Origin of the sequence: Agrobacterium sp. MCAB5, assembly GCF_052114365.1 — a bacterium.
In the GTDB taxonomy this organism is placed as follows: Bacteria; Pseudomonadota; Alphaproteobacteria; order Rhizobiales; family Rhizobiaceae; genus Agrobacterium; species Agrobacterium tumefaciens.
Genome location: NZ_JBFREP010000007.1, coordinates 229,748 through 283,740 on the forward strand (window position 1 = coordinate 229,748; position 53,993 = coordinate 283,740).

General features: G+C 58.3%; 50 protein-coding genes (1 of these 50 cut by a window edge). 23 read left to right on the plus strand and 27 right to left on the minus strand.

Annotated features, from left to right (window positions below; translation table 11 throughout):
• Window positions 1-46, plus strand: partial view of a dephospho-CoA kinase gene (gene coaE / locus AB4Z23_RS17415; protein WP_441360361.1) — the final stretch only. It extends 563 nt beyond the left edge of the window; the window shows 46 of its 609 coding nt (coding positions 564-609); its start codon lies off the left edge, out of view; the stop codon is at window positions 44-46.
• Window positions 39-740, plus strand: a complete 702-nt coding sequence (dnaQ, locus tag AB4Z23_RS17420; protein WP_025594721.1) for a DNA polymerase III subunit epsilon — start codon at window positions 39-41, stop codon at window positions 738-740. The genes coaE and dnaQ overlap by 8 nt, the downstream gene beginning before the upstream one ends.
• A gap of 120 nt (window positions 741-860) precedes the next feature.
• On the opposite strand, the gene secB is transcribed toward dnaQ, so the two are convergent.
• Together secB and AB4Z23_RS17430 are read right to left on the minus strand one after the other, a co-directional pair.
• A complete protein-coding gene (gene secB, locus AB4Z23_RS17425) occupies window positions 861-1,343 on the minus strand; it encodes a protein-export chaperone SecB (RefSeq protein WP_003516359.1) in 483 nt (160 codons plus the stop codon).
• Window positions 1,344-1,442: 99 nt separating this feature from the next.
• A complete protein-coding gene (locus tag AB4Z23_RS17430) occupies window positions 1,443-2,000 on the minus strand; it encodes an FxsA family protein (protein WP_441360362.1) in 558 nt (185 codons plus the stop codon).
• Between the two features lie 141 nt (window positions 2,001-2,141).
• On the opposite strand from AB4Z23_RS17430, the gene AB4Z23_RS17435 reads away from it, so the two are divergent.
• From AB4Z23_RS17435 to gyrB, 5 genes are all read left to right on the plus strand, one after another.
• On the plus strand, window positions 2,142-2,840 hold the full coding sequence (locus AB4Z23_RS17435; protein WP_003516349.1) for a Tim44/TimA family putative adaptor protein: 699 nt from the start codon (window positions 2,142-2,144) through the stop codon (window positions 2,838-2,840).
• Window positions 2,837-3,949: a murein transglycosylase A gene (gene mltA / locus AB4Z23_RS17440; RefSeq protein ID WP_421476895.1), complete on the plus strand. Its 1,113-nt coding sequence runs from the start codon at window positions 2,837-2,839 to the stop codon at window positions 3,947-3,949. The genes AB4Z23_RS17435 and mltA overlap by 4 nt, the downstream gene beginning before the upstream one ends.
• Entirely contained in the window at window positions 3,946-4,515 is a 570-nt protein-coding gene (locus tag AB4Z23_RS17445) for a Smr/MutS family protein (protein WP_013635178.1), read from the plus strand. The genes mltA and AB4Z23_RS17445 overlap by 4 nt, the downstream gene beginning before the upstream one ends.
• Complete coding sequence (locus tag AB4Z23_RS17450; protein WP_003516346.1) at window positions 4,512-4,877, plus strand: helix-turn-helix domain-containing protein; 366 nt, start codon at window positions 4,512-4,514, stop codon at window positions 4,875-4,877. Before AB4Z23_RS17445 ends, AB4Z23_RS17450 begins: the two co-directional genes overlap by 4 nt.
• Before the next feature lie 155 nt (window positions 4,878-5,032).
• Window positions 5,033-7,468: a DNA topoisomerase (ATP-hydrolyzing) subunit B gene (gyrB, locus tag AB4Z23_RS17455; protein WP_013635179.1), complete on the plus strand. Its 2,436-nt coding sequence runs from the start codon at window positions 5,033-5,035 to the stop codon at window positions 7,466-7,468.
• 103 nt (window positions 7,469-7,571) lie between these two features.
• Here gyrB and AB4Z23_RS17460 read toward each other — a convergent pair whose 3' ends face one another.
• Window positions 7,572-8,174, minus strand: a complete 603-nt coding sequence (locus AB4Z23_RS17460; protein ID WP_025594729.1) for a nitroreductase family protein — start codon at window positions 8,172-8,174, stop codon at window positions 7,572-7,574.
• Window positions 8,175-8,301: 127 nt separating this feature from the next.
• On the opposite strand from AB4Z23_RS17460, the gene AB4Z23_RS17465 reads away from it, so the two are divergent.
• The 8 genes from AB4Z23_RS17465 (at window position 8,302) to AB4Z23_RS17500 (ending at window position 16,555) form a co-directional block, all read left to right on the plus strand.
• Complete coding sequence (locus AB4Z23_RS17465) at window positions 8,302-9,144, plus strand: fumarylacetoacetate hydrolase family protein (RefSeq protein WP_019565943.1); 843 nt, start codon at window positions 8,302-8,304, stop codon at window positions 9,142-9,144.
• Window positions 9,145-9,269: 125 nt separating this feature from the next.
• Window positions 9,270-10,502, plus strand: a complete 1,233-nt coding sequence (locus AB4Z23_RS17470; RefSeq protein ID WP_080799943.1) for a polyhydroxyalkanoate depolymerase — start codon at window positions 9,270-9,272, stop codon at window positions 10,500-10,502.
• 68 nt (window positions 10,503-10,570) lie between these two features.
• A complete protein-coding gene (locus AB4Z23_RS17475) occupies window positions 10,571-11,338 on the plus strand; it encodes a M48 family metallopeptidase (protein ID WP_421476892.1) in 768 nt (255 codons plus the stop codon).
• 102 nt (window positions 11,339-11,440) lie between these two features.
• Window positions 11,441-12,103, plus strand: a complete 663-nt coding sequence (locus AB4Z23_RS17480) for a phosphoribosylanthranilate isomerase (protein WP_003516340.1) — start codon at window positions 11,441-11,443, stop codon at window positions 12,101-12,103.
• Window position 12,104: 1 nt separating this feature from the next.
• Complete coding sequence (gene trpB / locus AB4Z23_RS17485; protein ID WP_019565940.1) at window positions 12,105-13,325, plus strand: tryptophan synthase subunit beta; 1,221 nt, start codon at window positions 12,105-12,107, stop codon at window positions 13,323-13,325.
• 4 nt (window positions 13,326-13,329) lie between these two features.
• Entirely contained in the window at window positions 13,330-14,169 is an 840-nt protein-coding gene (trpA, locus tag AB4Z23_RS17490; RefSeq protein WP_003516338.1) for a tryptophan synthase subunit alpha, read from the plus strand.
• Between the two features lie 27 nt (window positions 14,170-14,196).
• On the plus strand, window positions 14,197-15,090 hold the full coding sequence (gene accD, locus AB4Z23_RS17495) for an acetyl-CoA carboxylase, carboxyltransferase subunit beta (protein WP_013635186.1): 894 nt from the start codon (window positions 14,197-14,199) through the stop codon (window positions 15,088-15,090).
• Window positions 15,091-15,175: 85 nt separating this feature from the next.
• A complete protein-coding gene (locus AB4Z23_RS17500; RefSeq protein WP_173739217.1) occupies window positions 15,176-16,555 on the plus strand; it encodes a bifunctional folylpolyglutamate synthase/dihydrofolate synthase in 1,380 nt (459 codons plus the stop codon).
• Window positions 16,556-16,604: 49 nt separating this feature from the next.
• Here AB4Z23_RS17500 and trxA read toward each other — a convergent pair whose 3' ends face one another.
• The 12 genes from trxA to chvI form a co-directional block, all read right to left on the minus strand.
• Entirely contained in the window at window positions 16,605-16,925 is a 321-nt protein-coding gene (gene trxA / locus AB4Z23_RS17505) for a thioredoxin (protein WP_003516334.1), read from the minus strand.
• Between the two features lie 77 nt (window positions 16,926-17,002).
• Window positions 17,003-20,560, minus strand: a complete 3,558-nt coding sequence (gene addA / locus AB4Z23_RS17510; RefSeq protein ID WP_441360363.1) for a double-strand break repair helicase AddA — start codon at window positions 20,558-20,560, stop codon at window positions 17,003-17,005.
• Window positions 20,550-23,735, minus strand: a complete 3,186-nt coding sequence (addB, locus tag AB4Z23_RS17515; protein WP_421476888.1) for a double-strand break repair protein AddB — start codon at window positions 23,733-23,735, stop codon at window positions 20,550-20,552. The genes addA and addB overlap by 11 nt, the downstream gene beginning before the upstream one ends.
• Window positions 23,732-24,469: a nucleotidyltransferase family protein gene (locus AB4Z23_RS17520; protein WP_013635190.1), complete on the minus strand. Its 738-nt coding sequence runs from the start codon at window positions 24,467-24,469 to the stop codon at window positions 23,732-23,734. Before AB4Z23_RS17520 ends, addB begins: the two co-directional genes overlap by 4 nt.
• A gap of 23 nt (window positions 24,470-24,492) precedes the next feature.
• Window positions 24,493-25,998 carry a tRNA (adenosine(37)-N6)-threonylcarbamoyltransferase complex ATPase subunit type 1 TsaE gene (gene tsaE / locus AB4Z23_RS17525; protein WP_421476886.1) on the minus strand — a complete coding sequence of 502 codons (1,506 nt, stop codon included), beginning with the start codon at window positions 25,996-25,998 and terminating at the stop codon, window positions 24,493-24,495.
• On the minus strand, window positions 25,995-28,577 hold the full coding sequence (locus AB4Z23_RS17530) for a sensor histidine kinase (RefSeq protein WP_013635192.1): 2,583 nt from the start codon (window positions 28,575-28,577) through the stop codon (window positions 25,995-25,997). The genes tsaE and AB4Z23_RS17530 overlap by 4 nt, the downstream gene beginning before the upstream one ends.
• A 208-nt stretch (window positions 28,578-28,785) precedes the next feature.
• Window positions 28,786-30,186, minus strand: a complete 1,401-nt coding sequence (gene ahcY, locus AB4Z23_RS17535) for an adenosylhomocysteinase (protein WP_003516323.1) — start codon at window positions 30,184-30,186, stop codon at window positions 28,786-28,788.
• 130 nt (window positions 30,187-30,316) lie between these two features.
• On the minus strand, window positions 30,317-30,592 hold the full coding sequence (locus AB4Z23_RS17540; protein ID WP_003516321.1) for an HPr family phosphocarrier protein: 276 nt from the start codon (window positions 30,590-30,592) through the stop codon (window positions 30,317-30,319).
• Between the two features lie 12 nt (window positions 30,593-30,604).
• A complete protein-coding gene (locus AB4Z23_RS17545; RefSeq protein ID WP_003516318.1) occupies window positions 30,605-31,006 on the minus strand; it encodes a PTS sugar transporter subunit IIA in 402 nt (133 codons plus the stop codon).
• Window positions 31,007-31,131: 125 nt separating this feature from the next.
• Window positions 31,132-31,596, minus strand: a complete 465-nt coding sequence (locus AB4Z23_RS17550) for an HPr kinase/phosphorylase (RefSeq protein ID WP_013635193.1) — start codon at window positions 31,594-31,596, stop codon at window positions 31,132-31,134.
• A complete protein-coding gene (gene chvG / locus AB4Z23_RS17555; protein WP_013635194.1) occupies window positions 31,586-33,376 on the minus strand; it encodes a two-component system sensor histidine kinase ChvG in 1,791 nt (596 codons plus the stop codon). The genes AB4Z23_RS17550 and chvG overlap by 11 nt, the downstream gene beginning before the upstream one ends.
• A gap of 52 nt (window positions 33,377-33,428) precedes the next feature.
• Entirely contained in the window at window positions 33,429-34,157 is a 729-nt protein-coding gene (chvI, locus tag AB4Z23_RS17560; protein ID WP_003516307.1) for a two-component system response regulator ChvI, read from the minus strand.
• Between the two features lie 339 nt (window positions 34,158-34,496).
• On the opposite strand from chvI, the gene AB4Z23_RS17565 reads away from it, so the two are divergent.
• The 3 genes from AB4Z23_RS17565 (at window position 34,497) to lysM (ending at window position 37,189) form a co-directional block, all read left to right on the plus strand.
• Window positions 34,497-36,107, plus strand: a complete 1,611-nt coding sequence (locus tag AB4Z23_RS17565) for a phosphoenolpyruvate carboxykinase (RefSeq protein ID WP_003516305.1) — start codon at window positions 34,497-34,499, stop codon at window positions 36,105-36,107.
• A gap of 112 nt (window positions 36,108-36,219) precedes the next feature.
• Window positions 36,220-36,654, plus strand: a complete 435-nt coding sequence (arfB, locus tag AB4Z23_RS17570) for an alternative ribosome rescue aminoacyl-tRNA hydrolase ArfB (protein ID WP_019565930.1) — start codon at window positions 36,220-36,222, stop codon at window positions 36,652-36,654.
• Window positions 36,655-36,739: 85 nt separating this feature from the next.
• Window positions 36,740-37,189, plus strand: a complete 450-nt coding sequence (gene lysM, locus AB4Z23_RS17575; RefSeq protein ID WP_174027881.1) for a peptidoglycan-binding protein LysM — start codon at window positions 36,740-36,742, stop codon at window positions 37,187-37,189.
• 48 nt (window positions 37,190-37,237) lie between these two features.
• Here lysM and coaA read toward each other — a convergent pair whose 3' ends face one another.
• From coaA to hisB, 7 genes are read right to left on the minus strand one after another with little or no spacing between them, the layout of a single operon-like run.
• On the minus strand, window positions 37,238-38,239 hold the full coding sequence (gene coaA / locus AB4Z23_RS17580) for a type I pantothenate kinase (RefSeq protein WP_019565929.1): 1,002 nt from the start codon (window positions 38,237-38,239) through the stop codon (window positions 37,238-37,240).
• Window positions 38,236-38,559, minus strand: a complete 324-nt coding sequence (locus AB4Z23_RS17585) for a phosphoribosyl-ATP diphosphatase (protein ID WP_003516295.1) — start codon at window positions 38,557-38,559, stop codon at window positions 38,236-38,238. Before AB4Z23_RS17585 ends, coaA begins: the two co-directional genes overlap by 4 nt.
• A gap of 16 nt (window positions 38,560-38,575) precedes the next feature.
• Window positions 38,576-39,352, minus strand: coding sequence for an imidazole glycerol phosphate synthase subunit HisF (gene hisF, locus AB4Z23_RS17590; protein WP_003516294.1), 777 nt, complete (start codon window positions 39,350-39,352; stop codon window positions 38,576-38,578).
• Window positions 39,349-40,092 carry a 1-(5-phosphoribosyl)-5-[(5-phosphoribosylamino)methylideneamino]imidazole-4-carboxamide isomerase gene (gene hisA, locus AB4Z23_RS17595; protein ID WP_013635199.1) on the minus strand — a complete coding sequence of 248 codons (744 nt, stop codon included), beginning with the start codon at window positions 40,090-40,092 and terminating at the stop codon, window positions 39,349-39,351. Before hisA ends, hisF begins: the two co-directional genes overlap by 4 nt.
• A 1-nt stretch (window position 40,093) precedes the next feature.
• Window positions 40,094-40,744 (minus strand): imidazole glycerol phosphate synthase subunit HisH, encoded by a 651-nt coding sequence (gene hisH / locus AB4Z23_RS17600; protein WP_421476883.1) that lies wholly within the window; start codon window positions 40,742-40,744, stop codon window positions 40,094-40,096.
• A 1-nt stretch (window position 40,745) separates the two neighbouring features.
• A complete protein-coding gene (locus AB4Z23_RS17605; protein ID WP_141193464.1) occupies window positions 40,746-41,240 on the minus strand; it encodes a DUF2628 domain-containing protein in 495 nt (164 codons plus the stop codon).
• Between the two features lie 23 nt (window positions 41,241-41,263).
• On the minus strand, window positions 41,264-41,860 hold the full coding sequence (gene hisB, locus AB4Z23_RS17610) for an imidazoleglycerol-phosphate dehydratase HisB (protein WP_003516285.1): 597 nt from the start codon (window positions 41,858-41,860) through the stop codon (window positions 41,264-41,266).
• Between the two features lie 203 nt (window positions 41,861-42,063).
• Here hisB and hslV point away from each other — a divergent pair, with 203 nt between their 5' ends.
• From hslV to AB4Z23_RS17630, 4 genes are all read left to right on the plus strand, one after another.
• A complete protein-coding gene (gene hslV, locus AB4Z23_RS17615; protein ID WP_003516283.1) occupies window positions 42,064-42,588 on the plus strand; it encodes an ATP-dependent protease subunit HslV in 525 nt (174 codons plus the stop codon).
• Between the two features lie 87 nt (window positions 42,589-42,675).
• Window positions 42,676-43,983 carry an ATP-dependent protease ATPase subunit HslU gene (gene hslU, locus AB4Z23_RS17620; RefSeq protein WP_003516274.1) on the plus strand — a complete coding sequence of 436 codons (1,308 nt, stop codon included), beginning with the start codon at window positions 42,676-42,678 and terminating at the stop codon, window positions 43,981-43,983.
• 188 nt (window positions 43,984-44,171) lie between these two features.
• Complete coding sequence (locus AB4Z23_RS17625) at window positions 44,172-45,137, plus strand: DUF1402 family protein (RefSeq protein WP_003516272.1); 966 nt, start codon at window positions 44,172-44,174, stop codon at window positions 45,135-45,137.
• 121 nt (window positions 45,138-45,258) lie between these two features.
• Window positions 45,259-47,427, plus strand: a complete 2,169-nt coding sequence (locus AB4Z23_RS17630) for a malate synthase G (protein ID WP_421476881.1) — start codon at window positions 45,259-45,261, stop codon at window positions 47,425-47,427.
• Between the two features lie 152 nt (window positions 47,428-47,579).
• Here the strand turns inward: AB4Z23_RS17630 and AB4Z23_RS17635 are convergent, their stop codons facing one another.
• A complete protein-coding gene (locus AB4Z23_RS17635) occupies window positions 47,580-48,281 on the minus strand; it encodes a L,D-transpeptidase (protein WP_003516268.1) in 702 nt (233 codons plus the stop codon).
• 183 nt (window positions 48,282-48,464) lie between these two features.
• Here AB4Z23_RS17635 and AB4Z23_RS17640 point away from each other — a divergent pair, with 183 nt between their 5' ends.
• Window positions 48,465-48,950, plus strand: coding sequence for an MmcB family DNA repair protein (locus AB4Z23_RS17640; protein ID WP_013635204.1), 486 nt, complete (start codon window positions 48,465-48,467; stop codon window positions 48,948-48,950).
• 59 nt (window positions 48,951-49,009) lie between these two features.
• Here AB4Z23_RS17640 and AB4Z23_RS17645 read toward each other — a convergent pair whose 3' ends face one another.
• From AB4Z23_RS17645 to AB4Z23_RS17660, 4 genes are all read right to left on the minus strand, one after another.
• Window positions 49,010-49,594, minus strand: coding sequence for an ActR/PrrA/RegA family redox response regulator transcription factor (locus AB4Z23_RS17645; protein WP_003516258.1), 585 nt, complete (start codon window positions 49,592-49,594; stop codon window positions 49,010-49,012).
• Between the two features lie 67 nt (window positions 49,595-49,661).
• A complete protein-coding gene (locus AB4Z23_RS17650; RefSeq protein WP_080581007.1) occupies window positions 49,662-50,969 on the minus strand; it encodes an ActS/PrrB/RegB family redox-sensitive histidine kinase in 1,308 nt (435 codons plus the stop codon).
• Between the two features lie 29 nt (window positions 50,970-50,998).
• The gene (hrpB, locus tag AB4Z23_RS17655) at window positions 50,999-53,485 is read right to left on the minus strand and encodes an ATP-dependent helicase HrpB (RefSeq protein ID WP_421476879.1); all 2,487 of its coding nucleotides are present in this window, start codon (window positions 53,483-53,485) and stop codon (window positions 50,999-51,001) included.
• 324 nt (window positions 53,486-53,809) lie between these two features.
• The coding region (locus AB4Z23_RS17660) for a hypothetical protein (protein WP_441360364.1) at window positions 53,810-53,993 on the minus strand (184 nt) is incomplete at its 5' end.

Here is a 53,993-nt window from a genome sequence, read left to right on the forward strand (position 1 = left end):
GCAGAGACTAAGTGCCGGTTCGGGCAACGGAGAGAAAAATGCGTGAGATCATTTTCGATACGGAAACCACAGGCCTTGAATCGAAACTGGACCGCGTGATCGAAATCGGCGGAATCGAGCTCAACAACCATTTTCCGACCGGCCGCACATTGCATATTTATATCAACCCGGAAGATCGAAAGGTTCACCCGGACGCGCTTGCGGTGCACGGCATCACCGACGACTTCCTGAAAGACAAGCCGAAATTCGCCGAAGTCGTCGACGAAATCCGAGAATTTTTTGAAGGTGCCCGCTGGGTGGCGCATAATGCGACATTCGACATGGGTTTCATCAATGCGGAATTTGCCCGCCTCGGCATTGCGCCGGTCTCATCTGAATTGGTGACGGATACGCTTTCGCTTGCACGCCGCAAGCACCCGATGGGTCCGAATTCCCTCGACGCACTTTGCCGGCGTTACGGGATCGACAACTCCCACCGCACCAAACACGGCGCGCTTCTCGACTCCGAACTGCTCGCCGAAGTCTACATAGAAATGATTGGTGGGCGCCAGACAGCGCTCGGTTTCGGTGCCGGCTCCAAACAGCAAGCGGTCACTATCGAGGATGATGATGTTCCGCATGAGCCGCTGCAAAGGCCGCATCCTCTACCATCACGACTGGATGCGGAGACCATCGCGGCGCACGGTAAGCTCGTTCTCGGCATGGGCGACAAGGCGATCTGGAACCGTTACCAGAATTAAGTGTGCCTGGCGCTTAGATGCGCCGTTGAAAAATGACGAGAACCGTCAAATAAAAAACCCGGGCGATGAACCCGGGTTTTGTTTGGTCTGAACTCTAAAAAGAGCGGCGTCGCGTGCAATTCAGTTCGGTACGGCCTGAACCTTGGCTCTGGCCTGTTCCTCGGCAACGCGCTGCGAAAACATCTGCGCGAAATCGATCGGATCGATCATCAGCGGCGGGAAGCCACCATTGCGGGTGACATCGGCGATGATCTGGCGTGCGAAGGGGAACAGCAGGCGCGGGCACTCGATAAACAGCACCGGCAGCATATGTTCCTGCGGGAAACCGGCAATGCGGAACACGCCGCCGTAAACCAGCTCGGCTGCAAACAGAACCTTGTCGCCATCCTTGGCTTCGGCATTCAGCGTCAGCACAACGTCGAAATCCGAACCCGAAATCGGGTTTGCGTTGACATTGACATTGATGTTGATCGACGGCGCATTGTCACGAGCCTGAAGCGAACGAGGAGCACCCGGATTTTCGAAAGAAAGATCCTTGATGTACTGGGTAAGAATGTTGAGGGAAGGACTAACTGCGCCCTGTGCGCCATTTTCAGCGGTCATTACGTTTCCTCGCGGCGTGATTTCGTGGAAGGCGGTCTATCATTTCGACTTGAACCTTACAACCCTCGTGCTCTCGGCTCTCTAACCCTTTGCCATGCTTCAGGGTTTGGGCAGGTTGCGATCATCCGGCTTTTGGGACCAGGGAGAATCCTTGGGCCCTTCGCGGTGAAACTCCTCTTCGTCGAGGTCCACGACCTTGGAGCTACCCTTATTTCCCTGACCATTGCTGAACCCGGAAAAGTCACCGGGTTGCGGCCCGGTCTGGCCGCCGGGTTGACCGGACTGGCGAAATGAACCGGCCACGACGACGCGGGGTCCGAGGATCTTCCAGAAAAAACGTCTCACCGTTTTCGACAAAAGCAGGAGACCGAGTATATCGGTGATGAAACCCGGGATGAACAGCAGGATGCCCGCCGCGACGCGCATGGCGCCATTGACCAGCTCATCGGCAGGCTGGGCGCCGGTGCTTCCTGCGGCCTGAAGATTTCTCACCATGCCGATGCCGCCGAGCCGCAGGATCAGCAACCCCAGAAACGACGTGAACAGGACGAGCGCCAATGTCAGCCACAGACCGATTGTCTTGCCGACGATGATGAAACCGGCAATTTCCAGGATTGGCATCATCAGGATGACGATGGGGAGAAAGGAAAAACGCATCTTCTAGCCTTGCGTGTGCATCTCTGGCAGATTGCCGGTTCCCGAGAACACCGATGATTGAATCTGCACATTTGAATGATGATAAGATGCAGACTATATGATGTTCAGGTTTTTGAATTTAAATGGCGGTTTTGGTAAAAGATGGGCTTTAGCGACTTTATCACATTGTTTTTTCTCGTTGCAGCGGTGCTGATCTTTCTTCAGCTGCGCAGCGTTCTTGGTCGCCGAACCGGCAATGAGAAGCCGCCATTCGACCCTTACACGCCGCGCGATGTCGCGAAAGGCCCCGTCACGGACGATAACAAGGTCGTGACCCTGCCCAAACGCTCTGAGGCGGAGGACGAAAACCGCTTTGCCGAGGCGGATGCTCTGGCACCCGTCGATACTGCCTTGAATACATCCCTGCGCGAGCTGATGACCAAGGACCCGACCTTCCGCCCCAAGGAATTCCTGAACGGCGCCCGCATGGCCTATGAGATGATCGTCATGGGTTTTGCCGATGGTGACCGCAAGACGCTGAAGAACCTTCTGTCGAAGGAAGTTTTCGACGGGTTCGAGGCGGCCATTTCCGAGCGGGAAAGTCGCGGCGAGGTGGTCAAGTCCACTTTCGTGGGAATAGAGAAGGCCGATATCACCCAGGCCGGTATCCGCGATTCCGAAGAGCAGATCACGCTCAGAATAGTCAGCCAGCTGATTTCGGCCACCTATGACAAGGATGGCAAGCTGGTGGACGGCGATCCCGATGCGGTTGCGGAAGTGGACGACATCTGGACCTTCTCGCGTGATGTCCGCTCGCGCGATCCCAACTGGAAGCTGATCGCCACTGAATCCGAGCAATGAACACGCCCTTTTCGTTCGAAGAAGTTTCTTTCGGTGATCTGCCGGGATGGCAGGACGACGATCCGCGTAAGCTGTTTCCGGCGATGCGGACGATCCTGTCACATCTTCGGAATTCAAAACCCTACAGGACCGGCGCGCTGGGTCTCACCGCCGGCGAACTGGCCTCGCTTCTGGAACTGGCGGATGAGGAACAAGCGGATAGTCCCCAGCAAGCCCGCCGGTTTTTCGAGACGAATTGTGTACCTTTCAAAATTTCACCACCCGGCGGAAAACGCGGTTTTGTAACTGCCTTTTATGAACCGGAGCTTGAGGTATCGTCCGTCCGCGACGATGTCTGGAAGTATCCGGTCTACCGCCGCCCACCGGAGCTGGTGGATATCGACGACGAAAATCGCCCGAGCGGTTTTGATCCGTCCTATGCTTTTGGCAGAAAGGGCGAGGACGGCATTTCCTATTTTCCCGATCGCCGCGCGATCGATGAAGGATATCTGCAGGGCAGGGGGCTTGAGATTGCCTGGGCGAGATCGAAGGTCGATCTGTTTTTCGTCCACGTTCAGGGTGCTGCCCGTCTTCTGTTTCCTGATGGAGAGGTGAAACGTATCACCTATGCCGCCAAGGCCGGGCATCCGTTCTCGCCGATCGGCCGGTTGCTTCTGGATCGTGGGGAACTGGATCCGAAAACGATCTCTATGCAGACAATTCGCAAATGGCTCGCCGACCATCCGGATGAGGTGGATGGGGTGCTATGGCATAATCGCTCCTATATTTTTTTCCGGGAGGCTGATGTTGCCGGCCTGGATATGGGACCAATCGCCGCCGCCAAGGTGCCGCTGGTCGCGGGGCGGGCGCTTGCGGTGGACAGGCTCATCCACACCTTCGGTTTTCCCTTTTTCATCCATGCGCCGTCATTGACTCACCTGGATAATGGCAAACCCTTCGCGCGGTTAATGCTGGCGCTCGATACCGGCTCGGCCATCGTTGGCCCGGCACGCGGCGACATTTTCACCGGCTCGGGTTTCGAAGCTGGAGAACTTGCAGGCACAGTGCGCAACGACGCCGATTTCTATATGCTGTTGCCGCATGTTGCTGCGAAAAGGTATCGGCGATGAAGGGCAGTCGAAAGCTTGGCAAGGAAGAACGCATTCTGTGGGGTAAGGTCGCAAGAACAGCCCGACCCATCTCCGGCAGGCTGGAGGATTTGCTGGCTTTCGACGATATCGAGGAAGCCGCGGCGGAACCTGTCGTCCCGCAAACGGCAAACGCCGTCTTCCCAAGGATGCTCGCGGAGCCGGTGGACGTTTCGCCCTTTACGCCGGACAAGAAGCCAAAAATTCATCAACCGATGGAAAAGCCGGTTAAGCGCAAGTTGACGCGCGGGCGGTTGCCGCTGGAAGGCCGTATCGATCTGCATGGCATGTTTCAGAGCGAAGCCCATGCGGTTCTGCTCGACTTTCTATTGCGGGCGCACGAACGGGGCCTCCGGCACGTGCTCGTCATCACCGGCAAGGGTCGCTCCATCGGCAGCGATGGTGCGCTGAAAAGGGCCGTGCCCATGTGGTTCGCCAAACCGGAATATCGTTACTTGATTTCATCCTATGAGGACGCATCCGCCAATCACGGCGGCGATGGCGCTCTCTATGTCCGGTTGGCGCGCCGCAAGGGTGAAAAATCATGACGCCCTTTGCAGAAGCCGTGCGGCTGCTTCGTGAGCGCAAGGGCGTGACACAGAAGGAGATGGCAGCGGCAATCGGCGTTTCCCCCGCTTATCTCTCGGCGCTGGAGCACGGCAAACGCGGCAAACCGAGCTTCGATCTCCTCCAGCGCATCGCCGGATATTTCAACATCATCTGGGATGAGGCGGAGGAATTGTTCTTTCTCGCCGGCTCCTCCGATCCCAAGGTGGCGATCGACACGGTCGGTCTGCCGCCGCAATATACGGCTTTTGCCAATCGGCTGGCGCGGGATATTCGCAAGCTGCCGCTGAGTGTGATAGAGGAACTGTCAGCGGTGCTACAAAAAAGCCGTTCTTGCGATTGAAACCCCTCTATCCCCTGCTTTATGCAGCGTTCTGAGGCATGTGGCCTTTGGGATTGAGTGTAGAATTTCTATAGTCGTATGTCGGATTTGAGTGATTCGCGGGCTTCAGGCCTTCTCACTGAAAACTTGGCCAGGAAATTTTGGAAAGAGTACTTATGACCGAAACATCGTCAAGCGAAGTCGGCGCCAACACTGAATACGGAGCCGATTCGATCAAGGTCCTCAAGGGTCTTGATGCTGTGCGCAAACGGCCCGGCATGTATATCGGCGATACCGATGACGGCTCCGGTCTGCATCACATGGTCTACGAGGTGGTCGACAACGCCATCGACGAGGCGCTCGCGGGTCATGCCGATCTGGTGACGGTGACGCTGAACGCCGATGGTTCGGTGACGGTAACGGACAACGGACGCGGCATTCCGACTGATATCCATTCTTCCGAAGGCGTTTCCGCCGCGGAAGTCATCATGACCCAGCTTCATGCGGGTGGAAAATTCGACCAGAACTCCTACAAGGTTTCCGGCGGTCTGCATGGCGTGGGCGTTTCGGTCGTAAATGCGCTTTCGGTTTGGCTGAAGCTCAGAATCCGCCGCAATGGCAAGCTGCACGAAATCGGCTTCACCCATGGGGTTGCCGATGCTCCGCTCTCGGTCATTGGCGAATATGAAGGCCGCTCCGGCACGGAAGTCACCTTCCTGGCGAGCCCCGACACCTTCACCATGACGGATTATGATTTTGGTACGCTGGAGCATCGCCTGCGCGAACTGGCGTTTTTGAATTCCGGTGTTCGTATCGTGCTCACCGACAAGCGTCATTCTGATATCAAGCAGGAAGAGTTGCTCTACGATGGTGGTCTTGAAGCCTTCGTGCGTTATCTCGACCGGGCCAAGAAACCGCTGGTGGACAAGCCGGTGGCCATTCATGGCGAAAAGGACGGCATCACGGTTGAGGTCGCGCTCTGGTGGAACGACAGCTACCACGAAAATGTGCTCTGCTTCACCAACAACATTCCCCAGCGCGACGGCGGCACCCATATGGCCGGCTTCCGCGCGGCGCTCACGCGTCAGATGACATCCTATGCCGAGACTTCCGGCATCATGAAAAGGGAAAAGGTCAGCTTGCAGGGTGAGGACTGCCGCGAAGGACTGACGGCAATTCTTTCCGTCAAGGTTCCCGACCCCAAGTTTTCTTCGCAGACGAAGGACAAGCTCGTTTCGTCTGAAGTGCGCCCTGTCGTGGAAAGTCTCGTCAATGAGGCCCTGTCCACCTGGCTCGAGGAACATCCGTCCGACGCCAAGATCCTTGTCGGCAAGGTGGTGGAAGCGGCCATTGCCCGTGAAGCCGCCCGCAAGGCGCGCGAACTGACGCGCCGCAAGGGTGCGCTCGATATCGCCTCTCTGCCCGGCAAGCTCGCCGATTGTTCCGAACGCGATCCGGCAAAATCCGAACTCTTCCTCGTCGAGGGTGACTCCGCAGGCGGTTCGGCCAAGCAGGGCCGCTCGCGCGAAACGCAGGCCATCCTGCCACTACGCGGTAAGATCCTTAACGTTGAGCGCGCCCGTTTCGACAAGATGCTGTCCAGCCAGGAAATCGGCACGCTGATCACCGCGCTCGGCACGTCGATCGGCAAGGACGAATTCAACGCAGACAAGCTGCGCTACCACAAGATCATCATCATGACGGATGCTGACGTCGACGGCGCCCACATTCGTACCCTGCTGTTGACCTTCTTCTTCCGCCAGATGCCGGAACTGATCGAGCGTGGCCATCTCTATATCGCCCAGCCGCCGCTTTATAAGGTGACGCGCGGCAAATCCGTGCAGTACCTCAAGGATGAGAAGGCGCTGGAAGAATATCTGATCTCGATGGGCATCGAGGATACGTCGCTGACGCTCGGCTCTGGCGAAGTACGCATAGGCGCTGACCTTCGTGAGGTCATTCTCGATGCGGTGCGCATGCGCACGCTGATCGACGGTCTGCATTCCCGCTACAGCCGCTCCATCGTGGAACAGGCCGCCATTGCGGGTGCCCTGAACCCCGAGCTTTCGGCCGATGCTGCCCGTGCCCAGGAAACCGTTGCCGAAGTGGCCCGGCGTCTGGACATGATCGCGGAAGAAACCGAACGCGGCTGGTCCGGCCTGGTGCTGGAAGATGGCGGCTTGCGCTTCGAGCGCATGGTACGCGGTGTCAAGGAAATCTCGACGCTCGATATGGGCCTGATCGGTTCGGTCGATGCCCGTCATATCGATCAGCTCGCGGCCCGCACGCGCGATATTTACGTCACTCCGCCGGTTCTGCAACGCAAGGACGGCACTATGGAACTGGCCGGACCGCGTGCGCTTCTGGATGCTATTTTCGCCGCCGGCCGCAAGGGTCTTTCCATGCAGCGTTACAAGGGTCTCGGTGAAATGAACGCCGAGCAGCTGTGGGAAACCACACTCGACGCCAATGTGCGTTCGCTGCTGCAGGTCAAGGTCAACGATGCCACGGATGCCGATGGTCTGTTTTCGCGCCTGATGGGCGATGAGGTGGAACCGCGCCGCGACTTCATTCAGGAAAATGCGCTCAGCGTTGCCAATCTCGACATTTAATCCTGTGGGACGTCTCGCGTGACGATTCACGTGAAACGAAACTTTAACGAAAGGCCCGGCGGTCAATTTCCGCCGGGCCTTTTGTCATCTGTGTTGTCGGATATCAATCGGCCTTGCCGGTGAACCGCCCCTTGAAAGCTACGTCCGAAAGGGGGAGACGCTTGCTGGGCACTTCCCGTTCTGCCAGATCGTCAGGAAGAACAGCCTTGTCGGTCAATGTGCCGATGGCAACTGCGGCCTCCACCTTATATCCATCCGGAACATCAAGCTTTTCCACGATCTGGTCTTTAAATATGCCTGCCATGCCATGGGCGTGGTAACCGAGCAGATGCGCCTGCATTGCAAGTGAAAACCATGCCGCACCGGCATCGAAGGAATGGGTCGCTGAAGGTTTTTTCTCACCCTCTCGTGAAATGTTGTGGTCGCGGGAAAGTATGAAGAGTAGCACCGAGGCATTTTTTGCCCAGCGCTGGTTTCCTTCCATCAGCAGTTCCACGAAGAGCGGCCAATCCTCGCTATCCTTGTGCGCGTAGACAAACCGCCACGGTTGCTGGTTGGATGCCGATGGCGCCCAATGCGCGGCATCGAGAATGGTCAGCAGATGCTCGTTTGGCATCGCATCTCCATCGAATGCGCGCGGAGACCAGCGATCGAGGAAGAGTGGATCGACGGGATATTCGGATTGCCGGGAATTGCTGTTTGTCACGGGCCTGTCCTTTTGATTGTCGGGAGGGAAAAGGTATTTTTCGAAAGTCGAAGCAGTCAAGGGGTGACAAGTATGAATGTATCGTTCATATATGCATCACCTTGTCTGACAACCGGGAGAGAGTTCCATGAAATTGATGCGCGTTGGCCAGCCTGGCCAGGAAAAACCTGCGATCCTCGACGCGGAAGGAAAAGTCCGCGATCTGTCTGCTCATGTCAAAGACATCGGCGGTGAAGCCATTTCTCCGGAAGGCCTGAAGAAGATTGCCGCCATCGACCTCGGCACTCTTCCCGTTATCTCCGAAGAGCGCATTGGCGCTTGTGTTGCCGGAACCGGAAAATTCATCTGCATCGGCCTCAATTTCTCTGACCACGCCGCTGAAACCGGTGCGACCGTACCGCCGGAACCGGTCATTTTCATGAAGGCGACCTCGGCAATCGTCGGTCCGAACGATAACGTTGTCATTCCGCGCGGTTCTGAGAAGACCGACTGGGAAGTCGAACTCGGCGTCGTCATCGGCAAGACCGCGAAATATGTATCTGAGGCCGATGCTCTCGACTACGTCGCCGGTTATTGCGTTTCGCACGATGTTTCTGAGCGCGCTTTCCAGACGGAGCGTGCCGGACAGTGGACCAAGGGTAAATCCTGCGACACCTTCGGTCCGATCGGCCCCTGGCTGGTCACGAAGGACGAAATCACCGATCCGCAGAACCTCGGAATGTGGCTGAAGGTCAACGGCCAGACAATGCAGGACGGCTCCAGCAAGACCATGGTTTACGGCGTCGCGCATGTCGTTTCCTATCTCAGCCAGTTCATGTCTCTCCATCCCGGCGACGTCATTTCCACCGGCACGCCTCCGGGCGTCGGCATGGGCCAGAAGCCCCCGCGTTACCTCAAGACGGGCGATGTCGTTGAACTCGGCATTGAAGGCCTCGGTTCCCAGAAACAGACCTTCGTTGCCGACATCTGATTATCAACAAACGTTCAACTGAAATTGAGGCGCCGGAGGGAAACCACCGGCGCCTTCGATTTTGTGCAGTTGCGAAAAGCTGCTATGGTCAAAAAAAGAGCTTGATCCGCGAGGAGGCGTAATCAGTGTTCTACCACCTCTATGAAATGAACCATGCGGCGATGGCGCCACTGCGCGCCGGTGCCGATATGATGCGCCAGGCATGCAGCAATCCTTTGAACCCGCTTTCCAGCACCGCCTTCGGGCGAAGCCTCGATGCAGGCTTTGAGGTATTCGAGCGCCTGACGCGCCGTTACATCAAGCCGGAGTTCGGTTTGGCGACTACCACCGTCGATGACCGGACCGTTGCCGTCACTGAAGAGATCATCTGGTCGCGTCCCTTCTGCAATCTCGTTCATTTCAAAAAAGAACTCGATACGGCCCGCAAACCAGATCCGAAGGTGCTGCTGGTGGCGCCTATGTCAGGCCACTACGCCACATTGCTGCGGGGAACGGTCGAGGCGCTGCTGCCATCGGCGGATATCTATATCACCGATTGGATCGATGCCCGCATGGTGCCAGTCACCGAAGGGACATTCGATCTCGACGATTACATCAGCTACGTCATCGATATGCTGCGCGAGATCGGGCCTGGCGCCCATGTGGTTGCTGTTTGTCAGCCCTCGGTTCCGGTTCTGGCCGCAGTGTCCCTGATGGAAGCCGATGGTGACGGTTTCGCGCCTGCATCCATGACGCTGATGGGCGGTCCGATCGATACGCGCATCAATCCCACAGCTGTCAACGGTCTGGCCACGGCCAAGCCAATCGAATGGTTCCGCGACAATGTCGTCATGCAGGTACCGTGGCCGCAGCCGGCTTTTGGCCGGAATGTCTATCCCGGCTTCCTGCAATTATCCGGCTTCATGTCCATGAACCTCGACAAGCACATGACGGCACACAAGGATTTCTACCTGAACCTCGTCAAGAACGACGGCGATTCCGCTGAGAAGCATCGCGATTTTTACGATGAATATCTGGCCGTGATGGATTTGACGGCGGAGTTCTACCTGCAGACAGTGGAAACCGTCTTCATCGAACACGCGCTTCCCAAGGGAAACATGCAGCATAGGGGCAGGGCGGTCGATCCCGCTGCCATTCGTAACGTCGCGCTGTTCACCGTGGAAGGCGAAAACGACGATATTTCCGGTGTGGGCCAGACCAAAGCCGCGCACGATCTTTGCCGGAACATCCCCGATGAAAAGCGTGCGCACTACATGCAGCCCGACGTCGGTCACTACGGCGTTTTCAACGGGTCGCGTTTCCGCAAGGAGATTGTGCCGCGCATGGTGGAATTCATTCGCAAGAACCAGACTGTCTAGCGCTGGAAGCCAGGCGATGCCGCGCATTTGCGTGGCCAAGCCGGTGTCGAATCGGCTATGAACCATTCATGTTTTCGTTCCTCAGAAAATCCGTGAAGTCGCCGGCGCCGAAAAAGGTAGCGCCCAGCCAGCGCACCGTCGAGGTGGCTGGCCGTCATGTGCCCATTACGGTGAAGGAAAATTCGCGCGCCACGCGCATCACCTTGCGCATCGAACCCGGCGGCCGGGCTCTGAAGGTGACGATCCCGATGGGGCTTCACCATGGCCAGGTGGATGATTTTCTCGAAAGGCATCAGGGCTGGATTGAAGGCAAGCTTTCGAAAATCAGCCCAGATGACGGTTTGCGTCATGGTGCGTCGGTTGATATTCGCGGCGTATCCCATCGCATCCATCACACTGGCAGCCTGCGTGGCCTGACTCATATCTCCAAAGACGAGGACGGCACCGCGGTATTGAAAGTCAGCGGAGCGCCCGAACACCTGCGCAGACGGGTGGCCATGTTTTTGAAAAAGGAAGCGAAGGCTGATCTGGAGAGGCTTGTTGCGGTTCACGCGAGCGCGGCCGGAAAGCCCGTGCGATCCATCAGCATGAAGGACACCCGCAGCCGCTGGGGTTCGTGTTCCCATGATGGAAATCTGAGTTTCTCGTGGCGTATCGTCATGGCTCCGGAAAAGGTCATCGATTATCTCGCAGCTCACGAGGTTGCGCATCTGCGGGAAATGAACCACGGCCCGAAATTCTGGGCCCTGTGCGAAAAACTCTGCCCGCATACGCAGGAAGCCAAGGAATGGCTGAAACGTCACGGCTCTAAACTCCACGCCATCGATTTTGATTGAAAGTGGAGACGTGCATCGCCATCTGGATTCACGTGAAACATTCCATGGAAAACGGGTGCGATTTGGCTCGACTCTTGTCGCATTTCGTGTCAGGTCGCGGGTATGAAACCGGATATCAAGATTTGCGGATTGAAGACACCGGAAGCGCTGGAGCGTGCCGTCAGGCGCGGCGCCTCCCATGTCGGCTTTATTTTCTTTGAAAAGAGCCCCCGCAACATCGAGCCCGATATCGCCGGCAGGCTGGCGGAAGCCGCCCGTGGCGCCGCAAAGGTGGTCGCCGTTACCGTCAATGCCGACAATGATGATCTGGACGAGATCGTTGATCTGCTGAGACCGGATATTCTGCAATTGCACGGCAGTGAAAGCCCGGAGAGGGTGCTGAACATCAAAGCACTCTACGGCCTTCCGGTAATGAAGGCGCTTTCCGTTCGCGACGCCGCTGATCTTGCCAAGATTGATCCCTATATAGGCATAGCCGACCGTTTCCTGCTGGATGCCAAGGCGCCTGCGGGTTCCGATTTGCCGGGCGGCAACGGAGTAACCTTCGACTGGACCATCCTGCGCTCTCTTGACGGAAGTATCGATTACATGCTTTCCGGGGGATTGAACAAGGACAATGTCGCGGAGGCTCTGGCCGAAACCGGAGCTGGCGGACTGGATTTGTCGTCCGGTGTGGAGAGCGCGCCGGGCGTCAAGGATCTTGCGATGATTGATGCATTCTTCGATGTGGTGAATGATTGGTCGAAAGGCCCAAAGGGAGCTTGAAGTGAACGACGCGCCAACACCCAATTCTTTCCGCGCCGGTCCCGATGAGGACGGCCGTTTTGGCATTTACGGAGGCCGCTTCGTTGCTGAAACGCTGATGCCGCTTATTCTGGATTTGCAGGCGGAGTGGGAGAAGGCAAAGACCGATCCCGAATTTCAGGCAGAACTCAAATATCTCGGCGCTCATTACACTGGCCGCCCGAGCCCGCTTTATTTCGCGGAACGCCTGACGGCCGAACTGGGCGGCGCCAAGATCTATTTCAAGCGCGAAGAGCTGAATCACACCGGCTCGCACAAGATCAACAATTGCCTTGGCCAGATCCTGCTTGCGAAGCGCATGGGCAAGACCCGTATCATTGCCGAAACCGGTGCCGGCCAGCACGGCGTTGCCTCGGCGACCGTCGCCGCACGCTTCGGCCTGCCCTGCGTCGTTTATATGGGCGCGACGGATGTTGCCCGCCAGGCGCCGAATGTTTTCCGCATGAAGCTTCTGGGCGCTGAGGTAAAGCCGGTAACGGCTGGCCACGGCACTCTGAAAGACGCCATGAACGAGGCGCTGCGCGATTGGGTCACCAATGTCGACGACACCTATTACCTGATCGGCACGGCTGCCGGCCCGCATCCCTATCCGGAAATGGTTCGCGATTTCCAGGCCGTCATCGGTGAGGAAGCAAAGGCACAGATGCTGGAGGCGGAGGGCCGTCTTCCGGATATGGTCATTGCGGCTGTTGGCGGTGGCTCGAATGCCATCGGCATCTTCCATCCTTTCCTTGATGACAAGAGTGTCCGTATCGTCGGCGTCGAGGCTGGCGGCAGGGGTCTTTCGGGTGAGGAGCATTGCGCTTCGATCACGGCCGGTTCGCCGGGGGTTCTGCACGGAAACCGCACCTACCTTCTTCAGGATGCGGATGGCCAGATCAAGGAAGGCCATTCCATCTCCGCAGGTCTCGATTATCCCGGCATCGGCCCTGAGCATTCCTGGCTGAACGATATCGGCCGCGTGGAATATGTACCGATCATGGACCATGAGGCGCTGGACGCCTTCCAGATGCTGACGCGCCTCGAAGGCATCATTCCCGCTCTGGAGCCAAGCCACGCGCTGGCGGAAGTCATCAAGCGCGCACCGAAGATGGGCAAGGATGAGATCATCCTGATGAATCTTTCGGGTCGTGGGGACAAGGATGTCCACACCGTCAGCAAGTTCCTCGGAATGGAAATGTAAGACCATGACTGCACGTATGGACAAGCGCTTTGCCGATCTGCGCGCTGAAAACCGCCCGGCTCTGATTACCTATTTCATGGGCGGCGACCCGGATTTCGAAACCTCGCTCGGCATCATGAAGGCCCTGCCGGAAGCAGGCGCCGACGTTATCGAGCTCGGCATGCCGTTTTCCGACCCGATGGCGGATGGCCCGGCGATCCAGCTGGCAGGACAGCGCGCGCTGAAAGGCGGCCAGACGCTGAAAACCACGCTCGATCTCGCCCGCGAGTTCCGCAAGGAAGACGACGCGACCCCGATCGTGATGATGGGATATTACAATCCGATCTACATCTACGGCGTCGACAAATTTCTGGACGATGCGTTGGCGGCTGGCGTCGATGGTCTGATCGTGGTCGATCTGCCGCCTGAAATGGATGATGAGCTCTGCGTGCCCGCCTTGGCGCGCGGCGTGAATTTCATCCGTCTCGCCACGCCGACGACGGATGGCAAGCGCTTGCCGACCGTTCTTAAAAATACCTCAGGTTTCGTTTATTACGTATCGATGAACGGCATTACCGGTTCCGCGCTGCCCGATCCCTCGTTGATCTCTGGTGCGGTCGGTCGTATCAAGGCGCATACTGAACTGCCGGTTTGCGTCGGTTTTGGTGTCAAGACGGCCGATCATGCCAAAGCGATCGGTGCCGTGGCGGATGGCGTGGTGGTCGGTTCGGCCATCGTCAACCAGATTGCCGGCAGTCTGACGAAGGACGGGCAGGCAACCGCCGATACCGTGCCATCCGTCACGACGCTGGTAAAAGGACTTTCAACGGGCGTGCGTGCGTCGCGCCTTGCCGCTGCGGAATAAGCGCGCGGCCCAGTCAGGAGTAGTCAGTTGAACTGGATCACCAATTACGTACGGCCCCGGATCAATTCCATGCTTGGCCGCCGCCCGGAGGTTCCTGAGAACCTGTGGATCAAGTGCCCGGAAACGGGCGAGATGGTCTTCCACAAGGATCTGGAAGATAACAAGTGGGTCATTCCCGCTTCCGGTTACCACATGAAGATGCCGGCAAAGGCGCGTCTCGTCGATCTTTTCGATGGTGGCGTCTATGAGGCCTTGCCGCAGCCGAAGGTAGCGCAGGATCCGCTGAAGTTCCGCGATTCCAAGAAATACACCGATCGTCTGCGCGACAGCCGCACGAAGACCGAGCAGGAAGATACTATCCTTGCCGGCGTTGGCCTCCTGAAAGGCCTGAAGATCGTTGCCGTTGTGCATGAATTCCAGTTCATGGGCGGTTCTCTCGGCATCGCGGCCGGAGAAGCCATCGTTAAGGCGTTCGAGCGCGCCATTTCAGAGCGTTGCCCGCTGGTCATGTTCCCGGCCTCCGGTGGCGCCCGCATGCAGGAAGGCATTCTGTCGCTGATGCAGCTGCCGCGCACCACGGTTGCTGTCAACATGCTGAAAGAAGCAGGCATGCCCTACATCGTGGTTCTGACGAACCCGACGACGGGTGGCGTCACTGCTTCCTACGCCATGCTGGGCGACGTGCATATTGCCGAGCCGGGCGCCGAAATCTGCTTTGCGGGCAAGCGCGTGATCGAGCAGACCATTCGCGAAAAGCTGCCTGAAGGCTTCCAGACATCGGAATACCTGCTGGAGCACGGCATGGTGGATATGGTGATCGATCGCCGCGAAATTCCCGATACGCTGGCAAGCCTTCTCAAGATCATGACGAAGGCTCCGGCAGAAGCAAACGCGGTCATTCCGCTTGCGGCTTCGGCCTGACGGAAAAATATGTCGCCCGGAGGCGGGAAGCGCCTTCGGGATGACGTTATACGTTGCATGATTTCATCTCGGGTGCGGCGGACAAATGGCCAATACAACGCCTGAAAGGCGAACAGAAGATATGACGAAGCCCGCAATCGGCGAGGCCGAACAGATCATAGAAAAGCTGATGCAGCTTCACCCCAAGGGTTTTGATCTTTCACTGGACAGAATTTCCCGTCTTCTGGAAAAACTAGGCAGCCCTCAGAAAAGGTTGCCGCCGGTTATTCATGTCGCAGGCACCAACGGCAAGGGTTCGGTTACGGCCTTTTGCCGCGCATTACTGGAGGCGGCAGGACTTTCCGTGCACGTTCACACCTCTCCGCATCTCGTGAACTGGCATGAACGTTATCGCATCGGCGTTTCCGGCGAAAAAGGCCGTTATGTCGATGATGCCGTCTTTGCGGATGCGCTGCGCCGCATCGAAGCTGCCAACGGCGGCCAGATGATAACGGTTTTCGAAATTCTGACCGCCGCGATGTTTCTGCTCTTCGCGGAGCATCCGGCAGATGCTGCCGTGGTCGAGGTTGGACTCGGTGGGCGCTTCGATGCGACCAATGTGATCAACAACCCGGCCGTTTCCGTTATCATGCCGATATCGCTCGATCATCAGGCCTATCTCGGCGACCGGGTGGAATTGATTGCCGCTGAAAAGGCCGGCATCATGAAGTCGGGTTCCCCTGTCGTCATTGGTCATCAGCAGTATGATGCGGCGCTGGATACCCTCGTTTCCACGGCTGAGCGTCTTGGTTGCCCGGCATCAGTCTATGGGCAGGATTTTTCCGCCCATGAAGAATTCGGCCGTATGGTCTACCAGGATGAATTCGGCCTGACCGACGCGCCGCTGCCACGTCTTCCCGGTCGACACCAGCTTGCCAATGCCGCTGCCGCGATCCGGGCCGTCAAGGCTGCCGGTTTTGAGGTGACGGAGCGGATGATCGAAAAGGCCATGACAACAGTGGAATGGCCCGGCCGTCTTCAGCGTGTCCTAACCGGAAAAATCGCTGAAATCGCTCCGAAGGATGCGGAAATCTGGATCGATGGTGGTCACAACCCAGGCGCCGGCGAAGTCATTGCCGAGGCAATGGCGGGGTTTGAAGAAAAGACACCGCGCCCGCTGTTCATCATTGCCGGCATGATCAACACCAAGGATCCGGTGGGCTATTTCAAGGCTTTCGCCGATATCGCGGAGTATGTCTTCACGGTTCCAATCGGCGGCACTGATGCCGCAATCGATCCCGTCGTGCTTGCCCATGCGGCCTTTGATGCCGGTCTGGTTGCGGCACCTACATCTTCGCTGACCGAGGCGCTGGACGAGCTATCGCGTCGCTTCGATCCCGAAGGGCCGCCGCCGCGCATCCTGATCGGCGGCTCGCTTTATCTTGCCGGAAACGCGCTTGCATTGAACGGTACGGTTCCCGAATAAAAAAGCCCGGCATCGCTGCCGGGCTTTTCTTTATTCCATGGAAAATCGCTTACGCGGCGCCGGAAATCCAGGCCGAAAGCGCTGTCTTGGGCGCAGCGCCGACCTTGATGTCAGCCACTTCGCCGCTCTTGAAAATGGCAAGAGTCGGGATGGAGCGAACGCCGAACTGGGCAGCCAGTTCCGGGTTTTCGTCGATGTTGAGTTTCGCGACCTTGACCTTGCCGGCAAGCTCGGACGAAATTTCTTCGAGGCTCGGCGCGATCATTTTGCACGGGCCGCACCATTCGGCCCAGAAATCCACTACGACTGGTTCGGAGGATTCGAGGACTTCGGACTGGAAGTTGGCGGCGTCGACTTTTACGGTAGCCATATCTGGCTCTCCTTTCAGTGAATCTTTTCCACTATCGATGTGATGCGGGCGCGTCGAAATTTCAATGCCCCGGTATCTCACTTTGTCTTTATTGCGGCAAGGGCTTGCGTCATGGCATCGTCACCAACCGTCATAAAAGCGGCATTTTCCGTATAAATCAGCGCGCAGACAAATTCCTTGCCGGGATAAAGCGGTGACAGAATTTCGCGATAGATGGCAAGCTGTGCCGTGTGGGAGAAGGGTATCTCGTGCGCGTCGCGCGGCGGCACGCGGTTCGTCTTGTAATCGACCAGAATGACGCTGTCGCCATCCACTGCCAGCCGGTCGATACGGCCGGAAACCGCATAATGCTGCCTGCCGATCGTCATGGTCCCCATAATGGAAACTTCTGCGCGGCTGTTGGGCGAAAATGCCGGCTGCACCGCTGGTTCGGACATAACCCGCAAAACCGCCCGTATCAGATGTTCGCGCTTGGCAGACGGCCAGAACCGTGCGGCACGTTCGGCATAACGGCGGGCTGCCTCTTCCCGCTCACTCTCGGCAAAATCCGGCAGGGCCTGCAGCATGCGATGCACCAGCCGACCGCGTTGCAATGCCAGCGAGGAGACATCGGCTTTTTCGCCGAAAAGCGGCGAACGCACGGCAAGATCGTCCGCACCGTCATCAATGATGGTGCCCGCGCCGGAAGGGCTGAGTGGCCTCGGCAATGATGGCAGGGCGGGCAAGGGGGTAAGAAGCCCCGCCGGAAGAACATATTCTTCTTGCGTCTGTGGTTCAGGCAGCCTTTGCGGAGCGGGGGTCGAACGAGCATCGGACTTGCGCCAGACAAGCCCCTGCCACTCTTCACCATCGGCCATAAACTGTTGCGGCTGGCAGTGCTTTTCATTGTCGGCAAGTGCTGCCTTGACGATGGCGTGCCAGCATTCGGGATTTTCCTTCTGGCCGCGATAACCGCAAACGACCAGATGATCGGCGGCACGTGTCATCGCCACATAAAGCAGCCGGCGATATTCGTCTTCCGCGGCCGTCTTCAGGCGTTCCTCATCGGCGCGAATGAGATGATTGGAAAAACCGCTGCCAGGCAGCCAGACGGGGAAGGCATCCCCGTCTGCTTCAACGAAGCGCAGTTTCGGGACATGACTGTGGTTGAAGGCTTTCGAACCGCCATCGACCACAAAAACAACCGGCGCTTCTAGACCCTTGGAGGCGTGCACGGTCATGATCCGCACTTCACCGCGATCCTTGTCCTGTTCGCGTTTCACCTCCGGCGAATCCGTTTCCAGAACGGATAGGAAGGCTTGCAGGCCGGGCAAGCCGGTCCTTTCATGGTCAAGCGCAAAAGACAGGAACTCGTCTAGGACATCGCTCGCCTCGTTGCCGAGACGACCCAGGAACTTTTTGCGCCCGTCATGCAGGGTCAGAACCGCAGCGAAGAAATCATGCACCGTTGCGGTTTTTGAAAGCGCGATGAAGTTCTTGAGCTTGTTGGCGACTGCGAAGAAGCGGCTGTTCTCGTCTTGCGAAGGCGTCTGCAATCTTTGCCACACGCTCTCCGTATCGGATCGCGTGGCAGCGACGTCGAAAACATCGTCTTCGGAGAGATTGAAAAGCGGGCTTTTCAACAGCGCGGCCAGAGAAAGGTCATCCTCAGGCAGCACGACAAAACGGCCAAGCGCCAGAAGGTCCTGCACGGCGATGTGATCGGTCAGGCGAAGACGGTCGGCACCGGCGACGGGAATGTTCTTGCGCCGTTTCAGCTCACGGGTCAGCGCATTGACGAAAGCATGGCGTTTTCTGACCAACACAAGAATATCGCCGGGCTCAATAGCGCGTTCCACGCCCTTTTCGATGATTGTCTGGTTGCCGATCATGCCGGCAATGCGCGCGGCGATCCGGCGGGCAACGATGGTGGCCGGCGCGCTTTCCCGAAGTGCATCGAAAGGTGCCGTCCAGTCTTCTTCGTCCTCGGCGGTTTCCGGCGCCACCATATCCCAGACTTCCACGGTGCCGGGGTGGCCGGCGCGGTTGGAGCGGTGTTCGACTGGCTCGTTATCGGCGCTGAGGCCGCTGGCATTTTTAGGGTCCGAAAAGACCTGATCGACGGCGGCCAGCACATCTTCCGTGGAACGGAAGGACAGCGGCAGGCGGATGCGGTGAAATGCCTGCTCCACCGAATCGACACGCCTTTTGGTCTCGTCGCGCTCCTGCGAAAACCGCTCCGGTCGTGCGCCCTGGAACGAATAGATCGATTGCTTTTCATCACCCACGGCAAAAAGCGTGCGCCGCCCCATGCGGGCGCTCTCGCCGCTGAAGAAGTCCGCCGCCAGCGACTGGATGATCGACCATTGCACAGGGCTGGTATCCTGCGCCTCATCGACGAGGATATGGTCGATACCCTGATCTAGCTTGTAATGTACCCAGGCGCCCGCCGTATCGCGGTTGAGGAGATTGGCGGCGCGCTCGATCAGATCCTCGAAATCGAGCTGGCTTCGCTGCTTTTTCAGATCCTCGAAATCGCCGATCAGTCTCTCAGCCAGAACAAGCGCGCATTTCGTCGCCTCCAGCATTCGCACCAGACGATAGCGGTTGCGACAGGCCACGACATGGTCCCGCGCAAGCGTCAGCGCGTCAACGAGATCGGGTGCGGATATCTGCATGCCCTTGTTGATGACATAGGCATCGGATTTTTTCTCGCCCTTGGCTGTCAACAGCGCAGCTTCGATGAATTCCATGCGCCGCACGGAATCCGTCTGCCGTTTCGCTTCCCGCAGGGCATAAGCGACATCTATGACGCGCGATCCGCCCACTTCGTCGGCAAGCGTCAGATAGGTATCGAGGGAAAGCCCCGAGAGACCTGGCAAGGGCCAGAATGCGGCCGCTGCCGTTTCTTCGGTTTCACCCGCGTCTATCTGCATTGCCTGCCGCAATTGGGCATCGATGCCATCAGCCTGTTTTGCATCGATCAAAAAGGCACGAAGGGCGCTGCGATTGGCGATGATGGCGGTTAGTAGCGATTCGAGCCCGCTTTCGTCCGCCAAATCAAGCACATAAGCGAGAGACTGCGCGAGATCGGTGTCTCCCTCCGTCGAAACCGCCGTTAAAAGCGACCGACGTGCCTCAGCCAGCAGGGTTGTTGCGGCGCGGTCATCAAGGACGGAGAAGTGGCCGGCGACATTGGCCTCCAGCGGGAACTGATGCAACAAGGCTTCGCAGAAGGCGTGGATCGTCTGGATCTTCAGCCCACCGGGCGTTTCCAGCGCCTTGGCGAACAGCCGCCGCGCTTCGGCCAGCTTGATGCGATCCGGCATCTTTCCTTCGATGGCAGCGACGCGATCCCCAAGATCGTTATCCGGCAACGTAGCCCATTCCGCCAGACGGTCGAAGACGCGGCTCGACATTTCGGACGCCGCTGCCTTGGTATAGGTGAGGCACAGAATTGCGGAGGGTCGGCACCCGGCCAGAAGCAGGCGGATGACGCGCTGGGTCAGCACATGGGTCTTGCCGGAGCCGGCATTGGCCGAAACCCAGGCTGAACTTGCCGGATCGGAGGCGAGCCGCTGTCGGTCGCTCGTCCAGTCTATCCAGCTTTGCGGGGTGTCCGTGGCAGGCCCGTGATCGATAGGGTCAATCATCATCGCCGTCTCCCGGTTCTGCCGTCGACCATTCCGAAACCCGGGCGAGGTGGTCATATTCCCCACCGTAGGATTGCTGCTCCTCCGGCACCAGCCGCGAGGCAAAGCCGTTTTCGCCATCACGCAGCGAACGCACGAACTTGGCCAGCTGATCGATTGATTCGGTTGCCAGCTCAATTGCCGATTTCGGGGCTTTTTTGCCACCCCGGTTGGAGTGTTCGTTGTTCACCTGGTCGGCAAAAAAACGGGTACCCGGCCGCAGACGCACATAGATAAGGTTTTCCGGTGTCTGCGAACCCGCCTCGCGGAAGGCGCCCCGCATCAGTGCTGCCGCTTCCAGCGCGAGCTGCGGGTCGAGCAGCGCGCGCGCCTGATTGACTGAAGGCGCAAGCCCCGTTTTGTAGTCGATAATATCCGCCTGACCGCCGGTCTTGATATCTATGCGGTCGGCGATGCCGGTCAGCCTTATGCCTGCCTCGGGAATTTCCTGTCCGGCACGCGCCTCGAAAAAGCTGCGGCGGATGGATGGATGTCGTTCTTTCTCCCAGTCGATGAAGGCGCGTGCCACCGCCTCGAATCGCGGGCGCCAGATGACATCGACATGTGCAGGAAGATCTTCCGCGTCGAAACTTTCATCCAGAATACGCTGCATGGCCTCGAGCGATGCCGGCGTGCCGGGAATATGCCCCTCGCGGGAATAGCGCTCGATGATTGCATGATAGAGCGTGCCACGGTCGGCGGCATTGGGATCGCGGTTGAAGCCATCAAGCGGGTTGAGCTTCAGGATACGCCGCGCGTAGATCGAATAGGGGTCGCGGCGCAGCCTGCCCACTTCGCTGAAGGAATAGCTCTTCGGCTGCAAGTCGGCCGGCGGTTTGGGGGCGGGGCGCTTTGCTGCTTCCTGATCGATGCTCGCATCCATCAGGGCCGCCCAGTGGCGATAGGTCTCGCCGCGCTTCTTCAGCTGGTCGGCAAAATCCTCGCCGCCGAGTGCCAGCAATCGCTGCAGCCAGCGTGATGCGACTGCGGGTGTCGAGCCCTGTCTGAGCGCGCGGCTGTAGAAAATCTGCCGTGTCCCGTTCGCCATCTCGAAATCGTGCGCCAGCTGGCCGATACGCCGCTCCGGCGGTTCCAGACCGATGGCTGTCTTCATGTTGCGGGACAGAAACGGGTTGTTTGCCGTCTGGCCCGGCCAAAGCCCTTCATTGAGACCGCCGATCACGACAGTGTCGACGCTTTGCAATCGTGCCTCAAGGGCACCGAAAATGAAAATGCGCGGATGGCGCATGGATCGCGGCTTGATCGATTCGCCAGCCACCAGTGCCGCGAAGATATCAGCCCATTGCGGACCATCCGCATCAAGGATTTCGCCGCTTTCCATCAATTCGCCAAACAGGCCGGAAAGCTTGTCGCCTGCCTCGCCGGACCAGAGAGGGGCAAGATCGTTGTTGTCATCCGCGCAGATGGCTTCGATCACCCGGCCCGTCCGCTCGGCCCAATCGGAAAGCGGCAATTTGTCCGTGAAAGACCGGCCCGAGCGGTCGCGACGCACGAATGCGCTGCCAAGCGGCTCTGTCGAAACGGCGATTCGGCGTGCCAGATCGCGCGCGGCGTCTACGCTTCCCTCGGGCAGTGCCAGCCTCCAGGCAGGCGGATGCCGGTCATCACGCTGCGCCGCCAGTTGCGCATCGAGAACCGCCTCCAGATTGCCGATTTCGGTTTCGACGCGGCCGCCTCTAAGTGCGATCAATTCCAGCGCCTTTGATGCTTTTGTAAAAGCCTCCAGCGAAAGCCCGAAACGGCTGAGCGGATGTTTCAGAAGGGAAATGACCGGCACCGGATCTCCGGGCCTGAGGATCGCTTCCAGTGCGAGTTGGGTCAGTCCGGCCTGCGGCGTGGCGGAAAGCGGCGTACCGGCGGAATCGTCGGCTTCGATACCGAAGCGCTGCAATTCCGTCGCCACGCGCCTGGCCAGTCCGCGATCGGGCGTGATCAGCGCGGCCTGAGACGGGCGGCCAGCGCCCGGCGCTTCAAGCGCCAGCCGCAGCGCCACCGCAATTGCGGTAGCCTCTTCGCGCTCGTTGGCAGCTTCTATCAGGGTCGCTGCCGCAAAAGCATCGTCGAAAAATCCGGGTTGCTTGTCCTCACGCCAGCGGTTCCAGTCGCTGGTGGATTTGGCAGGAGCAAGTGCTGCCGAAAAAACCGCCGCGCGTTTTTCAAGATCGCTATCGATAGCGCCGATCTGAACGACATCGTCTCGCATGATATCGAGCTTCTGCAACAGCATGTAGAGCCCGTATTGCGAATGGGTGCGGCTTGAAGGATCGGTAGGGTCCTCGGCAATAGCCTCCCATTGTTCCTCCGGCATCGTAAGATCGAGGCCCGGAAGCACGACGACGCCCTGGGGCAGGGAGGCGACAGAGGCGATAAGGTCTGCTGCTGCCGGAATTGAGCCCGTGGAGCCCGCAACGATGATTGGTCCGGTGTCCGGCAGGTTGGCAAGCCGGTTCGCCTCTGCCCTCAGGATACCGTTGCGATGTCGGCCTGCGGAAGTTCGATTGAGTTCGGCAAGACGGGCGGGCCAGAACACGCTGGCGATTTTCAGGAAATCCGCCGTCAGCTGCCACCATTGGGCGTGATCGCCGGTATCGAGATGCGCGAGCGCCTCCCATTCTTTTTCTTCCGTATCCATCGCATCGATCACTTCGCCAAGCGCGCGCGCCAGCCATATGGCGTCGGCAGGGCTGGCGGGGGCGACCAGTGGTGAGTCCGAATGGATGGCCCTGATGGCGTCCGGCAGGCTGTTGCGCCATGCCAGAATGAGGCGCGCCAGCTCGATTTGCCGGCCGGTGCCGGAAATCGGCGGCGCCAGATCCATGATCTCAGGATTTTCGATCTCGAAGAAGCCGCTGTCGTCATCGGTTTCGCCGAGCGGCCGGATCAGTGGCAAAATGGCGGAACGGCCGCCCAGAAGATCGACAAACTCTGAGCGCAGCACGCGGGCGGAGCGCCGGGTCGGAACATAAATCGTCACCTTGGCAAGCGAAAGCGGATCCGCAGAGTCATATTTATAGCCGGCTGTCAGTGTCCCGTCACACAGCGTTTCAGCGAGCGTTTTGAGGAACGGTGTTCCCGCAGCGATCGTCAGGACGCGCTTTGCGTGATGGGTGAAAGTCATGCAGAGCGCTTTTCCCTGAATTGCCGTATGATACTTTCGGCATCGTCTATAGCATCGGGAGTGCCGACGGTGATCCAGTGGCCATCCAGTGAAAGTCCGAAAAGTCGTTCTTTCTCGATGGCGCGGTCGAAATAGATATTCAAGTTGAAAGCATCCCCCGGCGCATCATCCAGCAGGTGCGAATCCATGGCAATGGCCCCGGCATAAACCACCGGGTTCGTGTCCCCGTCGCGATACCGCGCCAGTCTACCATCCGAAGAGAGGTTGAAATCCCTCTTGCCGTTATGACCGGTGGTACGGTCCATATCGACGCAGAGCATCGCCATATCCATGCGCGTGGCATCGAAGAATTGCGCAAGCTTGCGCAGGTTGCTGACGGCATTCAGCTGTTCGCCAATCCAGAAAAGATCGGCATTCATGACGAAGACGGGACCTGGCTCCAGAAGTTTAAGGCCCTTGGCAAGTCCGCCACCGGAATTCATCAGCTGCGACCGCTCGTCGGAAATCAGGATTTCGGCGTCGGTACGGGTTTCAAGATGGGCGATCATCTGATCGGCATGGTGATGGACGTTGACGACGATCTTCTCGGCGCCGGCCTCGACAAGGGCGTCGAGCGCGTAGTCGATCATCGGTTTGCCGGCGATCTTGACGAGCGGTTTCGGGATCGTATCCGTGATCGGGCGCATCCGGGTGCCGAGCCCGGCGGCCAGCACCATCGCGTTCTTGATCGTCATCGTGGTCAACCGTCTTTCAGTCTTTAAAATTCCATGCCCATATGGACGCACCAGTCTTTGAGCGGTGCAAGTTCGGGATGCGAAAGCGCTGCGGAAAGATAGCGAAACGTCCTTGGCATATGTTTCATATAACCGGGTTTGCCATCGCGTTCCAACAGCCTTACCCAGATACCGGCCAGCTTGCAGTTGCGCTGCGCCGACATGATGGCGAAAGCCTTGAGAAAAGACGCCTCATCGAAGGATGGCTCGTCTCGTCTAATGTCGAGATAGTGCGAAAGGAGGCGTTCCTGCAGTTCGGGCAAAATGGTAACCCGCGCATCCTGCACGATGGAGGCGAGATCGTAGGCCGTCGGGCCGATCATCGCGTCTTGAAAATCGATCAGTCCGACTTGCCGTATGCCTGCATTTTGCTCTTGCCAGAGAATGTTCGGCGAATGGAAATCGCGCAGAAGTAGCCCGCTTTCGCAGCCACTGAGCGCGTCTATCAGGCCGTCCCAGAGAGCATAATAGTCACGCTTCTCGGTATCGGACAGTGATTTGCCGCGTTTGTGGGGCAGATACCATTCCACCAGCAGCGACACCTCGATCTTCATCGCCGGTCGATCGAAAGGAGGCACTTCGTAGGTGCTGCCGTCACCGACCGGCAGCTTGCGCGGTTCCGGAGCTTTATGAAGGGCGGCGAGGCAGGCGACGCTCTGCAGATAACGTTCCTCAATCGGCGTTCCATCAGGCGCAAGCACCCCATCCCGCCCGAGGTCCTCCAGGAGGAGAATCCCCTGATCGGTATCCGCCGCCAGTATGTCAGGCGCGCGAAAGCCGCTATTTCGCAGATAATTGCCGATCGCCACGAAGGAACGGGCATCCTGGGCAAGATGGGCGATTTCCGCATAGGTCTTGCCATCAGCAACGATCGCACCTCTCAAAGGGCGTCGCCAGTCCATCAGGATAAGGTCCGGACCATCGGTGGAAATGGTCTCATAGGCGCGTGTGGAAGCATCGCCGCTTAGGAAATGGCGGGTCGCATCGCCCTTGCCATTTTTCGCAAGAAAATCGCGAATGGCGAAAACGCGCTCAAGCCGTGCTTTCTGTTTCGCGAGAGCATCGATTACAGCCCGACGCCCGTCACCGGAGTGTTCCAGTCGCAGGCTGATGGTCTGGTTTTGCGGGAGGATGTCGGCGGCGATATCAGGCCACTCGATCAGGCAGATACCGTCTTCCAGCATCTCGTCGATGCCGAGTTCGTCCAGTTCCGAGACGTCAGACAGTCGGTACAGATCAAGATGGGCAACGGGAATACGTGTTGGATAGGTCTGGATGATCGTGAATGTGGGGCTTGGAACTTCAAGATCAGGTGCATCCGCCATCGCCCGGATGAAGGCGCGGGCGAGAGTGGATTTGCCCGCGCCGAGATCTCCGATCAGCGCGAGGCAATCGCCAGCTCCCAAAGCCAGCGCCAGATCTTCGCCTAACCGGATGGTGTCCTTTTCCCCATTGAGGGAAAGGGTGATCGGCAGGATATCGTCACTCATTCTGCGGCGATGGAATGCGGGTGCACGCCCGAAGGAATGCGGCAGGTGACGATGGTGCCGTTGCCGGGCCGGCTGTCGATGCTGACAGTGCCGTGATGCAGGCTGACGAAGCTTTCCACTATAGAAAGGCCAAGGCCAGCGCCGGTCCGCCGTCCGCCGTTGCCGCGCGTCTCGAAGCGGTCAAACACGGCCTTGAGCATGTCTTCGGGGATACCCGGTCCCTTGTCGGCCACAGAGAACAGGAAGTCACCCTCGCTGCGCTGGCATGAAAGCTGAACGGAAGACCCTTCCGGCGCAAAATTGATTGCATTGGTGAGGAGCTTGATGAGGATCTGCTTCAGGCGCTGGTGATCCGCCACCAGACTACCGAGATGCGCGGGTGCGACGATCTCGAGCGAAATACCGCTTTCCTGTAGCCGGTCGGCAATCTGCACCGAAACGTCATCGAGCAATTCGTTGAGATCGTTTTCCGAATAGTTCAGCTGCATGATGCCAGCATCGACGGTCGCGAGATCGAGGATGTCGTTGACGATGGTCAGAAGAACCGAGGAAGAGGTGGAAATATGGTCGAGATATTCCGCCTGCCGGTCCGTCAATTCTCCAATACCCGGGGTCTTCAGGAGATCGGTGAAGCCAATGATATTGGTCAGCGGCGAGCGCAACTCATAAGAGACGTGCTGTACGAAATCGTTCTTCAGCTCGTCGGCCTTGAGCAGTGCGTCGTTCTTTTCCTTGAGCGCCCGCTCGGCCCGCACGCTGTCAGTCATGTTGACGAATGTCAGCATGGTCTGCGCATCCGGCAGCGGAATAATGGCGTAGTCGAGGACCAGGCCGGAGAGTAGTTCCAGCGTTCCCTGTCTCGACGGGCGTTCATCGTCAAAGCTGGTGATGAACTGGCTGAAAGAGCGCCAGCCATCCGGCTTGTCGTAGGATTGCGTGCAGGCGGCCTCAACGGCGCGGATGTGGGTTCCAGTTTCCGCCTGCTCGGCGGTAACGCCCCAGAGGGCCCTGAATGCCGGGTTGGAAAGGCGAATACGTCCGTCCGCACCAAACACGGCGACACCTTCGGCCAGATGGTCGATGGTTTCGCCCTGCACCTTCACCAAGGTGTTGTAGCGCATCTGCAGATCGACCTGTTCGGTCAGGTTCTCGAAGACCCATGTCGCGCCACCCTGCGGGTGGGCGGTCGCGATAACCCGCAACGTCTGGCCGTTGGGCAGGTGCCACAGATCGGTCTTGGTATCGAGAGAGCGGTAAACGGAGAGTGCCGTCTCTTTCCAGTTTTTCCAGTTCAGCTGCTCGGGCAATTTGCCGGCGGTGCGCAGCCTGTCGAGAAGCTCGGAATTATCGGGGCCGGATTCCAGGAAAACCAGATCGAATCCCCACAGGCTGGCAAAGGCCTGATTGTAGAATTGCAGCCGCTGCCGGCCGTCGAAAATGGCGACGGGCGTTGCGAGATGATCCAGCGTTTCGGCGTGGCTTTTCAGAACCCGCTTCATTTCCTCGCGGGTGGTTTCCGCTTCGGTAGCATCGATGGCGATGCCTGCAGAACCGCCTGCCGTCTTGATATCGACAACGTCGAAGAAGGTACGGTTTCCGGAAACCACCGTCGAAATGCGATCGTGATAGGGGGAACTCGGCGTAGCGGCCGCACGTATCTTCTGCCGGGTAACGGTGTTCAGAAGTTCGCGTTTCTCCTGAATGGTCTGTTCGGCATCGCGCGCATCCACAGCGTGCGCATAGGCGTGGTTCACCCATATGAGTTCGCCTTCGCCATTGCGCCGCCAGACGGGCTGTTCGATCGAATCGAGAAGTTCCTGAAACGTGGAGACCGAGGCGATCAGGCGCTCGCGCTCCACCTGCAATTCGGCCAGTTCGGCGCGGAGGTTGTTGAGGGCGACGAAACGCGCGAAGGCATTGCCGCCGGAAACCCGGCCTTGAACTTCAATGACTTCGCCGCGCTGCGTTTCGATGGTCAGATCGAAACTCTGTGCGTGGCTGCGAAGTTTTTCGAGGGATTTTTCAAGCTGGCTCGCGGATGATGGCTTCAGCCAGCGCCCGAAGGCCAGAAAATCGTGATCCGCCTGCGGTGCGCCCGTCTCTACGGGCAGCTGCCCCAGAAATTCGGGGCGCTTGTCCACGCCGTCCCAGATGACGATGCGCCGGCTCTTGTCGGAGATAAGCGCCTCGTATTTCGCGATCTTGTGGTGGGATTCTGCCAGCGCCTTGCGGTATTCACCGCTCTCCGCCTCGATATTACCGCGCTGGCGCACCAGCCAGACGACGGAAAACAGCGTGGCCGAAAGCATGCCGACAAAAAGCGAATAGGTGATGGTTTCTCCGGATGAAAACAGCCGCGCGCCGGTCTTTGCGACAAGACCGTCCTGCGCCAGCGCCACATTTGCAGAGCCGGCGAGAACCGTGCCGGACATCAGGACGGGAAGCCGCGAAAAGCCTGTCCGCACAGCACTGATCGCCAGCCGGCAACGCGCCATGGCCGCGCCCAATGCCACGCCAGCATGCGTGTTTTCAACGCGTTGAACTGTCTGCTCGCGCAGATCCGAATTGTGAACCGTCATCCCCGGTCTGTCTCCGTCCTATGTGCCGCATCTTCGACAAGACATCCCATTTCGTCCCCGCCGCCCTTTGGCGTGTCCGAATCAAGTTCGATGACAATACCGTCTTCATAAATCTGCGGAAAGGGAGCGCGCAAAAAAGATGCCGCGCGCTTTGTCAAGCGCACGGCATCTACATATTGTGTAATTTCAGTGGATATTAACTATGAAATTAATATCTGTAGTGTTCTGCCTTGAACGGACCCTGCTTCGAGATGCCGATATAATCAGCCTGAAGGTCGGAAAGTTCGGTCAGGCGCACGCCAAGCTTCTCGAGATGAAGGCGTGCAACCTTTTCGTCGAGGTGCTTCGGCAGCACGTAGACTTCGTTCTTGTATTCACCCGGCTTGGTGAAAAGCTCGATCTGGCCCAGCACCTGGTTGGTGAACGACGCCGACATGACGAAGGAAGGGTGACCTGTGGCATTGCCAAGGTTCAGCAGGCGTCCTTCGGACAGCAGGATGATGCGGTTGCCCTTCGGGAACTCGATCATGTCGACCTGCGGCTTGATGTTTGTCCACTTGAGGTTACGCAGCGAAGCGACCTGAATTTCATTGTCGAAATGGCCGATATTGCCGACGATGGCCATGTCCTTCATCTCGCGCATGTGCTCGATGCGGATAACGTCCTTGTTGCCGGTGGTGGTGATGAAGATGTCAGCGGAAGACACAACGTCTTCCAGTCGAACGACCTCGAAACCGTCCATGGCGGCCTGAAGCGCGCAGATCGGGTCGATTTCCGTGACCTTCACGCGGGCGCCAGCGCCCTGCAGCGAGGCGGCGGAACCCTTGCCGACGTCGCCGTAACCGCAGACCACGGCAACCTTGCCAGCCATCATCACGTCGGTTGCGCGGCGAATGCCGTCTACCAGCGATTCCTTGCAGCCGTATTTGTTGTCGAACTTGGACTTGGTGACGCTGTCGTTGACGTTGATGGCCGGGAAGGGCAGGAGGCCCTTCTTGGCAAGATCGTAGAGACGATGAACGCCTGTCGTCGTTTCTTCCGTCACGCCCTTCAGCGCGTCACGCTGCTTGGTGAACCAGCCGGGGGAAGCCTTGAGGCGCTTGTTGATCTGCGCGAAAAGAATTTCCTCTTCTTCCGAACCGGGGTTGGAAAGAACGTCCTCACCGGCTTCGGCGCGCGCGCCGAGCAGAATGTACATGGTGGCATCGCCGCCATCATCGAGGATCATGTTGGAGAGGCCGCCATCGGTCCACTGGAAGATCTTGTCGGTATATTCCCAATATTCCGTCAGGCTCTCACCCTTGACCGCGAAAACAGGAATGCCGGCCGCTGCAATGGCTGCTGCGGCATGGTCCTGCGTCGAGAAGATGTTGCAGGACGCCCAGCGGATGTCCGCGCCCAGTTCCTTCAGCGTCTCGATCAGAACGCCGGTCTGGATCGTCATGTGAAGAGAACCGGTGATACGTGCGCCCTTCAGGGGCTTGCTCTCGCCGAATTCCTTGCGGCAGGACATAAGGCCAGGCATTTCGGTTTCGGCGATGTCCAGTTCCTTGCGGCCGAATGCGGCAAGGTTGATATCGGCGATGATGTAGTCCTTCTCAAGGCTCATGAAGTTCTCCAGATCAGAAATGCCATGCCTATTGGCCCGGCTTTTAAACGTAGCAGCGGTTTAGCAGGCCAAAAACGATCTGGCAATAACGATATAAAGAAGTCTTTATGTCTTTATATGGGGGGTGGGGTCAGGCTTCTTCGCCGAAGCGGTCGGCAACAAGTGCCTCAAGTGCGGCGAGCGCCTCTTCCGCCTGGTTGCCGCTCGCCTCGACATAGACACTGCATCCCGGGCTGGCCGCCAGCATCATCAGACCCATGATGGAGGTGCCGCCAACGGTCATTCCGTCCTTCGACACCGTAATCGTCGCGTCGAAACCCTCGACCATCTGCACGAATTTTGCAGATGCCCGGGCGTGGAGACCGCGCTTGTTGATGATCGGCAATTCCCGGGAGTGAGGCGACATGGGGCTGACTTCTTATTTGCCGCTTAAAACGCGGCTGGCAACGTTGATGTATTTGCGACCGGCGTCGGATGCGTCCTGGAGCGCCTTGTCCATGTTGTCTTCGCTGCGAACGCCTGCGAGTTTTATCAGCATGGGAAGATTGACCCCGGCGATGACTTCGACATTGCCGTTGTTCATGACGGAGATGGCGAGATTGGACGGTGTACCACCGAACATATCCGTCAGAATAATGACGCCATTTCCATCATTGACGCGCGTAACGGCGTCGATGATATCCTGCCGGCGCTGATCCATGTCGTCTTCGGGACCGATACAAACCGTCTCGATCAATTTCTGGGGACCGACGACATGCTCCAACGCATGGCGAAACTCCTCAGCCAGCTTGCCATGGGTGACAAGCACTAGTCCGATCATGAAATGCTCCCTTGCACACGCACTCTCATTGCCGACTATCGCAACGCGGCAATCCTGTCCATCGGTGGGATTTCATCTTGATGAGGAAAATGCGAATCGCAAGCCTAAAATCGCCTGAATCATGGTCACTTCACGTTCGTTTTAAAAAGATTTTGAGCAAGTGCAGCAAATTTTCCATAGGGCGTAAGACTGGAAAGCGGAATACGCAGAAGCGGAAGATGCCCGCCGCAGGGCAGCAACAACACCTCGTCATCTTCCGGAAGTCTTGGATTTTCCGGTGAAAGAACTGTCGTAACGGCGAAATTTAGTCCGGCGCTCGGGACGCTGTTGACGTTAACGATGCCGCTGCCGCGCAACTCGAGTAGTCCGGCAATCGCTTCCGGCCGCTCGGCTATGATGTTTTCGCCGTCGCGATACACGAAAATCTGATCATCCGCGATCAGTGCCGCCGGCAATCCGCACCGTTGCGCCTCCGTCAGAAAGCTGAAGGCAAGCTCGCTTTTGCCGCTGCCGGACGGTCCGGTGAAGAGAATGCCGGTGTTGTCGACGACAATGGCGGTTGCGTGCAGGTTGAAGCGTTCAGCGTTCATGGGTTTCGGCCGCCGGCAGCGACAGGGTGAAGCGCGCGCCTGATATCACGCCGTATTTGTCGACGACGTTTTCTGCCCTCAGGCTGCCGCCATGGGCTTCGGCGATCTGGCGGCTGATGGAAAGGCCAAGGCCGGAATTCTGGCCGAAACCTTCGCTTGCCGGTCGGTCGGTGTAGAAGCGCTCGAAAATCCGGTCGATATCCTCGGCCTGAATGCCCGGACCATTGTCTTCCACCTGCACGATGCAGCGGTCCTTGTGACGGGAAAGGCGCACGGTGATGCGGCCGCTTTCCTCGGAAACGAAAGAGCGCGCATTCTCGATCAGGTTGGTGACGATCTGCCCGATGCGAAGATCGTGACCGTTCACGACGAAGGAGGTTTTGGCTCCCGCCTTCCGGTCGGCGACATAGTCGATCGCCACGCTCTTTTTCTTTGTGCTGATCTGGCGGGAGATATCCACCAGACCCTTCATAAGAACGTCGAGATCCAGCGGCGATGCATCGACACGCGCCAGTTCGGCATCGAGCCGCGAGGCATCCGAAATATCGCTGATGAGGCGGTCGAGGCGGCGGACATCGTGGAAGATGATCTCGGTCAGCCGCTGTTTGGACTCTTCCGTCTTGGCACGCGGCAGGGTTTCCACGGCGCTGCGCAGCGAAGTCAGCGGGTTCTTGAGCTCGTGGCTGACATCGGCGGCGAAACTTTCGATTGCGTCGATACGGTCGTAGAGCGCCGTCGTCATTTCACGAAGCGCTATGGAAAGGTTGCCGATTTCATCCTGACGCGCCGAAAAGTCCGGTATCTCCTCGCGGGTTCTTGCTCCGCGACGAACGCGGATCGCAGCCGCCGAAAGCCGCCGGAGCGGCGTGGCGATGGTGGAGGACAACAACAGGGAAAGTACGATGTTGACGAGCGTGGCGATGCCGAACACGCGCATGATGGCAAGGCGCTCCGCATGCACGATCTTGTCGATATCGCCGGCCTGCGTGGACAGGAGCAGAACCCCGAGCACGGCCCGGAAGCGCTGCACCGGCACGGCGACCGAAACGATCAGCTCACCCTTTTCGGTAACGCGAACGACTGCGCCGCGCACGCCGGTCAGCGCATTCATCACCTCCGGATAGATCGAGCCGTCGCCTCCTGGCGCTTCCTTGTATTGCGGCAGGCTGCTCGGTTGCAGCATGCGGTTGAACATGCTGGTGAACCATTCACCCCAGGTCTGGGTTTCCGGCGTCACCGGCGGCAGATCGAAGCGCAGGACCTGGCCGCGTGAATAGAGATGGCGGGAATCGAGAAGCAGGTTGGCATCGGCATCGAAAAGCCGCGCGCGGGTCCGTGTCGGCGAAATCAGCCGGCGCAGCACCGGCGCCACCCGTTCCGGATTGATCGGGAAACTCAAGTCCTCGTCATTGGGGGCGGGCGTGATGCTTTGCCCCGCCTGCAATTCCAGCAGCTTTTCCGGATTGATGGTGATGGAGTTGGTATCCACCGAGGCGGAGGCCGAGATGGCACCGGCGATGATCTCGCCCTGCGTCAAAAGGCTTTCCACCCGCGCATCGATCAGCCCCTCGCGGAACTGGTTGAGGTAGAGAATGCCACCGACCAGAACGACCGTCGCGGCCACGTTGAAGAAGAGGATGCGGCGCGTGAGGCTGGAAAACACAGCATTGCCAAAAATGCGTCGGACGATCGTCAGCGGATGGATACGATGGCGGCGTTCGCTGCCGCGATCTTCGGCATCGTCACTGTCCGAGACGGTTTCCGGCGTTTTCTTCAACAAGTCTATGTCCTCGCCACCACAATTCCGGTGGTCTCTCCCGATTGCGGCTCGTTCAAGCCGCTTCGCGGAAGCGATATCCTACGCCATAAAGCGTTTCAATCATATCGAAGTCACCATCGACCAGTTTGAACTTCTTGCGAAGCCGCTTGATGTGGCTGTCGATCGTGCGGTCGTCAACATAGACCTGTTCGTCGTAGGCCGCATCCATCAGCGCGTCGCGGCTTTTCACCACGCCTGGCCGCTGTGCAAGCGAATGCAGGATAAGGAATTCGGTAACGGTCAGCGTCACCGGCTCGCCCTTCCAGGTGCAGGTGTGGCGTTCCTGATCCATGGCCAGCTGGCCGCGTTCGAGTGTGCGCGCCTGTTGATCAGCCGTCGGCTTCAGCGTGCTGCCGCCGGTCGCAGCGGAAGCCTCGCGGCTGCTGGCGCGGCGCAGGATGGCCTTGACGCGTTCCACCAGAAGGCGCTGCGAGAAGGGTTTTGTGATGAAATCGTCAGCACCCATCTTCAGGCCGAACAATTCGTCGATCTCTTCATCCTTGGAGGTCAGGAAGATAACCGGAATATCCGATTTCTGGCGAAGACGCCGCAAAAGCTCCATGCCATCCATGCGCGGCATCTTGATGTCGAAAATGGCGAGCTGCGGCGGACGGGCAATCAGTCCGTCAAGCGCGGAGGCGCCGTCCGTATACGTTTCGACCCGGTAGCCTTCGGCTTCGAGCGCGATCGATACCGAAGTGAGAATATTCCGGTCGTCGTCGACAAGCGCGATCGTCTGCATGTAGTTGGTCTCCATCGTCATTTTCTCGTAACTCCCGACATCCACCCAGCCAAGGTTGCGCGCCGCGAGCCACTCTCATGAGTATAAAGGTGGAACAAATTGTGGCAAAGGAAAACTCACAACCAAATCGCTTGGTGTGACTAGGCCAATTCCGGGAAAACGCCGCAGCTGGATTCTAATGCGTCTTCAACCGATTTAAAAAGAAATAAAATCTTTTAAATCGATTAATATATTGAAATCACTAAGTTATTTAAAGTTTCACTCTTGCGTTTCTAAAAGCCGCCACGTATTTTCCGTGAAAATTTCAACGGCCTTATCGTCATTTACAAGGAACGCGTCATGAACGAGCTTGGGGTTCATAATCCTGCCAATGGAGTTGCGGAACTCGGACTGGGCGAGGCCTCCCGCGTCTTTTATAACCTCAACGAAAGCGAATTGTACGAAGAGGCGATCCGCAACGGCGAAGCTGAGCTGACGGCGGATGGCGCACTTCGTGCCGTTACCGGTCAGCATACGGGCCGTTCTCCGAAGGACAAATTCGTCGTCCGCGACGCTTCCACCGAAGACACTATCTGGTGGGACAACAACAAGCCGCTGTCGCCGGAAAACTTCGAGTTGCTGCGTCAGGACATGCTTGCGCACGCCGCCGGCAAGACGCTCTATGTTCAGGATCTGATCGGCGGTGCCGATGAGGAAAACGCCCTGTCGACCCGTGTCGTCACTGAGCTTGCCTGGCATTCGCTGTTCATCCGGAACCTGCTCATCCGCCCGAAGCGGGAGAAACTGGCAGGCTTCAAACAGAAGCTGACCATCATCAATCTGCCGAGCTTCAAGGCTGATCCGGCGCGTCACGGCGTCCGTTCGGAAACCGTCATCGCCTGCGATCTCACCAATGGTCTCGTCCTCATCGGCGGTACCTCCTATGCCGGTGAAAACAAGAAGTCGGTCTTCACGGTGCTGAACTACCTGCTGCCGGCCAAGGGCGTCATGCCGATGCATTGCTCGGCCAATGTCGGTCCCGAGGGTGATTCCGCCGTGTTCTTCGGCCTGTCCGGCACCGGCAAGACCACGCTGTCGGCTGATCCGTCGCGCACGCTGATCGGCGACGATGAGCACGGCTGGGGCGAACACGGCATCTTCAATTTCGAAGGCGGCTGCTACGCCAAGGCGATCAAGCTGTCGGCCGAAGCTGAGCCGGAAATCTATGCCGCGACCCGCCGTTTCGGCACCGTTCTCGAAAACGTCGTGCTGGACGAAAACCGTGTTCCGGATTTCAACGACAACTCACTGACGGAAAACACCCGCAGTGCCTATCCGCTGCACTTCATTCCGAATGCATCGGAAACGGGCATTGCCGGTCATCCGAAGACGATCATCATGCTGACGGCGGATGCCTTCGGCGTGCTGCCGCCGATTGCCCGGCTGACGCCGGAACAGGCCATGTACCACTTCCTTTCCGGCTACACGGCAAAGGTTGCCGGCACGGAAAAGGGCGTGACTGAGCCGGAAGCGACATTCTCAACCTGCTTCGGCGCACCCTTCATGCCGCGCCACCCGGCGGAATACGGCAACCTGCTGCGTGAGCTGATCGGCAAGCATGGCGTGGACTGCTGGCTGGTCAACACCGGCTGGACCGGCGGTGCTTACGGCATCGGCAAGCGTATGCCCATCAAGGCGACCCGCGCGCTTCTGACGGCAGCCCTCACCGGCGAGCTGAAGGGTGCCGAATTCCGCACCGATGCGAATTTCGGTTTCGCCGTGCCCCTGTCGCTGGAAGGCGTCGATGCCGCTATCCTCGATCCGCGTTCGACCTGGGCCGACGGCGCAGCTTATGACGCGCAGGCGAAGAAGCTTGTGTCGATGTTCGTTACGAACTTCACCAAGTTCGAAGATCACGTCGACAGCAAGGTGCGCGATGCAGCACCGGGACTGCTGCTCGCGGCAGAATGAATAAGCCTCGTTTATGAGGAGGAGGGGAACCCGGCCTTGTGCCGGGTTCTTTCGTTTCGTGCCTTGTTTTCATTTTTCCCGATCTGTGGCATCACCGGCGCGGAGAAAAAACATGGCCAGCGCCCCGCTTTACATCAGCAACCGAATTACCATCGCCGGCTGGGAGCTGACGGAGCAATTCGTTCTTGCCGGCGGGCCGGGTGGCCAGAATGTCAACAAGGTCTCGACGGCGGTTCAGCTGTTTTTCGACATCGCCAATTCTCCCTCCCTGCCGGAACGGGTGAAGGCGAATGCGCTGCGTCTGGGCGGGCGGCGTGTTTCGAAAGAAGGCGTGCTCATGATCGAGGCGAGCCGGTTTCGAAGCCAGGAGCGCAATCGCGAAGACGCGCGTGAACGGCTGAAGGAACTGATCCTTGAAGCGGCAGCGCCGCCGCCGCCGGTGCGCAAGGCCACCAAGCCGACCAAGGGTTCCGTCGAGCGCCGCCTCAAGGCGAAATCCGGCCGGTCGGATGTCAAGAAAATGCGTGGCAAGCCATCAGGCGACTAGGTCGCGCTGGACGGCAAAATGTTTCGCACTTGTCATAGACCTTCAGATATCGTCTGGTAAATCTCCTACAACCAAGGAGGGTGCTATGGGTCTGTTCAATTTCATCAAGGAAGCGGGAAAGAAGCTTGGTATCGGTGGAGATGATACCCCCGATGTCGAAGCCGTCAAAAAAGAACTCGCTTCCCACGATCTCGGCACCGACAAGGTTCAGGTCGAGGTGGTGAACGATAAGGTCGTTCTGAAGGGCGAAGTGGCCGACCAGTCGATTTTCGAAAAGGCAGTCATCGCCGTTGGCAATACGCTCGGCATTTCCAAGGTCGAGGCCGGCGAACTGACGGTGGCAGAAGCGCCAGCGAAGGAACCCGTTTTCTACACGGTCAAAAAGGGCGATAATCTCTGGAAGATCGCTGAAGCCCAGTACGGCAAGGCAAATGGCGGCAAGAACAACATCATCTTCGAAGCCAACAAGCCGATGCTGACCCATCCCGATAAAATCTATCCCGGTCAGGTTCTGCGCATTCCTGACCTCGCCTAATAACGGATTTTAACCGCTGCGATGGAGATGCCGCTTTTGCGGCATCTTTCACAATTTGCGAAGCGCCACCGTGTCGATCAGGTGGTTTTTGCCCTTGCGCAGGATAAGATCGGCGCGTGGACGCGTGGGCACGATGTTCTGGCGCAGGTTCTTCAGGTTGATGTTCTGCCAGAGGCCCTCGGCAATGCTGAGCGCCGCCTCTTCGCTGATCGAAGCATAGCGATTGAAGAATGAATTCGGGTCCCGGAAGGCGGTTTGCCGCAGATTCATGAACCGGTTCACATACCAGTTGTGAATGAAGTCCTCATCCGCATCGATGTAGATCGAGAAATCGAAGAAGTCGGAAACGATCGGCACGATCCGCCCGCCCGCCGGCAGGTCGCGTGATTGCAGCACGTTGATGCCTTCGAAGATGAGGATATCCGGCTGGTCGATGACAGTGAATTCGTTCGGCAGCACGTCATAGGTCAGATGCGAGTAGCGTGGCGCCTTCACATTCGGCTGGCCCGCCTTGATCGCCGAGAGGAAACGCAGCAGCGCACCGATGTCGTAGCTTTCCGGAAAGCCCTTGCGCTCCATCAGGTTTTCGCGCCGCAGCACCTCGTTCGGGTAAAGAAACCCGTCGGTGGTGATGAGATCGACCTTCGGGCTGGAAGGCCAGCGGGCCAGAAGCTCCTTCAAAATACGCGCCGTTGTCGATTTTCCAACCGCCACCGACCCGGCAATGCCGATGACGAAGGGCGTCTTGTTGACATCCGCCATGTTCAGGAAGCGGTTGCGCTGTTCGAACAGCAGCTGCGATGCTTCCACATGCGATGACAGGAGGCGCGACAGCGACAGATAGATACGCCGCACTTCGTCCAGATCGATCGGGTCGTCCAGCGAACGCAGTCTTTTGACCTCGTCGGCGGAAAGGGTGAGTGGTGTGTCGGCGCGAAACTTTGCCCATTCTTCCGAGCTGAAGAAGTGATAGGGCGAATATTCATCCGGGCGGAAATGATCGAGTGTGCTCGGCATGCCTCTCTCCCCGCTGCCTGCCTTGACATTCATGATGTCGGCCTCGCTGCCTTTTCCGCAAGTCCGGTCTGTCCGGTCCGGCGCTCCAGCTCGGCAAAGACGTCGGCAAGGGGAATGTCGGCGATCTTCAACACCACCAGCAGATGATAAAGCAGATCGGCGGCCTCGTTTTTCAGCCCGTCGCGGTCTTTCGCGATGGCGGCGATGACGGCCTCAACAGCCTCTTCGCCCAGTTTTTTCGCCGCACGTTCCTGGCCCGCCGCAACAAGTTTGGCCGTCCAGGATTCATCGGGGGAGGCGGCGGCGCGTGTCGCGACGATGCGTTCCAGATCGGAAAGGGAAAATGCGCTCATGGAAAGGTTCCTGCAATCAGTCGAGACGCATGGCGATGCCATGCTCGGCCATGTAGCTCTTGGCTTGCCCGATCGAATAGGTGCCGAAGTGGAAGATGGAAGCGGCAAGCACCGCGGTCGCATGGCCATCGCGAACGCCGGCTACCAGATCATCCAGCGTTCCGACGCCACCCGAGGCGATGACGGGCACGCGAACCTGATCGGCAATGCTGCGTGTCAGGCCGATATCGTATCCGCTTTTGGTGCCATCGCGGTCCATCGAGGTGACGAGCAATTCGCCTGCACCGCGTTCGACCATCTTGATGGCAAATTCCACGGCGTCTATTCCGGTTGGCTGACGTCCGCCATGCGTGAAGATCTCCCAGCGCCCGTCTTCTCCGTCCTTCGAAACCCGCTTGGCGTCGATGGAGACGACGATACACTGGTTGCCGAATTTGTCGGCAGCCTGCGCGACGAAATCAGGATCCTTCACCGCTGCGGAATTGATGGAGACCTTGTCTGCACCACAGAGAAGCAGCTTGCGGATGTCAGCCACGGCGCGGACGCCGCCGCCGACGGTCAGCGGCATGAAGCAATGATCGGCCGTGCGCGATACCACGTCGAAAATCGTGTCGCGATTGTCGGACGAGGCGGTAATGTCGAGAAAGCAGAGTTCGTCCGCTCCCGCCGCATCATAGGCCTTCGCCGCCTCGACTGGGTCGCCGGCGTCGATAAGATCGACGAAGTTCACACCCTTGACGACGCGGCCGTCTTTTACATCGAGGCAGGGAATAACGCGGGCTTTGAGGGTCATGCGCTTATCTCCTTGGCAGCCTTGATGAGGGCGAGCGCCTCGGCAGGATCGATGCGCCCGTCATAAAGCGCGCGGCCTGAAATTGCGCCCTCTAGCTTTGCGGCATCCGGCTGCAACATGCGCTTGATGTCTTCGATGGAAGCAAGGCCGCCGGAGGCGATGACGGGGATCGACACGGCATCTGCCAGTTCGAGTGTAGAGGCCCAGTTGATGCCAGCCAGAATGCCGTCGCGATCGATATCGGTGTAGATGATGGCGGCAACGCCGGCACCTTCGAAACGTTTGGCAAGTTCGATAACGCCGAGTTCTGAGGCTTCCGCCCAGCCCTCAACAGCAACCTTGCCGCCTTTGGCGTCGATGCCGACAGCGACCTGACCGGGGAAACGCTTGCAGGCTTCGATAACCAGAACGGGATCGCGCACCGCCACGGTGCCGAGAATGACGCGGGCAAGCCCACGGCTGAGCCACGCCTCAATATGATCGAGAGTGCGGATGCCGCCGCCAAGCTGCACCGGGTTTGTCGTGGCCTTGAGAATGGCATCGACCGCTTCGCCATTCACCGTCTGGCCAGCGAAGGCGCCGTTAAGATCGACGACATGCAGCCACTCGAAGCCTTGGTCCTCGAAGGACTTCGCCTGCGCGCCGGGGTCCGTATTGTAAACGGTTGCCTGCTCCATATCGCCGAGTTTCAGGCGAACGCACTGGCCGTCTTTAAGATCGATTGCGGGAAAAAGAATCATGTCAGGGCTTCCAGCGCAGGAAATTGGAAATCAGGGCGAGGCCGAGCGTCTGGCTTTTTTCCGGGTGGAACTGCGCGCCAGCCACATTGTCGCGACCAACGAAAGCCGTCATCGCGCCACCGTAATTGGTGGTGGCGATGACATCCGCCGGATGTTTCGCCGCCAGATGATAGGAATGCACGAAATAGGCATGCAAGCCGTCAGCGCCGGTCCTGATACCGTCGAACAGGGGATGCTGATGCCGGATTTCCAGCGTATTCCAGCCAATCTGCGGGATTTTAAGCGTCGGATCGGAGGGCGTCATTTCAATGACATCGCCTTCGATCCAGCCAAGCCCCGTGCTGACAGTCTTTTCGAGACCGCGCGAAGACATCAGCTGCATTCCGACGCAGATGCCGAGGAAGGGATGAGCTTTGTTCTCGACGGCTTCGATAAGCGCCTCATGCATGCCGGGCACAGCTTCGAGACCGGCGCGGCAATCGGCATAGGCGCCGACGCCTGGCAGTACGATGCGGTCCGCAGATGCGACGTGATCCGGCTTATCGGTCAGGTCAATGGTTGCATTAATGCCGGCTTCGCGGGCGGCGCGCTCGAAAGCCTTGGTGGCCGAACGCAGGTTGCCAGAACCGTAGTCGATAATCGCGACGCGCATGTCAGCGCCTTCCATTCAAGTCGAAAAGAAACGATCCGGAGGGATCGTTGACGAAGTTTTTGTCACCGCTCTTCTGCGGCGAGGGGGTCCATACCGGCTGCGACAGCTGTCCCGACGGCTCGGTATTTTCGGAAAGATCGGAGAAATATATCTCTTCGGCACTCGAAAGATCAGGGGCGGAAATGACCGAAGTCATCTTCCAGCCCTTGCCGATCAGGTGCCGGACGAGAAAATCGCGCCCCTCCAGTGCAGTGATGAGGGCAATGGCGACGCTGCACAAAATGCCCACCGGTTCGAATCCGGGTAACATTGATGCCCAACCGGCCAGAACGAGAACTGCAAATACGACGATCGCGGCCAGCCACAGCCGGTTTACGGCCAGCCACAGCCAGGGCGCAATAAGTGCCAGCCAGACGAAACGGTCTGCTATGAAGCGGGTCGTCTTGTGGTCCCTGTCCGGCCCTTTGGGGGCTTCCAGAACGAGATAGCTTGTCATGGGCTTCCTGACAGCTTTGGCGGTCAGGCCAGCATGCCCTTTGTCGAGGGAACGCGGCCTGCCTGCCGGGGGTCGATCTCGGTTGCCGCGCGAAGAACGCGGGCAACGGCCTTGAAGCATGTTTCGGCGATATGATGGTTGTTGGCGCCGTAATGGTTCAGGATATGCAGCGTGATGCCGGCATTCTGGGCCAGCGCCTGAAAGAATTCGCGCACAAGCTCGGTGTCGAATGTGCCGATCTTCGGCGCGGAGAAGTTGACATTCCACACAAGGAAGGGACGGCCGGAAATATCCACGGCAGCCTTGGTCATCGTCTCATCCATGGCAAGATCGAGCGAGGCGTAGCGGGTAATGCCGCGCCTGTCACCCAACGCCTTCGCGATGGCCTGGCCGATGGCGATGCCGGTATCTTCCACCGTATGGTGATCATCGATATGCAGGTCACCTTGAACCTCGATATCCATGTCGATCAGCGAATGGCGGCTCAGCTGGTCCAGCATATGATCGAAAAATCCCACCCCGGTGGAAATTGTCGACTTGCCGGTGCCGTCGATATCCACGCGCACCGAAACCGAGGTTTCGTTGGTCTTGCGGATGATCTCGCCTTTACGTTCTGCCATCTGTGGCCGCTCCGTGAAAATGTCGCCGTTCCTTATCAGCACGAGACACAAATATCCAGTTGTTCCATCGTCTTGCATGATCTGCGCAAAACAGTGCAGTGCGGGCAGGATTTGCAATCGTGAAAAGCAAACTTACATAGATGCCGAGAAGGGCCGGATGCCGGCCCGTTAACCGCAGGCCCGGTAGGGCAGACAGGTGTTTGATGACAACGATTATTACAGTCAGGAAGGGCGGCAAGGTCGTCATGGCTGGCGATGGTCAGGTAAGTCTTGGCCAAACCGTCATGAAGGGCAATGCCCGCAAGGTTCGACGCATTGGCAAGGGTGAAGTGATTGCCGGTTTTGCCGGCGCAACGGCGGATGCCTTCACGCTGCTCGACCGTCTCGAAAAGAAACTCGAGCAATATCCCGGTCAGCTCATGCGCGCGGCCGTAGAGCTTGCAAAGGACTGGCGCACGGATAAATATCTGCGCAACCTCGAAGCCATGATGCTGGTGGCCGATAAATCCACGACACTCGCCATCACCGGTAATGGTGACGTGCTGGAACCTGAACATGGCGCGATCGCCATCGGCTCCGGCGGCAACTACGCCTTTGCCGCTGCCCGCGCCATGATGGATACGGACAAGTCGGCAGAGGAGGTAGCGCGCAAGTCGCTCGATATCGCCGCCGATATCTGCGTTTACACCAACCATAACCTCGTCATCGAAACCCTCGACGCCGAGTAAGCATATTTCTCACCCCCATTTCTCACCCAAGGGTCCTGTGGGCCGGGCCAGAATGGCCGGCCGGAACAGGAAAGCCGAGAGGACAGAATGACCACTTTTTCTCCCCGGGAAATTGTCTCGGAACTGGATCGCCACATCATCGGCCAGCATGATGCGAAACGTGCGGTCGCGATTGCGCTGCGCAACCGTTGGCGTCGCCAGCAGCTCGATGAGAGCCTGCGCGACGAGGTGATGCCGAAAAACATCCTGATGATCGGACCGACCGGTGTCGGCAAGACGGAGATTTCCCGCCGTCTCGCCAAGCTTGCCGGCGCGCCCTTCATCAAGGTCGAAGCGACCAAATTTACCGAAGTCGGTTATGTCGGTCGCGATGTCGAGCAGATCATCCGCGATCTGGTCGAGATTGGCATTGGCCTCGTGCGTGAAAAGAAGCGCGCGGAAGTACAGGCCAAGGCGCATCAGAGCGCCGAAGAGCGGGTGCTCGACGCACTGGTCGGATCGACCGCGTCACCCGCGACACGTGAGAGCTTCCGCAAGAAGCTGCGCGATGGCGAGCTGGACGACAAGGAAATCGACATCGAAGTGGCCGACAGCGGTTCGGGCATGCCCGGCTTTGAAATCCCCGGCATGCCGGGCGCCAATATCGGCGTTCTCAACCTGTCGGAAATGTTTGGCAAGGCGATGGGCGGACGTACCAAGAAGGTGCGCACCACCGTCTCGAAATCCTATACCGATCTCGTTCGCGACGAATCCGACAAGCTGCTCGACAATGACATGATCCAGCGTGAAGCGGTGAAGTCGGTGGAAAATGACGGCATCGTCTTCCTCGATGAGATCGACAAGATTGCCGCCCGCGACGGCGGCATGGGTGCCGGCGTCTCGCGTGAAGGCGTGCAGCGCGATCTTCTGCCGCTCGTTGAAGGCACGACTGTCTCGACCAAATACGGGCCGGTGAAAACCGACCATGTTCTGTTCATCGCTTCCGGCGCGTTCCATGTGGCAAAGCCGTCCGACCTTCTGCCGGAGCTTCAGGGCCGCCTGCCGATCCGTGTCGAGCTTAAGCCGCTGACGAAGGAGGATTTCCGCCGTATCCTGACCGAGACGGAAGCAAGCCTCATCCGCCAGTACAAGGCGCTGATGGCGACGGAAGAACTCGATCTCGACTTCACGGACGATGCGATCGACGCTCTGGCCGACGTGGCTGTTCATCTCAACTCGTCGGTCGAGAATATCGGTGCGCGCCGCCTTCAGACAGTGATGGAGCGTGTTCTCGACGAGATTTCCTTCAACGCACCCGATCGTGGTGGCTCTGCCGTCAAGATCGATCAGGAATATGTCAAAAAGCACGTCGGCGATCTTGCCGCCGATACGGATTTGTCCCGCTATATTCTCTGAATATCTTGGAGAGCAAAGACACGAGAGTGCGGCCACATTTGCCGCACTCTTTTATTTTATGGCCTTGTCTCGCATTCAGCCCCCTTTTTGTTTATGGGAAAGGCTGCATTCCGGTTGGAACCGCTTTATGGAATGGTCCGGTTTTCTCTTGGTTCGGGAGAGGTCGGCTTGAGAAAAGGCATTCGCTCGTGCGCAAAACTCTTCTGGCATTTGCCGCCGCTTTGACGTTCACCGTCGTCTCGTCTTCTTATGCCGAGGCCGCGACGGTCGTCCCGCCTGGCAATCGCAATGCCGAACAGCCGGGCATTCCGGGGGCTTCCGCACGTCGAACCAAGGGTTCCAATACGTCTTTCGAGCGTAAATACCAGAAGGTGATCGACCTCCTGTCTTCCGACAAGGCACTGATCGGCAAGATCAAGTCTACCGCCGGGCGCTACGGTATCGATCCGATCCACATGATCGGGGCGATTGTCGGCGAGCATACCTATAACGTCGACGCCTATGACCGCCTGCAATCCTACTACGTCAAGGCCGCCTCCTATGCCGGCAGCAGCTTCCGTTTCGGCTACAAGGACGAAACCATCGCGCAGTTTCTGACGCATTCGCAATTCGCCAGGTGCCAGTCGAAAAAGGATTCCTATAGCCTTTGGAACTGTCGGGAAGACGTCTGGGACGACAGCTTCCGCGGCAAGACGGTAGATGGCGTTGCCTATCCGAACAATCGTTTCAGCGCTGTATTTTTCCAGCCCTTTTATGCCGGACAGACCTTCGGTCTTGGCCAGATCAATCCGCTCACGGCATTGATGTTGTCCGACATGGTGTCGAAAACCTCAGGTTATGAGAAGCTCGACGAAAACGATGCGACCGCCGTTTATACCGCGATCATGGACCCGGATCGCTCGCTCGCCTTCATGGCAGCTTCCATCCGCAAATCGATCGACGACTACAGGTCGATTGCCGACATGGATGTTTCCAAAAATCCTGGTGTAACGTCCACGCTTTATAATGTCGGCGGATCCGCGCAGCGCGCTGCCGCTCTCGCCCAGAAAAATCGTCAGCGCGCCGCAGGGGGGGAACAGCCGCTTTTGCCGGAAGAAAACTATTACGGCTGGCTGGTGAACGATCGCATCAAGGATTTGCAGGCGCTTTTGTAGAAAAAGACGATTATCGTCGGCATTCTTTCCAAAACGGAAATAATATTTGGTTGCCTCTCGCAATTGACGAGCGCCTGCCTCAGCGTCCAATCTGCGCCCTTGAGATAAAGAGGAGGCGCATGTGAGCCGCACCAATAAATTCGGTCTTTCCATTGATGACAGGCTTTATGCTTTTTTGACGGATGACGTTCTGCCGGGCACAGGTCTTGATGCAGAAACCTTCTTCGAAGGCTTTTCGGCCATCGTCCACGAGCTTTCCCCCAAGAATCGTGAATTGCTCGCAAAGCGCGACGCCTTGCAGGAAAAACTGGATGGCTGGTACCGGCAGAATGGCGCCCCGACGGATTTTGATGTCTATGAGGGCTTCCTGAAGGAAATCGGCTATCTGCTGCCGGAAGGACCCGGCTTCAAGGTCGAAACCAGCAACGTCGATTCGGAAATTGCCGCTGTCGCAGGCCCGCAGCTTGTCGTGCCGGTCATGAATGCCCGTTATGCGCTGAACGCCGCCAATGCCCGCTGGGGTTCGCTTTACGATGCACTTTACGGCACGGATGCCATTTCTGACGCCGATGGTGCGGAAAAGGGCAGGGGCTATAATCCGAAACGCGGCGAAAAGGTCATTGCCTGGGCGCGGAACTTCCTCAACGAATCAGCTCCGCTCGAAACGGGAGGCTGGTCGGATGTGACTGGCTTTAAGATCGTTGACGGCCTCTTGCAGCTTGCAATCGGTGACAGCAAAACGGGCCTGAAAGATGCCGAGCAATTCAGGGGCTTTACCGGCGATGCGGAAAAGCCGGCAACGATCCTGCTTGGCAAGAATGGTCTGCACACCGAGATCGTCATCGATCCCTCGACGGAAATCGGCAAGGGTGACAAGGCGGGCATCTCGGATGTCATTCTCGAATCGGCGCTGACAACCATCATGGACTGCGAGGATTCCGTTGCCGCTGTTGATGCCGAGGACAAGGTGCTGGTCTATGGCAACTGGCTTGGCCTGATGCGCGGCGACCTGACGGAGAAGGTTTCCAAGGGTGGTAACACCTTCACCCGTAGTCTTAACCCGGATCGTTATTACACCGCCCCCGATGGTGGAGCACTTACTCTGCCGGGGCGGTCCCTGATGCTGGTGCGTAATGTCGGTCACCTCATGACCAATCCGGCGATCCTTGACAAGGATGGCCGCGAGGTGCCGGAAGGTATCATGGACGCCGTCGTCACAGCGCTGATTGCGCTTTACGATGTCGGCCCCTCCGGCCGTCGCCAGAATTCCCGCGCCGGTTCCATGTATGTCGTCAAGCCGAAGATGCACGGGCCGGAGGAAGTCGCCTTCGCCAACGAGATTTTCACGCGGGCCGAAAAGCTTGTCGGCATGGCGCCGAACACCATGAAAATGGGCATCATGGACGAGGAACGCCGCACCACGGTCAACCTCAAGGAAAGCATTCGCGCGGCAAAAGACCGGGTCGTCTTCATCAATACCGGCTTCCTCGACCGCACGGGCGACGAAATTCATACCTCGATGGAAGCGGGTCCGATGATCCGCAAGGGGGATATGAAACAGGCGGCCTGGATTGCGGCTTACGAGAACTGGAACGTCGATATCGGTCTGGAATGCGGCCTTTCCGGCCATGCGCAGATCGGTAAGGGCATGTGGGCCATGCCTGACCTGATGGCCGCCATGCTGGAGCAGAAGATCGCGCATCCGAAGGCAGGCGCCAACACCGCCTGGGTACCTTCACCCACGGCTGCGACGCTGCATGCCACGCACTATCACAAGGTCGATGTCGCAGCCGTTCAGGACGAACTGAAAAGCCGGGGCCGGGCAAAACTCTCCGATATTCTATCGGTGCCGGTCGTGCCGCGTCCCAATTGGACGCCCGAGGAAATCCAGCGCGAACTCGACAACAACGCGCAGGGTATTCTGGGATATGTCGTGCGCTGGGTCGATCAGGGCGTCGGCTGCTCCAAGGTGCCTGATATCAACAATGTCGGACTGATGGAGGACCGCGCCACGCTGCGCATCTCCGCGCAGCATATGGCCAACTGGCTGCGCCATGGCGTGGTTACGCAAGAGCAGATCGTTGAGACCATGAAACGCATGGCCGCCGTGGTCGATAGCCAAAATGCCGGAGATCCGGCCTATCTGCCGATGGCGTCCAACTTTGAAGGATCGGTCGCTTTTCAGGCCGCCGTCGAACTTGTGCTGAAAGGCCGGGAGCAGCCTAACGGTTATACGGAACCGGTTCTGCACCGCCGTCGCCTCGAACTGAAGGCGAAGCAGGCGGCTTGAGGCCGATAGGAAATCCAGAGCACGTCTTGTCTGAATGCAATGTTCGACGTGCTCTACCTTAAAACTGCTATGCACTTTTACTGGGAATGCTCCAGAAACAAAAAAGCCGCCGGGAATTCCACGGCGGCTTTTTCTTTGTCTGGTATCTGATCTTACTGGATCACGACAACCTTGGTGCTGCGGCCGGGACGGACGCGGCTGTAAAGGTCGATGACGTCCTGGTTGATCATGCGGATGCAGCCGGAAGAGGCGGCGGTGCCGATCGATGCCCATTCAGGCGAACCGTGGATACGGAACAGCGTGTCCTGTCCCTTTTCGTTGAAGAGATACATGGCGCGCGCGCCGAGCGGGTTGGAAAGACCCGGACCCATGCCTGCCTCGACATACTTTGCGACTTCCGGCTTGCGGTCGGCCATTTCCTTCGGCGGATGCCACATCGGCCATTCCTGCTTCCAGGCGACATAGGCTTCGCCGGCCCAGGCAAAACCAGCCTTGCCAACGCCGATGCCGTAACGAACTGCGCGGTTGCCGGGCAGGATATAATAAAGGAAACGCTCACGCGTATTGACGATGATCGTGCCCGGCCGTTCGTTATTCTGGAATTCGACGATCTGACGACGGAACTTCTCGTTCACACGATTGATCGGGATGGCGGGAAGCGCATAGCCCGCGTCGGTCACAGGGCCGTAAACATCGTTGAAGATCTGGACGGTTTCGACCTTTGCCGGAACCGGGTTAGCGACCGGCACTGACGCCGCTACCTGGCCGGATGATTGGGATGTGGTTTCGGCGCAGCCGGCCAGAGCCAGTGCTGCCGTCAGACCGAGTGCAGTCAATGAGGTACGGATGCGCATATCGTTCTCGCGGAAAATTCGCCAAATTGTGCGAAGGAGTAGGCTTAATTGGATAAATCGGTTATTTTCCATTAAGCCGTTCTTGGCAAGCCGATACGCTGCTGCAGGACGAATGTGACTTTAAAATTGCCGGTTGATTGCCTTTTTGCAACAATAGGCCAAACGCCTCAGTAGCCTTTATCCATGACTATTCTTTCGCTTACCAACAATAATCCGTTAATCGACGGTCGCCAGTCGGACAAGGCGATGCTGGTGCGCCGCGGCGTTCAGGTGCTTTTGCACGAGATGCGACATTCGGTTTTGCCGGAACTGCCGCTTGCAAGCGGACGACGGGCCGATCTCATCAGCCTTTCGGCAAAGGGTGAAATCTGGATTATCGAAATCAAATCCTCGATCGAGGACTTCCGTGTCGATCGTAAATGGCCGGAATACCGCCTGCATTGCGACCGGCTGTTTTTTGCCACCCATCCGGAAGTGCCGGTCGAAATCTTTCCGGAAGAATGTGGGCTTATCCTGTCGGATGGCTATGGCGCCCATATGCTTCGCGACGCGCCGGAGCATAAATTACCGCCCGCAACCCGCAAATCGGTGATGCTGGATTTCTCGAGAACCGCTGCAACCCGGCTGATGCTGGCGGAGTGGACGACCGGGCGCAGCTTCGGAGAGTGATGCCCGGTTCCAGACCGTATCCAGACGTAAAACCGCTTCTCACTTGTACTGTAAATGGTCTACTTCGGCGCGCGTTTCGCCAGAATGCGCTGTAGCGTTCTCCGGTGCATGTTAAGCCGGCGGGCGGTTTCCGAGACGTTACGCTCGCACATTTCATAAACGCGCTGAATATGCTCCCAACGCACCCGGTCGGCCGACATCGGGTTTTCGGGGACTTCAGTCTTTTCACCCTTGCGCTGCGTCAGCGCATTGAAGACATCGTCCGCGTCGGCCGGTTTGGCAAGATAATCCAGCGCCCCAAGCTTCACAGCGGTAACGGCGGTTGCGATATTGCCGTAGCCGGTCAGGACGACAATCTGCGTATCGTCCCGGTACTGCCGGATGGCTTCGATGACCTCGAGACCATTGCCATCCGTAAGCCGCAAATCAACGACCGCATATTTGGGCGGCGCAGCCTTGGAACGGGCAATGCCTTCGCTAACCGTCTCGGCGGTATCGACGATAAATCCGCGTGTTTCCATGGCCCGGGCAAGCCGGCGCAGGAAGGGACCGTCGTCATCGACGATCAGCAGCGATCTGTCAGCTCCGATCGGGTCGTCGTCATCCGTTGTCGCGCTGATGGGGGTCTGGTCTTCTGTCGTCATGTCTCAGGCCTTTCGGCAACTTAGTCGGCTTTTTCTTCTTATCGCCGCTTCCACGTGAATGGTAAAGTCAACGGTCTCTTTTATCGTCCATAAGCGCTCGAGGCCAGACGATTGTGACCCGCGCTCCGGTTCCGCTCAAACCGCGATTTTCGAAGGTAACGGTGGCGCCGGAGCGTTCCAGCAATGTCTTTGCAATGAAAAGCCCGAGTCCCAGCCCTCCCGCCCGGGTATCGTTGTGACGTTCGGTCACATAGGGTTCACCAATGCGGGCAAGCACGTCATGGGCATAACCCGGTCCATCATCCTCAATGGTGACGGCGACATTCTGCGAATCGTACTCCACGGTCACGGTCACTTTTTCCCGCGCATAGTCCACGCCGTTTTCGATGAGATTGCCCAGCCCGTAAATAACGCCGGCATTCCGGATGCCAACCGGCTCGTCGATCCGGTTGTTCTTTTCGACGAGATCGAGACGGATGCCGAATTCCCGGTGCGGCGCCATCACCTCCTCAATCAGCGAGGAGAGCGGCAAGCGGCGCATATGCTCCTCATCATCGGTGGAAAGTGATGTAAGGCGGCGCAGAATATCCCGGCATCTTTCGCTCTGGCTGCGCAGCAGCGCTATGTCTTCGCCAAACCTTTCATCATTTCCGAGTTCCCGTTCCATTTCCTTGGCGACGACGCTGATTGTCGCCAGCGGTGTGCCCAACTCGTGTGCCGCAGCGGCGGCCAGACCGTCTAGCTGCGAGAGATGTTTTTCCCGCTCCAGCACCAGTTCGGTCGCAGCCAGCGCATCGGCCAGCTGATTGGCCTCGTGCGAAACTCGATAGGCATAAAAGGCCGCGAAAGAGGTCGTGGCAATGATCGCGACCCAGGTGCCCACATGCAGCAGAAGCTGGATCGGCAGCACCTCACCGGGATACCACGGAACCGGAAACGGCGAAAAAGCGATTGCCGTCGAGCAGATGACGGCAAAGGCGAGCAGAATAAGCGAGTGCCGAAGCGGCTGCGAGGCGAAGGCGATGATGACCTGCACGCAGATCAGCGGTGCGAAAGGATTGGAAAGACCACCGGTGATGTAGATGAGCGCCGTCAATTGCAGCAGGTCGAATGCCAGCAGCAATGTCGCTTCCCAGGGCTCCAGACGATAGGTGGAGGGAAAACGCGCAGTGAGAAACAGGTTGGCAAGCGCGAGTGCCCCGATCAAAAGGCTGCAAGCCAGAAGTGGCAGGGGGAAGTTCAAGCCGAAAGCAACAAGCAGGATCGTCGCACTTTGCCCGGCCACCGCCAGCCAACGCAACCATACGATGGTTTGCAGCCTTATCCTGCGGCTGGCGCGGCCAAGCCTTGTTGTTTCGATCGGATGGCCAGCCACCTTCATCTCCTTTGTGCTTTTCATCGTCATCACGTTCCGCGCGGTTTTGCGCGGCTGGTCGGCAATGCCGATGCCGGGTCCTCAGGCCATGGATGGCGCGGATACCTCCCGCGCATGTCCGCCCGCACATCTTTCCACGATCCTGCCCAGAAACCGGGAAGATCGCGTGTCGTCTGTATCGGCCTGTGCGCCGGCGAGGTCAATTCCAGCAGCAGCGGCAACCGCCCCTGCGCGATGGCGGGATGAGCCGTCAGCCCGAAAAGCTCCTGCACACGAATGGAAAGCGTCGGTTCGCTGGCATCGTAACGAATAGGATGCCGCTGGCCCGTCGGCGCTTCGAAATGCGTTGGCGCAAGCCTGCCGAGATCGCGTGCGACCTCATAAGGCACCAGAGCTAAAAGTCCCTCGGAAAGGCTGCCGGGCCGGATATCCTGAAGGCTGCGGGCGCCGTGCTGGAAGGGGACGAACCATTCATCCAGCCGTAAAAGCAATGCAGCGTCGCTGACATCCGGCCAGGGGTCGCCGATGCTGGCATTCAGAAAGCCTATTCTGTCGCGCAACTGCTGGGTTTCTTTTGTGAACGGAAGAATTCCGACACCAAATTCCCGAACGCCGTTGGCAAGTGCCTGCGCCGCCTGTTCACCCTCCGGGCGGGGCAGGGGCGTTTCGTCGAGGATGATGGCGCCTAGGCGCGTGACACGGCGTGCACGCGCCTGACCGCTTGCCTTGTCAAACAGCAGCTGGTCCTGCTGCACGATAAGATGCGGCATCCGCTCTTCTATATCGGTGCGCTCGATGCTTGCTGCGGAAAGGATGCGCGGCTGTGCCGCACGCCCGGTAATATCGGCAACCACCAGCATCCTGCTCGCCGCCAGCCGTTCGGTTTCGGCAAGTTCTGCACCCCGGCCGTTCGCCATCACATAACGACCGCGCGCTCCTCGCTGAAGCGCAATCCGGTCCGGATAGGCGTGGAGCAGCAAGGGGCCGGCCTCGCTTGGCTGTTCATTCATAGTCTGCGCATCGCCGATCGCATCTAGAAGTCTAGACGCCAGCTTGCGCGCCGCTTGCGCCCTTTCGCTTCTCTCGGAAAGAAAGCGCCGCAATCTTTCATCGAGATCAATGTCGGTTCCGCCCAGTCCCTGTTCCGTCAGCATGACGGAGAGCATCGCCGCCTTTTTTCCCGCACCTTCGCTCGCCGCTGCAATTAACATTGCCGCAAGCCGTGGCGGTAATGAGAGGCTGCGCATCAGGTGGCCGCGTCGCGTCAGCGCGCCGCTTTCATCGAGTGCGCCCAGATTTTTGAGAAGCGCGATCGATTCCTTCGATGCCGTTTCGGGAGGGGGATCCAGAAATGAAAGCGCGGAAGGATCATGAACGCCCCAATGTGCGAGGTCGAGTGCAAGGCCGGAAAGATCACTCGCCAGAATTTGCGGTGGCGTGAAGGCGTTGAGCGCTGCCGTCTGTCCCGGATGCCACAGGCGGATCGCAACGCCGGGTTCCGTTCGTCCGGCTCGGCCCGCCCGCTGGTCGGCGGAGGCGCGCGAAACCCGCACTGTCTCCAGTCTCGTGATTCCCGTTGCCGGTTCGAAAACCGGTAGTCGCTGCAACCCGCTGTCAATCACCACACGCACGCCGTCTATGGTGATCGATGTTTCTGCGATCGACGTGGCAAGCACGATCTTGCGCCGTCCGGCCGGTGCCGGCTTGATCGCCGCATCCTGCTCCTTTTGCGAAAGATTGCCGTAAAGCGGGATGATATCTGTATCGTCGGAAAAACGCCCCTCCAGCCGGTTGGCCGTGCGAGTAATTTCTGCCTGCCCCGGAAGGAAGGCAAGAATGGAGCCTGTTTCCGATGCATGAGCTTCGGTAATCGCCTTTGTGACTTTCTCTTCGACAGGCACACCCTGCCAGCGGTCCTCGTAGCGTATGTCGATTGGATATGTGCGGCCGAGGCTCTGAATGACAGGGGCATCGCCCATCAGCGCACTGATGCGTTCCACATCAAGGGTGGCGGACATCACGAGGATGCGCAGATCGTCTCTCAGTCCCTCCTGAACGTCGAGCGCAAGTGCGAGTCCGAAATCGCCATCGAGTGAGCGTTCGTGAAACTCGTCGAAAATCACCGTCGAAACGCCGGCAAGTTCCGGGTCGTCCAGAACCATCCGGGCGAAGACACCCTCAGTCACCACTTCAATCCGGGTTCTTGAGGAGATGCGATTGTCGAGCCGCATACGATAGCCGACGGTTTCTCCAACATTCTCCTGAAGAAGATCAGCCATGCGTCCAGCCGCGGCCCGGGCGGCAAGCCGGCGTGGTTCGAGAAGAATGATCTTGCCGTCGCCCCGCCATTCCTCACGCAGGAGATGAAGCGGCACCAGCGTTGTTTTGCCCGCACCCGGCGGAGCCGAGAGAACGGCACGCTTTGACCCGTCCAACGCTTGGGCAATCTCGGCCAGAACGTCGCTGACGGGAAGTACGGGCAGATCGATCTTTATATGGGCTGGCGTTCTGGTCATGCAAACAGGCCTGGGGCAATCGGGTTGATGTCTAAGCGTCTCTTTTGCCGTTTCTAAAGCACGGCCCGGTGCTTTGACAGCCGGCGGAGAGGGTTTCGCAAGAGCTCTTCCGGCAAAATTGCGGTTCTTCGCAAGCTATCTGTCGTGAAGGGTGGGAAGGGGTTCCCGCATGCGCCGCCAAAAGAGAGGAGGATTCCGTCCTTTCTATGCCTCCCTGGCGGTCCGCCTTGAAACTATCTTTTATTTTCATACGTTTAGCAAAAATGTCAGTTTTTTGACGATAGGTGTGTTGACTTGTTTGAGGGTGATCTCTTATAAGTCCGCTCACTGAACGAGGGCGGCGGCGCTGCTGGCGACGTAGTCTTTCGTTCTAAAGAAATCATGTTGATGAGCTGACTGCTTGTTGTTTTCCAAGGGCTTTTGCTTTTGGGGTTTGATTTTGTGACTGCATTGAGCGGTCTGTTTTTTGACAATTGAATATGAGAAGAAAGAGAAACGTGGGCGGCGA

Bases quoted from the DNA above. Each gene is read 5' to 3' on its own strand.
- hrpB (WP_421476879.1), bottom strand. From the start codon at position 53,485: ATGACCAGAACGCCAGCCCATATAAAGATCGATCTGCCCGTACTTCCC.
- tsaE (WP_421476886.1), bottom strand. From the start codon at position 25,998: ATGAGTGACGATATCCTGCCGATCACCCTTTCCCTCAATGGGGAAAAG.
- ahcY (WP_003516323.1), bottom strand. From the start codon at position 30,186: ATGAGCCTTGAGAAGGACTACATCATCGCCGATATCAACCTTGCCGCA.
- hisF (WP_003516294.1), bottom strand. From the start codon at position 39,352: ATGACCCTCAAAGCCCGCGTTATTCCCTGCCTCGATGTAAAAGACGGC.
- AB4Z23_RS17445 (WP_013635178.1), top strand. From the start codon at position 3,946: ATGAAGGGCAGTCGAAAGCTTGGCAAGGAAGAACGCATTCTGTGGGGT.
- trpA (WP_003516338.1), top strand. From the start codon at position 13,330: ATGACTGCACGTATGGACAAGCGCTTTGCCGATCTGCGCGCTGAAAAC.
- AB4Z23_RS17645 (WP_003516258.1), bottom strand. From the start codon at position 49,594: ATGACGACAGAAGACCAGACCCCCATCAGCGCGACAACGGATGACGAC.
- AB4Z23_RS17640 (WP_013635204.1), top strand. From the start codon at position 48,465: ATGACTATTCTTTCGCTTACCAACAATAATCCGTTAATCGACGGTCGC.
- AB4Z23_RS17545 (WP_003516318.1), bottom strand. From the start codon at position 31,006: ATGATCGGACTAGTGCTTGTCACCCATGGCAAGCTGGCTGAGGAGTTT.
- AB4Z23_RS17520 (WP_013635190.1), bottom strand. From the start codon at position 24,469: ATGACGATCAAGAACGCGATGGTGCTGGCCGCCGGGCTCGGCACCCGG.
- hisH (WP_421476883.1), bottom strand. From the start codon at position 40,744: ATGCGCGTCGCGATTATCGACTACGGTTCTGGCAACCTGCGTTCGGCC.
- AB4Z23_RS17530 (WP_013635192.1), bottom strand. From the start codon at position 28,577: ATGACGGTTCACAATTCGGATCTGCGCGAGCAGACAGTTCAACGCGTT.
- AB4Z23_RS17435 (WP_003516349.1), top strand. From the start codon at position 2,142: ATGGGCTTTAGCGACTTTATCACATTGTTTTTTCTCGTTGCAGCGGTG.
- mltA (WP_421476895.1), top strand. From the start codon at position 2,837: ATGAACACGCCCTTTTCGTTCGAAGAAGTTTCTTTCGGTGATCTGCCG.
- AB4Z23_RS17465 (WP_019565943.1), top strand. From the start codon at position 8,302: ATGAAATTGATGCGCGTTGGCCAGCCTGGCCAGGAAAAACCTGCGATC.
- secB (WP_003516359.1), bottom strand. From the start codon at position 1,343: ATGACCGCTGAAAATGGCGCACAGGGCGCAGTTAGTCCTTCCCTCAAC.
- hisB (WP_003516285.1), bottom strand. From the start codon at position 41,860: ATGGCAGAACGTAAAGGCGAGATCATCCGCAAGACCAACGAAACCTCG.
- hslV (WP_003516283.1), top strand. From the start codon at position 42,064: ATGACAACGATTATTACAGTCAGGAAGGGCGGCAAGGTCGTCATGGCT.
- addA (WP_441360363.1), bottom strand. From the start codon at position 20,560: ATGATGATTGACCCTATCGATCACGGGCCTGCCACGGACACCCCGCAA.
- AB4Z23_RS17475 (WP_421476892.1), top strand. From the start codon at position 10,571: ATGTTTTCGTTCCTCAGAAAATCCGTGAAGTCGCCGGCGCCGAAAAAG.
- hslU (WP_003516274.1), top strand. From the start codon at position 42,676: ATGACCACTTTTTCTCCCCGGGAAATTGTCTCGGAACTGGATCGCCAC.
- AB4Z23_RS17585 (WP_003516295.1), bottom strand. From the start codon at position 38,559: ATGAGCGCATTTTCCCTTTCCGATCTGGAACGCATCGTCGCGACACGC.
- coaA (WP_019565929.1), bottom strand. From the start codon at position 38,239: ATGAATGTCAAGGCAGGCAGCGGGGAGAGAGGCATGCCGAGCACACTC.
- addB (WP_421476888.1), bottom strand. From the start codon at position 23,735: ATGACTTTCACCCATCACGCAAAGCGCGTCCTGACGATCGCTGCGGGA.
- AB4Z23_RS17500 (WP_173739217.1), top strand. From the start codon at position 15,176: ATGGCCAATACAACGCCTGAAAGGCGAACAGAAGATATGACGAAGCCC.
- gyrB (WP_013635179.1), top strand. From the start codon at position 5,033: ATGACCGAAACATCGTCAAGCGAAGTCGGCGCCAACACTGAATACGGA.
- AB4Z23_RS17605 (WP_141193464.1), bottom strand. From the start codon at position 41,240: ATGACAAGCTATCTCGTTCTGGAAGCCCCCAAAGGGCCGGACAGGGAC.
- dnaQ (WP_025594721.1), top strand. From the start codon at position 39: ATGCGTGAGATCATTTTCGATACGGAAACCACAGGCCTTGAATCGAAA.
- AB4Z23_RS17550 (WP_013635193.1), bottom strand. From the start codon at position 31,596: ATGAACGCTGAACGCTTCAACCTGCACGCAACCGCCATTGTCGTCGAC.
- chvI (WP_003516307.1), bottom strand. From the start codon at position 34,157: ATGCAGACGATCGCGCTTGTCGACGACGACCGGAATATTCTCACTTCG.
- trxA (WP_003516334.1), bottom strand. From the start codon at position 16,925: ATGGCTACCGTAAAAGTCGACGCCGCCAACTTCCAGTCCGAAGTCCTC.
- AB4Z23_RS17450 (WP_003516346.1), top strand. From the start codon at position 4,512: ATGACGCCCTTTGCAGAAGCCGTGCGGCTGCTTCGTGAGCGCAAGGGC.
- AB4Z23_RS17540 (WP_003516321.1), bottom strand. From the start codon at position 30,592: ATGTCGCCTCACTCCCGGGAATTGCCGATCATCAACAAGCGCGGTCTC.
- AB4Z23_RS17565 (WP_003516305.1), top strand. From the start codon at position 34,497: ATGAACGAGCTTGGGGTTCATAATCCTGCCAATGGAGTTGCGGAACTC.
- AB4Z23_RS17635 (WP_003516268.1), bottom strand. From the start codon at position 48,281: ATGCGCATCCGTACCTCATTGACTGCACTCGGTCTGACGGCAGCACTG.
- lysM (WP_174027881.1), top strand. From the start codon at position 36,740: ATGGGTCTGTTCAATTTCATCAAGGAAGCGGGAAAGAAGCTTGGTATC.
- AB4Z23_RS17430 (WP_441360362.1), bottom strand. From the start codon at position 2,000: ATGCGTTTTTCCTTTCTCCCCATCGTCATCCTGATGATGCCAATCCTG.
- hisA (WP_013635199.1), bottom strand. From the start codon at position 40,092: ATGATTCTTTTTCCCGCAATCGATCTTAAAGACGGCCAGTGCGTTCGC.
- arfB (WP_019565930.1), top strand. From the start codon at position 36,220: ATGGCCAGCGCCCCGCTTTACATCAGCAACCGAATTACCATCGCCGGC.
- AB4Z23_RS17480 (WP_003516340.1), top strand. From the start codon at position 11,441: ATGAAACCGGATATCAAGATTTGCGGATTGAAGACACCGGAAGCGCTG.